At 69.9% G+C, this 57671-nt stretch carries 40 protein-coding genes and 2 pseudogenes (2 of these 42 cut by a window edge); 25 read left to right on the top strand and 17 right to left on the bottom strand.

The window, feature by feature from the left end:
• On the top strand, nucleotides 1-1574 hold the 3' portion of the coding sequence (locus H9Y04_RS41070; RefSeq protein ID WP_187819358.1) for a ThuA domain-containing protein. 205 nt of this gene lie to the left of the window's left edge; the window shows 1574 of its 1779 coding nt (coding positions 206-1779); its start codon lies off the left edge, out of view; it ends in the stop codon at nucleotides 1572-1574.
• A 98-nt stretch (nucleotides 1575-1672) separates the two neighbouring features.
• Here the strand turns inward: H9Y04_RS41070 and H9Y04_RS41065 are convergent, their stop codons facing one another.
• From H9Y04_RS41065 to H9Y04_RS41055, 3 genes are all read right to left on the bottom strand, one after another.
• Nucleotides 1673-2563 (bottom strand): trypsin-like serine protease, encoded by an 891-nt coding sequence (locus H9Y04_RS41065; protein WP_214662158.1) that lies wholly within the window; start codon nucleotides 2561-2563, stop codon nucleotides 1673-1675.
• Between the two features lie 416 nt (nucleotides 2564-2979).
• Nucleotides 2980-4581 carry a PQQ-binding-like beta-propeller repeat protein gene (locus H9Y04_RS41060; RefSeq protein WP_187819357.1) on the bottom strand — a complete coding sequence of 534 codons (1602 nt, stop codon included), beginning with the start codon at nucleotides 4579-4581 and terminating at the stop codon, nucleotides 2980-2982.
• An 89-nt stretch (nucleotides 4582-4670) separates the two neighbouring features.
• The gene (locus H9Y04_RS41055) at nucleotides 4671-5159 is read right to left on the bottom strand and encodes a MarR family winged helix-turn-helix transcriptional regulator (RefSeq protein WP_308801916.1); all 489 of its coding nucleotides are present in this window, start codon (nucleotides 5157-5159) and stop codon (nucleotides 4671-4673) included.
• Nucleotides 5160-5280: 121 nt separating this feature from the next.
• On the opposite strand from H9Y04_RS41055, the gene H9Y04_RS41050 reads away from it, so the two are divergent.
• Nucleotides 5281-6234, top strand: coding sequence for an EamA family transporter (locus H9Y04_RS41050; RefSeq protein WP_187819355.1), 954 nt, complete (start codon nucleotides 5281-5283; stop codon nucleotides 6232-6234).
• A gap of 46 nt (nucleotides 6235-6280) precedes the next feature.
• Nucleotides 6281-6394 (top strand): annotated as a pseudogene (locus H9Y04_RS48720) (short-chain dehydrogenase); the annotation flags it as partial.
• On the opposite strand, the gene H9Y04_RS41045 reads toward H9Y04_RS48720, so the two are convergent.
• Entirely contained in the window at nucleotides 6364-6678 is a 315-nt protein-coding gene (locus tag H9Y04_RS41045) for a hypothetical protein (protein WP_187819354.1), read from the bottom strand. The pseudogene H9Y04_RS48720 and the gene H9Y04_RS41045 sit on opposite strands and share 31 nt — an antisense overlap.
• Nucleotides 6679-6762: 84 nt before the next feature.
• Between H9Y04_RS41045 and H9Y04_RS41040 the strand changes: the two genes are divergently transcribed.
• Both H9Y04_RS41040 and H9Y04_RS48025 read left to right on the top strand, forming a co-directional pair.
• Nucleotides 6763-7764, top strand: coding sequence for a helix-turn-helix transcriptional regulator (locus H9Y04_RS41040; protein WP_187819353.1), 1002 nt, complete (start codon nucleotides 6763-6765; stop codon nucleotides 7762-7764).
• Between the two features lie 401 nt (nucleotides 7765-8165).
• Entirely contained in the window at nucleotides 8166-8789 is a 624-nt protein-coding gene (locus tag H9Y04_RS48025) for a DUF4333 domain-containing protein (RefSeq protein WP_187819352.1), read from the top strand.
• Nucleotides 8790-8944: 155 nt separating this feature from the next.
• Here the strand turns inward: H9Y04_RS48025 and H9Y04_RS41030 are convergent, their stop codons facing one another.
• The gene (locus tag H9Y04_RS41030; protein WP_187819351.1) at nucleotides 8945-9325 is read right to left on the bottom strand and encodes a SigE family RNA polymerase sigma factor; all 381 of its coding nucleotides are present in this window, start codon (nucleotides 9323-9325) and stop codon (nucleotides 8945-8947) included.
• Between the two features lie 552 nt (nucleotides 9326-9877).
• Nucleotides 9878-10087, bottom strand: a complete 210-nt coding sequence (locus H9Y04_RS41025) for a hypothetical protein (protein ID WP_187819350.1) — start codon at nucleotides 10085-10087, stop codon at nucleotides 9878-9880.
• Between the two features lie 92 nt (nucleotides 10088-10179).
• Here H9Y04_RS41025 and H9Y04_RS41020 point away from each other — a divergent pair, with 92 nt between their 5' ends.
• Nucleotides 10180-10554, top strand: a complete 375-nt coding sequence (locus tag H9Y04_RS41020) for a toxin Doc (RefSeq protein WP_187819349.1) — start codon at nucleotides 10180-10182, stop codon at nucleotides 10552-10554.
• 120 nt (nucleotides 10555-10674) lie between these two features.
• On the opposite strand, the gene H9Y04_RS41015 is transcribed toward H9Y04_RS41020, so the two are convergent.
• Entirely contained in the window at nucleotides 10675-10818 is a 144-nt protein-coding gene (locus H9Y04_RS41015; RefSeq protein ID WP_187819393.1) for a hypothetical protein, read from the bottom strand.
• A gap of 472 nt (nucleotides 10819-11290) precedes the next feature.
• Here H9Y04_RS41015 and H9Y04_RS41010 point away from each other — a divergent pair, with 472 nt between their 5' ends.
• The 4 genes from H9Y04_RS41010 to H9Y04_RS40995 all read left to right on the top strand — a co-directional run bounded on the left by H9Y04_RS41010 (nucleotide 11291) and on the right by H9Y04_RS40995 (nucleotide 15994).
• Entirely contained in the window at nucleotides 11291-12733 is a 1443-nt protein-coding gene (locus H9Y04_RS41010; protein WP_236072055.1) for a diacylglycerol/lipid kinase family protein, read from the top strand.
• Nucleotides 12734-13091: 358 nt separating this feature from the next.
• Nucleotides 13092-14090, top strand: a complete 999-nt coding sequence (locus tag H9Y04_RS41005) for a terpene synthase family protein (protein ID WP_187819347.1) — start codon at nucleotides 13092-13094, stop codon at nucleotides 14088-14090.
• 88 nt (nucleotides 14091-14178) lie between these two features.
• The gene (locus H9Y04_RS41000) at nucleotides 14179-14988 is read left to right on the top strand and encodes an SDR family NAD(P)-dependent oxidoreductase (RefSeq protein ID WP_236072053.1); all 810 of its coding nucleotides are present in this window, start codon (nucleotides 14179-14181) and stop codon (nucleotides 14986-14988) included.
• Between the two features lie 385 nt (nucleotides 14989-15373).
• A complete protein-coding gene (locus H9Y04_RS40995; RefSeq protein WP_187819346.1) occupies nucleotides 15374-15994 on the top strand; it encodes a hypothetical protein in 621 nt (206 codons plus the stop codon).
• Nucleotides 15995-16181: 187 nt separating this feature from the next.
• Here H9Y04_RS40995 and H9Y04_RS40990 read toward each other — a convergent pair whose 3' ends face one another.
• On the bottom strand, nucleotides 16182-16709 hold the full coding sequence (locus tag H9Y04_RS40990; RefSeq protein ID WP_187819345.1) for a hypothetical protein: 528 nt from the start codon (nucleotides 16707-16709) through the stop codon (nucleotides 16182-16184).
• Nucleotides 16710-17152: 443 nt separating this feature from the next.
• On the opposite strand from H9Y04_RS40990, the gene H9Y04_RS40985 reads away from it, so the two are divergent.
• The 3 genes from H9Y04_RS40985 to H9Y04_RS40975 all read left to right on the top strand — a co-directional run bounded on the left by H9Y04_RS40985 (nucleotide 17153) and on the right by H9Y04_RS40975 (nucleotide 19635).
• A complete protein-coding gene (locus H9Y04_RS40985) occupies nucleotides 17153-17494 on the top strand; it encodes a hypothetical protein (RefSeq protein ID WP_187819344.1) in 342 nt (113 codons plus the stop codon).
• Between the two features lie 231 nt (nucleotides 17495-17725).
• A complete protein-coding gene (locus H9Y04_RS40980) occupies nucleotides 17726-18547 on the top strand; it encodes a hypothetical protein (RefSeq protein WP_187819343.1) in 822 nt (273 codons plus the stop codon).
• A gap of 2 nt (nucleotides 18548-18549) precedes the next feature.
• Nucleotides 18550-19635, top strand: a complete 1086-nt coding sequence (locus H9Y04_RS40975) for an aldose epimerase family protein (protein WP_187819342.1) — start codon at nucleotides 18550-18552, stop codon at nucleotides 19633-19635.
• A 21-nt stretch (nucleotides 19636-19656) separates the two neighbouring features.
• Here H9Y04_RS40975 and H9Y04_RS47190 read toward each other — a convergent pair whose 3' ends face one another.
• Together H9Y04_RS47190 and H9Y04_RS40970 are read right to left on the bottom strand one after the other, a co-directional pair.
• The gene (locus H9Y04_RS47190) at nucleotides 19657-19791 is read right to left on the bottom strand and encodes a hypothetical protein (protein WP_306660223.1); all 135 of its coding nucleotides are present in this window, start codon (nucleotides 19789-19791) and stop codon (nucleotides 19657-19659) included.
• Nucleotides 19788-20066: a hypothetical protein gene (locus H9Y04_RS40970; RefSeq protein WP_187819341.1), complete on the bottom strand. Its 279-nt coding sequence runs from the start codon at nucleotides 20064-20066 to the stop codon at nucleotides 19788-19790. The genes H9Y04_RS47190 and H9Y04_RS40970 overlap by 4 nt, the downstream gene beginning before the upstream one ends.
• 30 nt (nucleotides 20067-20096) lie before the next feature.
• Here H9Y04_RS40970 and H9Y04_RS40965 point away from each other — a divergent pair, with 30 nt between their 5' ends.
• From H9Y04_RS40965 to H9Y04_RS40925, 9 genes are all read left to right on the top strand, one after another.
• Complete coding sequence (locus tag H9Y04_RS40965) at nucleotides 20097-22013, top strand: non-ribosomal peptide synthetase (protein ID WP_187819340.1); 1917 nt, start codon at nucleotides 20097-20099, stop codon at nucleotides 22011-22013.
• Nucleotides 22014-22040: 27 nt separating this feature from the next.
• Nucleotides 22041-22466 carry a nuclear transport factor 2 family protein gene (locus H9Y04_RS40960; RefSeq protein ID WP_187819339.1) on the top strand — a complete coding sequence of 142 codons (426 nt, stop codon included), beginning with the start codon at nucleotides 22041-22043 and terminating at the stop codon, nucleotides 22464-22466.
• 73 nt (nucleotides 22467-22539) lie between these two features.
• On the top strand, nucleotides 22540-23637 hold the full coding sequence (locus H9Y04_RS40955; protein WP_187819338.1) for a branched-chain amino acid aminotransferase: 1098 nt from the start codon (nucleotides 22540-22542) through the stop codon (nucleotides 23635-23637).
• 36 nt (nucleotides 23638-23673) lie between these two features.
• A complete protein-coding gene (locus H9Y04_RS40950) occupies nucleotides 23674-26934 on the top strand; it encodes a non-ribosomal peptide synthetase (RefSeq protein ID WP_187819337.1) in 3261 nt (1086 codons plus the stop codon).
• 3 nt (nucleotides 26935-26937) lie between these two features.
• Nucleotides 26938-28332: a condensation domain-containing protein gene (locus H9Y04_RS40945; RefSeq protein WP_187819336.1), complete on the top strand. Its 1395-nt coding sequence runs from the start codon at nucleotides 26938-26940 to the stop codon at nucleotides 28330-28332.
• Nucleotides 28329-28919: an LOG family protein gene (locus H9Y04_RS40940; protein WP_187819335.1), complete on the top strand. Its 591-nt coding sequence runs from the start codon at nucleotides 28329-28331 to the stop codon at nucleotides 28917-28919. Before H9Y04_RS40945 ends, H9Y04_RS40940 begins: the two co-directional genes overlap by 4 nt.
• A gap of 10 nt (nucleotides 28920-28929) precedes the next feature.
• Nucleotides 28930-30219, top strand: coding sequence for a Zn-dependent hydrolase (locus H9Y04_RS40935; protein WP_187819334.1), 1290 nt, complete (start codon nucleotides 28930-28932; stop codon nucleotides 30217-30219).
• Between the two features lie 8 nt (nucleotides 30220-30227).
• Complete coding sequence (locus tag H9Y04_RS40930; protein ID WP_187819333.1) at nucleotides 30228-31532, top strand: MFS transporter; 1305 nt, start codon at nucleotides 30228-30230, stop codon at nucleotides 31530-31532.
• Nucleotides 31533-31625: 93 nt separating this feature from the next.
• The gene (locus H9Y04_RS40925; protein WP_187819332.1) at nucleotides 31626-34694 is read left to right on the top strand and encodes an AfsR/SARP family transcriptional regulator; all 3069 of its coding nucleotides are present in this window, start codon (nucleotides 31626-31628) and stop codon (nucleotides 34692-34694) included.
• Between the two features lie 16 nt (nucleotides 34695-34710).
• Here H9Y04_RS40925 and H9Y04_RS40920 read toward each other — a convergent pair whose 3' ends face one another.
• Both H9Y04_RS40920 and H9Y04_RS40915 read right to left on the bottom strand, forming a co-directional pair.
• Complete coding sequence (locus H9Y04_RS40920) at nucleotides 34711-34899, bottom strand: hypothetical protein (protein ID WP_187819331.1); 189 nt, start codon at nucleotides 34897-34899, stop codon at nucleotides 34711-34713.
• Between the two features lie 157 nt (nucleotides 34900-35056).
• Entirely contained in the window at nucleotides 35057-35659 is a 603-nt protein-coding gene (locus H9Y04_RS40915) for a branched-chain amino acid aminotransferase family protein (RefSeq protein ID WP_187819330.1), read from the bottom strand.
• Nucleotides 35660-36069: 410 nt separating this feature from the next.
• Here H9Y04_RS40915 and panD point away from each other — a divergent pair.
• Nucleotides 36070-36467: pseudogene (gene panD / locus H9Y04_RS40910) on the top strand (aspartate 1-decarboxylase); the annotation flags it as partial.
• A 50-nt stretch (nucleotides 36468-36517) separates the two neighbouring features.
• Here the strand turns inward: panD and H9Y04_RS40905 are convergent.
• The 4 genes from H9Y04_RS40905 to H9Y04_RS40890 all read right to left on the bottom strand — a co-directional run bounded on the left by H9Y04_RS40905 (nucleotide 36518) and on the right by H9Y04_RS40890 (nucleotide 53042).
• The gene (locus tag H9Y04_RS40905; RefSeq protein WP_187819328.1) at nucleotides 36518-45394 is read right to left on the bottom strand and encodes a non-ribosomal peptide synthetase; all 8877 of its coding nucleotides are present in this window, start codon (nucleotides 45392-45394) and stop codon (nucleotides 36518-36520) included.
• Nucleotides 45391-46194 carry a thioesterase II family protein gene (locus tag H9Y04_RS40900; protein ID WP_187819327.1) on the bottom strand — a complete coding sequence of 268 codons (804 nt, stop codon included), beginning with the start codon at nucleotides 46192-46194 and terminating at the stop codon, nucleotides 45391-45393. The genes H9Y04_RS40905 and H9Y04_RS40900 overlap by 4 nt, the downstream gene beginning before the upstream one ends.
• Nucleotides 46191-52763, bottom strand: a complete 6573-nt coding sequence (locus H9Y04_RS40895) for a non-ribosomal peptide synthetase (RefSeq protein WP_187819326.1) — start codon at nucleotides 52761-52763, stop codon at nucleotides 46191-46193. The genes H9Y04_RS40900 and H9Y04_RS40895 overlap by 4 nt, the downstream gene beginning before the upstream one ends.
• 66 nt (nucleotides 52764-52829) lie before the next feature.
• The gene (locus tag H9Y04_RS40890; RefSeq protein WP_187819325.1) at nucleotides 52830-53042 is read right to left on the bottom strand and encodes an MbtH family protein; all 213 of its coding nucleotides are present in this window, start codon (nucleotides 53040-53042) and stop codon (nucleotides 52830-52832) included.
• 241 nt (nucleotides 53043-53283) lie between these two features.
• Here H9Y04_RS40890 and H9Y04_RS40885 point away from each other — a divergent pair, with 241 nt between their 5' ends.
• Nucleotides 53284-54870 (top strand): MBL fold metallo-hydrolase, encoded by a 1587-nt coding sequence (locus tag H9Y04_RS40885; protein WP_187819324.1) that lies wholly within the window; start codon nucleotides 53284-53286, stop codon nucleotides 54868-54870.
• The gene (locus H9Y04_RS40880) at nucleotides 54867-55805 is read left to right on the top strand and encodes a hypothetical protein (RefSeq protein WP_187819323.1); all 939 of its coding nucleotides are present in this window, start codon (nucleotides 54867-54869) and stop codon (nucleotides 55803-55805) included. Before H9Y04_RS40885 ends, H9Y04_RS40880 begins: the two co-directional genes overlap by 4 nt.
• A 74-nt stretch (nucleotides 55806-55879) precedes the next feature.
• Here H9Y04_RS40880 and H9Y04_RS40875 read toward each other — a convergent pair whose 3' ends face one another.
• On the bottom strand, nucleotides 55880-57671 hold the 3' portion of the coding sequence (locus H9Y04_RS40875; RefSeq protein ID WP_268980553.1) for a condensation domain-containing protein. 926 nt of this gene lie beyond the right edge of the window; 1792 of the gene's 2718 nt are visible here — the last part of the coding sequence; its start codon lies beyond the right edge, outside the window; it ends in the stop codon at nucleotides 55880-55882.

Here is a 57671-nt window from a genome sequence, read left to right as displayed (position 1 = left end):
CGATCGACGAGGGCATCACGGCGCTGCGCTCACTCGGCACGGCGAACAACTTCACCGTGGACGCCACCGAGAACGCCGCGGCCTTCACCACCGGCAACCTCGCCCAGTACAAGGCGGTCGTGTTCCTCTCCACGACCGGCGACGTCCTCGACAGCGCCCAACAGACCGCGTTCGAGACGTACATCAAGGGCGGCGGCGGTTATGTCGGCATCCACGCCGCCGCCGACACCGAGTACGACTGGCCCTTCTACGGAGGCCTCGCCGGCGCCCTGTTCCAGTCGCATCCGGCCATCCAGCAGGCCACGGTCAAGGTCGAGGACCGGGCGCACGACGCCACGGCCCATCTGCCGACGACCTGGCAGCGCACCGACGAGTGGTACAACTACCGCACCAACCCCCGGACTTCGGCCCACGTCCTGGCCTCGCTCGACGAGTCCAGCTACTCCGGTGGCAGCATGTCCGGCGACCACCCGATCGCCTGGTGCAAGGACTACCAGGGCGGCCGCGCGTTCTACACCGGCGGCGGCCACACCGAAGGCTCGTACACGGAGACGGCGTTCACCCGCCACCTCCTCGGCGGCATCCGCTGGGCCGCCGGCATGACCGAGGCGGACTGCCGGCCCGAGACCGGCTACACCTCACTGTTCAACGGCTCGTCGACCACCGGCTGGAAACAGGCGGGCCCCGGCGGCTTCACCCTGTCCGACGCCACACTCACCTCGTACGACGGCCTCGGCATGCTCTGGTACAACGCGAAGGAGTTCACCGGCGACTACTCCCTCAAGCTCGACTGGCGCATGGCCGGCGACGACAACTCCGGTGTGTTCGTGGGCTTCCCGGCCTCCGACGACCCCTGGTCGGCGGTGAACAACGGCTACGAGATCCAGATCGACGCCACGGACACCGCGGACCGCACCACCGGATCGGTCTACGGCTTCAAGTCGGCCGACCTCGCGGCACGCGATGCGGCCCTGAACCCGCCGGGGGAGTGGAACACCTACGAGCTCCGCGTCACCGGCGAACGCCTCGAGATCTTCCTCAACGGCCGGAAGATCAACGACTTCACCAACACCGACCCCGCCCGCAGCCTCAAACAGGGCCACATCGGCCTGCAGAACCACGGCACCGGCGACGACGTCGCCTTCCGCAACATCCGCATCAAACAGACAGGCGCCCCCGACCCGACACCCCGTACGGGTGCGGTGAAGGGCGTGAACGGCAAGTGCCTGGACGTGCGCAGCGGGGCGAGCGCGGACGGCACGCAGATCCAGATCTATACGTGCAACAGCTCGGCGGCCCAGCAGTGGACGGTCGGTGCAGCCGATCAGACGTTCAGGGCGCTGGGCAAGTGCCTTGATGTCTCGGGTGGCGGCAGCGCGGACGGCACGAAGATCCAGCTGTACACGTGCAACGGCTCGGGTGCGCAGAAGTGGGCGCCGCAGTCGGACGGCACGGTCCGCAACCCGCAGTCCGGCAAGTGCCTGGACGCGTCCGGCGGCACGTGGAACGACAGCACCCCGGTCCACCTGTGGACCTGCCACACCGGCCCCAACCAGAAATGGACCCTGCCGTAAGTCAAGGAACGAACCGTGCATGGAGACGCGCCACCGAGTCTCACCGACTCCGTGGCGCGTCCACGCATCCCCATGTCGATTCGTGAGGTGCTCAGTGCTCAGGGCAGCCGCACGTACGGGGCGAGGAAGGCCCGGGCGCCAGAGGTGTCCAGGCGGTACGTGACGTTCGTGGCGTAACACGGGGTGTCGCCGGTGATGGTGGTGGCGACGAGCGTGCGTGTGCCGTCGAGCATGGCGAAGTTGGGGCCGCCGGAGTCGCCGTAGCAGGCGCCGCCGTTGCCCTGAGGCGCGGTCATGGACAGGCGGAGCCAGGCATTGTTGAGGGCGTTGAAGGTGACAGGCGCCTTCATGCGCACGCCGCCACCGGGGTGCGTGTGGCCGCCGGGTCCTCGCGCGGCCTCCTGGGTGCCGTATCCGGCGACGGTGAAGTCGGTGGACTGCAGGCCTTGCGGCGCGGCGTCGCCGAGTTGCCCGGCAGTGGGCAGTTTCGCGGGGGTGAAGCTCCACCGGGACGCGACGGCGGCCGCGGGCAGCTCCACGACGGAGATGTCGTGGGTGTCAGACGCCGGACCCGGGTAGCCGGGGTGATTGACCGCTTCCCCGCCCACACCGACCGCTGCGGCCTGCGCGGCCGGATTCCCGGGGAACCGCTTCGCCGCCGCGTCCAGCCCGCCCTGCACGTCCTGGTCGAGGGAGACGTAGAACCGTACGTTGGCCGGCCAGTCGGTGGTGCAGTGCGCGGCGGTCAGGAAGGTGTCGGCGTCGACCATCGTGCCCGAACACACCCAGTCGACCCGGTCCGGGGTGGCCGGATCCGCGTCGTTGTCCCAAGTGGCGACGAGCGCACCGACTTCGGTGCGCTCGGGCGCCGGGGTGGCGTTGTAGGAGTTGATCGCGGCAGCGGGCGTGACGGCGAGCAGGGCGGAGCACGCTGCCGCCGCGCCGGCCGTCAGTACGGCGGCTATTCGATTGCTGCTGGTACGTCTCAAGAGAACAAGCCCCTCGATGAGGTGAATGGAACGGAAGTTCTCCTGTGGGAGGTGACCGCGATTGAATCGGCTGACGCCCTTGCTGGCAAGAGCGCCGGAGAGCCACACCCGGCGCCACCCCTCACCTCGGCGGGCAGCACACGGTCCCGCCCGCCGACAAAGAGCCCGCACAGCCCGTGCGGTCACGGCGTCAACAACCCTTCAAGGATGCCCCGTTCGCGACGGTGACTGCGTCCGGACCCGTGGACGGTTGCGCCCCTCACCGCCTTCCGATCTGCCGCGTGGTGCTGCTGATGCCCCAGGGGAGGCCTCCTCTCACTGGTACGTCCGTCCGGTCGAGCCGGACGCTGAGGGATGACCTGGGGCTGTCCGCGATCGCGGTCGGCGCGAGACGGATAGCGGAAGTTCGCAGCCCGCTACGGAGCGTCCCGTACTGCCACGAGGTCGTTGAAGACGCCCACATACGCCGTGCCGTCCGGACCGAGCGTCACCGGCGCCCAGTTGTTGTCGTAGGCGATGCCAGTGCCGACCAGCTTCTTCCAGCGGCGCTCTCCCGTACGGAAGTCCACCGCGGTCAGGTACCAGGCGTCGATGCCCAGCGCGCTGGGGTCCTTCTCGTAGAAGTAGAGGAGGCCGTTGGCCGTGGACAGTTCGGGGACCGTGGACGGTGAGCGGACCTCGCTCTCCCAGACCGTGTCACAGCCGCTGCCGTCCGGGCGGACGTCGATCCGGGCGGCGCCGCCGACCACGCTGCGGCCGAACGTCAGCGAAGTGACGTTCTCGTAGCCGTAGTTGTTCTCCACGACCAGGCTGTTGCCCCAGCTGATCAGGGAGTTGTCGGTGGTCGATGCGCCGGAGCCGAAGACGGGGACCTTGCAGACGAGACGCTGCGCGTCGGGGACGCCGGGGTCGCGGCGGTAGCCGAGGACGTTCATCCAGTCGTCGGCATTGTCGGTGATGGCGACATAGCGCTCGCCGTGCGCGCCGAAGAGATCCGGCGTCGTGCCCGAACCCTGGTTCACCGAGCCGGGCTTGGTGCCCGTACCCCGGTCGTACGTCTGCTGCCACAGCGATCGCGGGGTGCCGTCCGGCGCCGTACGGAAGCTGTAGAGGGCAGGGTCGGTGACGATGGAGACGCCGTCCTCGGCGACCGAGAAGGAGTTCTGGATCTCCTCGCCTGCCAGCCGGATCGAGCGGATCGTGCCCGTGACCGGATCGACGGTGCCGATGCGTCCCTGACGGGTCACCCACCAGATGCGGCCCTGCCAGTCGGGCATCACGGAGGTGACGGGATCGCACTCACCGCTCGGATACAGGTTGGTCCAGCTGACACAGTCGTGCGGAACGTGACCGGTCAGATCCCAGTCCGCATCGACCCTGAACTCCCAGGTGCCGTCCGCCTTCTGTACGTGCGCGAGGCGGACGATGTGCTGGCGTGAGTCGGCCAGGACGAGACAGTCCTGATCGTCGAGGTAGGAGTAGGCGCCGCCCGAGGTGTCCTTGAAGATCCGGGAGAAGTCGAGCCGGGTGATCGCCTCCACCGTGGAGGGCCGCTGCGGCAGCTTGTACTCGGCGAGCGTGTCCAACGATTCGGGGTCGAGCACCTTGACCAGGAAGCCCTCGAACGTGCCGCACACGGTGACGATCCGGCCGGCCGAGTCGAAGGTGACGGTGGCGCACTCGCCACCGAGGGCCGCCATCTTCTCGCTGGAGACGGCGGGCTGCTCGCCGAGCGGACCGCTCCAGGGATACGTTCCGCTTCCGGCCGCGTCGGCGTGCATACCGCTGCGCCCGTTCGGCGCGAGATGCGGGTGCTGCGGAGGTGCCTGGCCGGGCAGCGGGGCGGCCGCCGCGGGTCCGCCCGCATAGTCGTCGACCAGCCGGTGGCCCGGCGCCTTGGGAATGTCCTCGGCGTACGCGGGGGCCACGGGGGCGCCGAGCGTCAGGGCGGGGGAGGCCAGGGCGGCCATTGCCAGGGCGAGGCGCAGGCGCAGGTGTATGCGTGTGGATCGTGGCATGCCGTGAAGCTAGGCCGGGCTGCTTCAACTCCCCAAGGAAGTAGGGGAGTTGTTCATGAGGCCGCAATGATGCCGGCGGGCGGGGCGTTTCACTCGGCGTCCGGTTGCTCCAGGCGGTCGAGCCACGCCGTGAGCAGGACCTCCAGCTGTGCGGCCTCCTGCGGGGACACGGCGTCGAGGAGGGCGCGTTCGTTGCGCATGTGGTCGGTGAAGGCGCGATCGATCAGCTTGCGCCCGGCGGGCGTGAGCGCCACCACGCGGCCGCGGCCGTCGCCGTCCGAACGGCGCCTGGTGACCAGGCCGTTGTGCTCCAGGCGGTCGACGCGCTTGGTCATCGCCCCGGTGGTCACCATGGTGTGCGCCGCAAGCTCGCCGGGCGCCCGTTCGTACGGAGCGCCCGCCCGCCGCAGCGTGGCCAGCACGTCGAACTCGCCCTCGCTCAGCCCGTACTGCCCGTAGACGACACACAGCCGCTGGGTCAGCAGCGCGCCCAGGCGGTGCAGCCGGCCGATGACCGCCTGCGGCGAGACATCCAGATCGGGCCGCTCCCGTGCCCACTCGGCCTGGATACGGGCCACGTGATCCAGCGGGCGCACATCGTCCTGCGCGCCGGCCCTCGTGCCGCGTTCCGCGGCGTCTTTCGTGCGCTCGTTCGTCACGCTCGACACTATACCTTCCAAGAAAGCTATTATATCTTCCATGGAAGGTATAACGCGATGGTTGCTGGTCACGGCAGTAGCACCGGTGACCTGGGGCACGACCTACTACGTCACGGGCGCGTTCCTGCCACCCGACCGACCCCTGTACGGGGCGGCCATCCGGGCCCTGCCCGCCGGGCTGCTGCTGCTCGCCCTGAGCCGGACCCTGCCGAGCGGGTCCTGGTGGTGGAAGTCCCTGGTCCTCGGCGTCCTGAACATGGGCGGCTTCTTCGCGCTCGTCTACCTCGCCGCCCAACGACTGCCGGCCAGCGTGGCCTCCACCGTGATGGCCGCGGCCCCGCTGGTCATGATGCTGCTCGCCTGGCCACTGGTAGGGGAGCGGCCCCGGACGCGACAGCTGGCCGCGGCCGTCACCGGCGTGGCCGGGGTATGTCTGATGCTGCTGACCGCAAGCGCCTCGATCGACCCCGTCGGAGTGCTGGCATCGGCGTGCGCGCTGGCCATGTCCTGCGTCGGCTACCTCCTCGCCAAACGCTGGAACGACGGCACCGACACCCTGGCCTCCACCTCGTGGCAGCTCACGGTCGGCGGCCTGGTCCTGCTCGCGGCCGCCGCGGCCGTCGAGGGATCGCCCCCGGCCCTGGACGGCCCCGCCCTCGCCGCGTTCGCCTACATCACCCTCGTCGGAACAGCACTGGCCTTCGTCGCCTGGTTCGCCGGGCTGCGACGGCTCCCCGCTGCCACCGTGGGACTCGTCGGCCTCCTCAACCCGGTCACCGGCGTCCTCCTGGGAACGGCGCTCGCCCACGAAACCCTGACCGTCCGCCAACTCCTCGGCCTCGCCCTCACCTTGACGAGCGTGGCACTCGCGCGGCCGGCGAAGTCCGGGGCTCGCGCGGCCGGCGGCTCCAGCACCGTCACCCCGCTTATGGCCGCTGCCGCTTCTCCGCAAAGCGGTGCCACGAGCCGGCCCGCCCCGTCGGGTCGCGGCTGACGGTGGTGAGCGGATCACCCCGCCTGAACCCAGGCTCCTCACCGGACGCACCGACACCCAGACCGTCGAGCAGGGCGCCGAGACGGTCGTCCGCATGGCGCAGACCGGCCCCGACGGACCGACCGGCGGCTACGTCGACGCCGAGGTCTCACCGCCCTGATACTCCTCGGCGGTCTCCAGGATCCGCGTCCGAGGTGTCCCGGCCAGCGCCGGCGCGTTCTCGGGCGACGCCCACACGCGTGACCGCAGGAATCCCAGGAACCGCTCGGCGTCGGCCACCTCGTCGAAATCCAGGTCCACGACGATGTACGCGGGGTCGTCGACGGGCCGCTGGACGCGATGACGCCGTACACCGGCGTCGGCGCGCGCGGCGGCAAAGCCGTCGAAGGCCGCCTTCCAGGTGGCGAAGTCGGTGATCGGGTGCTCGATGTGCAGGGTCGGCATGATTCCTCCTTGGTCTCCGCCACCAGGCTGCGCCGGGCCGCGCGCCCGCGTACATCCCAGAAACGTGGGGGATACGCTCGGCGCATGTCCGGACGGGACCGCATCGTGCGGCTGTGCGAGGCGGGCGGCGACGCCCGGGAACTGCGCCTGCGGCTCCTCGACGAGCTGCGTGCGGCGATCGGCTTCGACGCGTACGCATTCCTCCTCACCGACCCGGAGACCCAGGTCGGCTGCGCCCCGATCGCCGACGTCCCGGTACGGCGGGAGCTGCCCCGGGTGATCCGCCTCAAGTACCTGACCCGGGCGAACCGTTGGACCGGAATCGAGGACGTCGCCCTGCTCAGCGACCTCCCCGACCGCACGGTGAGCCCGCTCTGGAGCGACCTGCTGCGCCACCACGGCATCCGCGACATCGCCTCGACGGTGTTCCGGGACCGCCACGGCACCTGGGGCTTCCTCGACCTGTGGCGGCGCGACCGCGATTTCACCGCGCAGGAGGCGGCCCGCCTCGCGGACCTCGCCGCGCCCATCACCACCGCACTGCGCCGCAGCCAGGCCGCCACCTTCGTCGTACGGCCGTCCCACGATCCCCGCCCCGAACCCCTCGTGCTGGTGCTGTCGCCCGACATGGAAGTCGTCGGCCAGACCCCCGGCACCCACGCCTATCTGCGCGTCCTCGTCCCGCCGGAGCACGGCCGTCCGCCCGTGCCCGCCGGCGCCTACAACGTCGCCGCCCAGCTCCTGGCCACGGAGGCCGGCGCCGACGGCCATCCGCCGTGGGCGCGGGTACATCTCGCCGACGGGCTCTGGCTGACGCTGCGGGCCGCACGCATGGAAGGCGCCGTCGCCGTCACCATCGAGGAGTCCTCACCGGCCGAACGGCTGTCCGTCTTCTGCCGGGCCCACGCCCTGAGCGCCCGCGAGACCGAACTGCTCGGCCTCCTCGCCAAGGGCGCGGACAGCCGCAGCGTCGCCCGTGACATGTACGTCTCCGAACACACGGTCCAGGACCACCTGAAGTCCGTGTTCGCGAAGACCGGCACCCACAACCGGCGTGACCTCCTCGCCCGCGCCCTCGGCACGTAGGCCCGAAGCCACGCGGATCCCCGGCTGCTCGGACATGGCCGAACCCCTGGCCCGCAACCTCGTCGGCGAGCAGCGCACCCGCGGTCATGAAGCGGTCGCCCACGGGACGTTGAGCCGGGCTCCTGCTCCCCGTGGGCAGCCTGTTCGAAGCGGACGACGCCCGCCGCCGCAACGACCAGCATGCTCGCTCTCTACGAGGCGGGGAATCACCATCGTGCGCCTGGAGAAGCCTGCTCCGTGTCGCGCTGACAGTGATACGCGCAGGCCGGCCGTGTTTGCAGGCGCGGCCCCAGGTGTCCGTGATTTTCCTGCCTGTGGAAGTGTTGGATCACCGTGGCGTGGCGGATGCAACGCATCCTTGCCGCGGTAAAGATCCGTAGGTCGTCTGGAGAGTTGTGCGCGTGCGTGGTGTGAACGGGGTTCTGGTCGCTGTCGTCCTCGGGGCGGCTCTGGTGGGCTGCTCGTCGGACTCGGAGAAGCCGTCGGCTTCTTCGGGCAAGGCCGCGGAGGGCCAGAAGGTACTGCCGCAGAAGTTGTCCGCGCCGACGCCGGCGCAGAAGGCCTGGGAGGCGAAGCCGGCCACCGCCGAGCCCGCATCCGACGCACCGGCCTCCGACCAGCTCGCCTACGAGATCGAGAAGAAGACGCTCGCCATGGCGCACGCGCCGGGGAAGTCGACGGCGACGTGCCCGAAGGACGTGAAGGCGAAGAACGGTGAGCGGGTGACCTGCACCGCCACCTATGAGGGCGAGAAGGTCACCTGGACCGTCACCTTCGGCGGCGAGGGCTGGATGCCCGGCTCCACTTCCTTCCAGGCGGTTCCGGACACGGGCCTGCTGACCAAGGTCGGCGTCGCCAAGCTGCTGTACGGCAACTACACCCCGAAGTTCGTGGCCTGCAACAACATCCCCGACGTCGCCAAGGTCGCGCTGAACCAGCCGTCCAAGTACAAGTGCGCGATCGACAAGGAAGAGGAGATGTACGCCCAGGGCGTCCGCTCCACCGACGCCGGACCGCGCGCCTAGTGATCAAGCAGTGCCTGGCGCAGCCTCGGAATTGAGCGATCACATGCTGGGCCCCTCACCCCGCCATCCGGCGTGGCGAGGGGCCAATGACTGCGCCGGGCGCGCGATCGCGCACCCGGCGGCGCGCCCTGTTCACCCGCCCTGTCCCGTCGCTGCTAACCGGACTTCTTGGCGAACCCGATCAGCGTGCCTTCCGCACCGGGCACGAGGAGCCGGGACCTGGCCGTCGCGAAGCCGGGGAGGACGAAACCGTGAGGGTCGCTCTCCGACGAGATGGGCGCTTCGGGGTGAGGCGCGGGAGCGAGCCGGTAGGACCAGACGACCTTGCCGTTCCTCTGGTCCAGCACGACCCCCGCCACGCGTACCCAGGCCCTCGGATGGTCGACCGCGCTCCACTCGAGGAACAACATGGTCACAGCTTCCTGCGCCGCGTCCTGGGCGAGCTGCTGAGGGAATCCGAGCACCACGAGGTGAAAGACGAGCGCCGCGTGATCCTTCCGGACGAAGGCATCGAACTCGTCGTCAGAGCGGGGCATCGCACGGAACGTCCCTTCTGCTGCTCGTACAGCGCCGCTGTTCGGATTCCTCCCAGCGCGCTGATGGCCTTGAGCGTCCCGTCATCGGCGTCCCTTGCGGAAGGGGCGCAGCAGCAGATAGGTGAGCGCCGCCGAGATGGCCGTGGCCCCCAGTGACTGGGTGGCGGTGTAGACCGCGATGACCGCTGCCACACTCACGCCGGTGCCGGACTCCATCACCGGAGCTGCGTCACCCGATGACCCACGATCAGAACTGCCCCTTGCATGGGGCCGGTTAATGTGTCCCATACGTCTGAGTGACGTGTGATCTTGAGATCGTGCACGGGCCGTGACACTTGACGGCGCTTGCCTATCCGGCTCGCGGCTTCCCGACCACGATCCGCGTTGTCCCTCCCTGCACTGCTGCGCCCAGGGAACCGAGCGTGCGCCGTCTGTGGCCTGCGCGGATCCGTCCCGGCCGGAATGTGCGACGACTGTGCGATGGCCCTGGGCCGGCTGACGGAAGCGGCCCCGGGAACCCGGGGCCGCGTTGACCTGTCTGCTGCGCGTTCGTCAGAAGCCGCACCACACATCGGATCCGAAGTCGTCCAGGGTGTCAGTGCGCATCCATCCCGCGACGCCGGTGCGGACGTTGCGTGCATAGGTCCAGTGCATGGCGCTGTCGCCGCTCCAGGCGCCGACTGTGTAGCAGTGATAGTCCATTTTGTCGGATGACCCGGCGAATCCGTTGATCCCGCAGCCGGTGCTGGAGCCGGAACGCATGTTGCCGCCGTCGGCGGTGGCGTTCCAGGCGCTGCCGTCCTTGTCAGGTGCGGTCTTGCCGCAGGGCGCGTAGGCGAGCGCGACGCGGCCTGATGATCCTCTACATCGACGTCGCCTGGCTTCTGGACGTCCAGGAGCAGGCGGTCCCCGAAGACGTGTCCGTCGCCGACTACTCGGCGCTGGTCGCCGCGGTCGCCCGGCACAGGACGAAGCTGCCGACCCTCGCGGCCGCCGACCCGGACACTGCCTGGCGCGCGGCCGCGCTGCTGCACACCGTCGTCCGCCTCGAGCCGCTGCCGTACCGCAACTCGCTGTTCGCAGCGATCGTCGCGGCCCAGTACATGGGGCAGTGCGGCGAGGCGATCGATCCGCCGTACGGGGGGTTGTCCGGCCTCGTCCGCAAGATCCATAGCGGTGGGGTCGACCTGTACGCGGCGGCCGAACAACTCCGGTCCTGGCGTATCTGACGACCGAAGCCGCTACGGAGGAGGTGCCTCGCCGTCGCCTACCGCGGCCCGGCCCGCCGTGCCGGGAGTGTGTGCGCCACGTTCTACGACGGTGGCATCACGCGAAGCGACGAGAGCGCCCTATGCCTTGCGAGGGTGCTGAAGGCCGAAGACGTTCTGGAGCCTGTTCAGCTCCTTCTCGGCCGCCGACCGCACGTCGCCGGGGACGTCTCCGAGCTCCTTGACGAGTTCGTCGTAGATCGGGGCATCGGTGCTGGCGCTCACTGCAGTTTCCGTTCTTCGTCTCACATACCTGAGCCCGGCGCGCTGGGCGTCGGGCTCAGGTGAGTCTACGGGGCTCGCGGAGGCGCCGTACCCGCACCCGGTACTCAGGCGGGACGGTGGCCGGCCGATTGTTCCCCGCCCGTCCGATCGCCTGCTGCGACAGGGGTCGGTGCGCTTGAACCTCAAGGACCCGCCTTCGAACCTCGGCAGCAACGGCAGGCCGACGCGAGGCCCCTACCCGAACCGATGGTCGATCCGCCCGCGGATGTCCGTCCGGCAGCGCCGCTGCCGGTGCCGACCGAGGGCGATCGGGGCGACGCTAAGGTGAGGCGATGCCGTGGTCCGTTCCGGTCGCGCGTCGTTGATTCTCGAAACGCAGGGGTGTGGCGAGCGCATGAGCCAGTCCGGACGACTGTGGGGGATACCGGGGACGGCGCGTAGGCCGTGGAGGCCCCTCACCGCAAAGCAAGGCATGCGACCGAGCTCGGCGGCGCAGACGCTGCGCGCGATCGCCGGCCACGACGCGGTATGGCTCGGCGCCGCGGCCGCACTGGGCATGGCCGGCGGCAGGAGCGGCCGCAGGGCCGCGCTGCGAGGCATCGGTTCCGTGGCGATCGTGTCTGCGCTCCATCACGCCATGGTCAAACCTGCCGCTCGCAACGCCAGGCCTGTGCGTGACGCGTTCCCGGCCCTGTTCCCGCGCCCAGGCACTGCGTCCCTGCCATCCAGCCCGCTGGCGCCGGCCGCCGCTTTCGCGTCCGGCGTCGCTCTTGAGTCGCCGCGATACGGCCTGGTGGCACTCCCGTTCGCCGCGGGGCTCGCTGCTGTACGAGGCCGTACCGGGCCCGTGCATCGGGCACGGGTGGCGACCGGACTGGCCATAGGGGTGGGCGCCGCGTTGCTCACTTGCCGGTGGTGGCCCGTCAAGCCCGAGGCCGCCGCGGCTGCCGCGCCTCCGCGCAGGCCGGCACCCGTGCTTGCGGGTGGCAAGGGTCTGCATGTGGTGGTCAATCCCTCCTCCGGAACCTCATGGACCCAGGACACCGCCGAGGCGCTGAAGGAGCTTCTTCCCGAAGCCGAACTCACCGTCTTCGAACCGGGAGACGACCTGGTGGCTCTGCTGGACGCCGCTGCCCGCCGCGCTGTCGAGGAGAACGGGGCGCTGGGGGTGTGCGGCGGCGACGGCACGGTCAACACGGGCAGTGCGACGGCAGTCCGTCATCGTGTGCCCCTCGCCGTCTTTCCCGGCGGCACCTTCAACCACTTCGCGGTGGACCTGGGCAATCAGACCCTGGAGGACGTCGCCCGCGCGATCCACGCGGGAGACGCCGTCGTCGCCGACGTGGGCCGAGCAACGTCCTCCACCACCGAAGCCGCAGGCTCCGCGCCTGGCGAGCAGCAACTGTTTCTCAACACCTTCAGCATCGGCGTGTACTCCGAACTCGTGCATGCCAGAGAACGACTGGAACGCCGGATCGGCAAGTGGCCCGCGCTGACCGTGGGCCTGGTCAAGGTGCTCGCGACCGGCACACCGCTCTCCGTGGTCATCAACGGCAGGCCCCGGCGCATCTGGCTGCTCTTCGCCGGCAATGGTGTCTACCACCCGGCTGGTTTCGCTCCCACCTACCGCACCCAGCTCGACGACGGGCTGCTCGACGTCCGCGCGGTGGAGGCCGGCACCCCACTGGCCCGCACCCGTCTGCTGCTCGCCGTCCTGACCGGAACGCTGCACAACTCCCGGGTCCTCAGGACCGCCCAGGTACGCCGTCTGGAGCTGGAAGTCCGCGAAGGCGAACCGCACTTCGCGTACGACGGAGAGGTGACCGAGTCGACCTACCGGCGCCTGATCCTGGACAAGCTGCCGAAGGCGGTCACGCTGTACCGCCCTGCCGACCAGGACCAGTGGCTGCGCTGACCTGACCGCTGGCGGACGTCGGCCCGGTCTGTCCGAGGGAGAGCTGTCCGGTGACTGCTCGTCGCCCGTGTGTGACGTCCCTTCCGGCAAGGCACGGCCAGGTCCTGGCCGAGAACGAGCAGGGCGGCGAGGCACCCCGTCGACGTGCTCCAACATCTCGGCGTCCAACTGGCAGTGGCGGTCCCGAGGTCCGCGCGGAGGCTGCGCTCCCGGCGCCGGCGCCGATGGCGAAGGCCCTCTTGAAGCCGCGGGACGAGCCGGCTGGCGAAGGGCTGAATTCCGACTGGTGATCTGGGCTTTCTGGGCCGTGCACTGTCAGGGGGTTCGGTCCGTGCGCTGCGACGGGGGAGGGGCGGTCATGCCGCAGGATGTGGACTTCGGGCTGCCGTTCCCACCGCGGATGAGCGCGGACCTCGCCTCGGCCACGCGTCACAACACCGACTGGGTCAGGGAGTTCGGCCTGGTCGTGGGCGAAGCGGCGGTGGACTGGTACGTCAGCTGGGACATGCCGAAGCTTGCGGCTCGCGGCTACCCCTACGCCGCGGGTGACGGGCTCGCGCTCTGCGCCGACACGATGGCCTTCTTCTTCCTCTTCGACGACCAATTCGACGGGCCTCTGGGCAGACAACCCAGCAGGGCGGCCGTCGTCGTACGCGACCTGATCGGTGTGGTCCACGACCTCCAGCCGCGCACCGAGAATCCCCTGACCCGCGCTTTCCGCGACATCTGGGCACGCGCCCGGCACGGTGCGGACTCGCCGTGGTGTGTCCGCACCGCGCACGAATGGGAGTACTACTTCGCCTCATACGCGCACGAGGCGATCAACCGGTGCCGGGGAGTACCCGCGGACATGGAGCGCTTCCTGGAAGTGCGCCGCGGCATGTCGGGCACCGGCCTGCCCATCTCCCTCGGGGAGCGGGCTGCGGGTGTCCAAGTCCCGCCGGTCGCCTTCCACAGCCCGCAGATGCGGATCATGCGGCAGATCACCACGGATGTCACCTTCATGTGCAACGACGTCTACTCGCTGGAGAAGGAAGCCGCCCGGGGCGACATGGACAACGTCGTGCTGGTCATCGAGAAGGAAAACGGCCTGTGCCGTGCCGATGCCATCGGCGAGACATGCCGCCGGGTGCGCCGGCGGTGCACACGGTTTTGTGAACTCGCCGCGGAGATACCTGCCTTGTGCCAGGAGCTGGGCCTCGACGCAACCCGGACCAGCGCGGTTCACCAGTACGTGGAGGTCATGTCCGCATGGATACGCGGCTATCACGACTGGGAGACCGAGACCTTGCGCTACACCACCTCGCACCAGGTCGTTCCGCATACGCGGCCCGGGTACTTCCACGGACTCCTGTGAACCGCACGCATTCGCCGTGACTCGTTCCTTGGCCGGTGCCCGCTCCGCACGGCCCCTTCCACGGCATGCCGATCGAAAGGTGACCCCGATGACTCGCCACATGCCCGCCTCCGTACCCACGCTGGTGACCGGTGCCGCCAGCGGAACCGGCCGGCACATCGCCGCAGTGCTGGCCACGCGCGGCGCCCCGGTGGCGGCCGTCGACCTGGACGCGGTGGGCTTGGCCGAGGCGTCGGCCGACTCTCCATCGATCACCCCATGGGTATGCGACCTCAGCGACGAGGCCGGCGTGCACGACACCGTCAAGCGGGCCGAGGAACAGATCGGCCCGATCCAACGGGTGATCCACTGTGCGGGGATCGCACCAATCGGCCGACTCCTGACCGTGCCCACCGCGGATATCGAACGCGTGATGAGCGTCAACTACCTGGGCACGGTCCATGTTGCCCGCGCCACCGTCCCGAGCATGATCGACAGTGGCCGAGGGGCCTTCACGGTGATCGCCTCGATCGCGGGCTGGATACCCATGGCCGACATCGGCGCCTACAGCGCGTCCAAGGCGGCCGTCATCTCCTTCTGCGAGGCCCTCGCCGCCGAGTGCAGGCGCACCGGCGTCCGGATCGTCTGCGTCTGTCCGGCCGCGGTGGAGACACCCATGCTCAAAGCGCTGCGCCGCTCGCGCCCCGACATCGTCAATGACAACCCGGGCATTCCTCCCGCCGCGGTTCTGGCCGCCGCGGAGAGAGCACTGGACAAAGGGAAGTTGTACGCCTTTCCCGGCAGGGGCAACACCACCCTGTGGAGAGCCCGCCGACTGGCACCCCTTGCCCTCAGCGGCGTCCTCGAGGCTGCGGTGAAGCGACAGCGGACACGCAGGCCGCCGGGCGGTGGAGGCTGAGAGGCCGGTTCGGTTCTGTCCGCGTCCGGCCGGTCGAACGGATCCCTGTACGCGCGCAGGTCCCGATCGTGTGGACCGGCCGCATCCTGCGCGCTGGCCTGGCCACCGAGGGACGCAAATAGGGCAAGGGCGCCGTCGCCATCCCCCGCCAAGGCGGATGGGCGCCCAACAGCCGGGAGCTGCTCGGCTACATGCGCGGCCGCCGACGAGTTGGACGAAACGCCTCCGCAGGCTTGACGTAGCCCACGTTCCTAACCGGAAGCAGCCTTGTGTCTTGTCCCGAGCCGCGACCGGAACACCCTAGGCCCGGCACGATCGTGGTGTGGATCTGTCCCGAAGGAACAGCGAAGCCCCGCGCGGGCGTTACACGCCGAGGCTGTGGCCCGTGTCGATCGTCGCCCCCGTGACGCTGCTGTGTGTGGGCTTCCTGGGTATCGGGCTGTACCTTCTGGTGCGCATCTGGCTGGACGCCGACTGCGGCACCAGCAAGCAGGCCAGCGTCAACGATGTCATCAAGACCACCGTCACCATCCTGACCCTGATTGGCGCGATGCTGGCCGGCCTGTACGCCTACCGCAAGCAGCTGCTCGCCGAGGGCGACGCTCACCGCGCCGATGCCTCCCAACTGGCCGAGCGGTACACGACAGCCGCAGAGCAGCTCGGGCACGACCAGGCCGCCGTCCGTCTTGCCGGCGTCTACGCTCTTGCTCGCCTTGCGGACGATTGGGCGAGCAACGACAGGTCTGCATCGACGTGCTCTGCTCGTACCTGCGGATGCCGTACCAGCCTGTCGCCACAGATCCCGGCTATCGGGAGGGCGAGCGCGAGGTCCGGCTCACGATCATCCGAGCCATCCGTGATCACCTCAGGTCCCCGGACTCAGATACTTCCTGGTGTACGGCGTCCCTTGACTTCACCGGGGCACTCCTCCACGGAGGAGACTTCTCCGACAGCCACTTCTTCGGCGAAGTCACCTTCAAAGGCGCGACGTTCCACGCCGAGCTGATCACATTCCGCAGATCAACCTTCTCCTCCCCCGTGACATTCGAAGAGGCAAGGCTCAGCGTTGGGAAGGCCTCCTTCGAGGAGGTGAAGTTCGCATTGAGCCAGAGGGGCGTCCCAGAACCCGGTGTGCGCGATGGTGGAGTGAAGCGTGCGCATCGTGCCGGGCAAGCGCGCACGACTCACTCCATTCAGCTCGCGGGTGACCCGCTGCTGCCGGAGTTGCCTTCGCCCGGTTCTCCCTTTGCGAACCTCCGCCGAAGCGACCGCGCGGCAGGCTTCAACTTGTCGTGCCAGAACGGCTTCACGTGGGGCGCGGCGAGAAAGGCACCGGCCACCATGCCGATGGCCGCGACCTCTTTCCAGCTGGTCTCACGCTCGTCACTGCCGTCGTGGCGCGGGCCCGGATCGACGTGCTTCGCCTCCTGAGGAGGAACGTCGTCGGACGGAGCGCCGCCTCCAGGATTGGCCTCCATGTCGGCCCACAGCGCAGATGCCGTCTCATCGGACCACGTCCGCGTCTCCCATTGCGGGTTGTACTGCGCGGAGCCACCCGTGCCACGCGAATGGTGCTGCTCCTGGCCGTACTGCCGGCCCTTCTCGGTGAGCCCATATGCGCCAGGCTTGCCATACAGGTAACCGTGCGCCTTCAGGAGCTCGTTCATCTCGCGGGCCGATCGCCCGAACTCCCGGCCCAGCACCCGCGCGGACTTCCCCATGACCCAACGCCCCCTCCTGGCCAACCCTGTCTGCGACGCTACCGCAGGGCGTATGCGCGAACCGTACGAATCGGCTGCCCGGACTGCTGATCAGGAACCGGCGTCGTCCCAGAACTCGGGCGCGGGCGATGTGTCCGCGGTGACGGGCGGTGTGCGCTGGGCGAGGAGCGGGTGCATGGCGGCGTTCTGCCGGATGAGCCGACGGCCAGTGCGGCACCGCTCCACCCGGCACACCCGCCAGCACGTTCTCCCCGTTCCTCGCCGAGAACCTCATCAACGGCACCTGACCCTGCCTGCGGATTTCAGGTCTCTACAAGGTTCACGCGAGGTCGCTGCGTCAAAGTGCCCCTGACGTACGTACCGCGATCACCCACGGAGGATTCATGGCCTTGCGTAAACGGACCGCTGCTCTCGCGCTCGCGGGTGCACTCACTGCGGTAGGCATGAGCAGCACCGGAGCTTCCGCCTACGAGGCCACACCCGAGAAATGCTTCTCCGCCCCGAAGAAGTACAGCAAGAGCGCGGGTAGCGCCACGTTCAGGTGGACCGGGACCAAGACCACAACGAACTGCAGCGACATCCACATCCGGCCCAAGTCGATGTGGGTCAACGTGAAGGTGTGCTTCCTCAAGAGCGATGGCAGCACCATCAACTACTGCCAGACCAACTTCACGACGGCACTCGCAGACAAGCGGACAACTATCGCCACGGACGTCAAGGACGGCACCAAGTACTGGCTGCGGTTCGCGACCATCGCCGCATCAAATGGCGAGATCTACCAGTAGCTGATTGCGACTTCGCGGCGAAGTCCATGGGCTGCCGTGCGGATGTCCCTGAAGGCCGTCCGCACGGCAGTGCGCCGTCCGTCACCTTTCCGCAGGAAGCCCTAGGCCGGCCCTGACCGCTCCCCTCTGCGCGGCACAGGGACACCGGTGCTATTGACACCTGCGCGGAGCGCTGAATACGGTCACGCCAAGATTTCGAACGTGTGACGAAATTTCGAACAGAGGAGTTCCGTGACGGCCCCGCCATCACCCCGCCGCCCGGGCGTCGATGCCTTGGCCAGGCTCGGCCATGGCGTACACGACCTCGACGCGGCCGACGCCTCGCCGTACACCTTCCCCGACGACGGCATCTGGCGTACCGAGATTTCTTCGGTCGAGGGGCCCGAGGCGCTCGCCGTGGTGCTCAAGGAGAGCTCGCTCCTCGATGTGCCGGTCCACCGCATCAGCCAGGGCAGCGGTGTGTGGATGCTGTCCGACGCCGAGATCATCGGCTGCCACGAAGACGCCCTACGGGCCACAGAGTTGGGCGTCAAGTGCCTGCTCATCGCGGATGAGGACGTGCTGTGGGCCCTGCACCGCGCCCGCCTCGAAGGCATCATGCCCGCCGATACCACCCTGAAGGTCTCGGCCCTCATCGGCCCGGTCAACCCCGCCTCGTACGCCGTCTTCGAGCAGCTCGGCGCGGACTCCCTGAATGTGCCGTCCGACCTCACGCTCGACCACTGCACCGAGATCCGCCGGGTCTCGAGTGCGCCGTCGGACATGTACGTCGAAGCGCCCGACGACCTCGGCGGCCATGCATGCATGTACGAGATCGCAGAGCTGATCCGGCGCGGCGCACCCGTGTATCTGAAGTTCGGCCTCAGCAAGGCGCCCGGCATCCATCCGTACGGCGCGCATCTGCGCGATCTCACCCTCGATACCGCTCGCGAGCGCGTACGCCGGGGCAGGCTCGCCCTCGACCTCCTCGCCCGGAATGGAGCCGACGACGGGATGTCACCGCCCGGTTCCCGCCAGCCCGGCAGGCTCCGGCGCTTCACTGGAGGTTGCTGATCATGCGGATCCCTACAGATGCCACAACCCGTGCCGCAACCGGCGAGTTGTTCGGCGAACTCGCCGACGGCACCGAGGTTCATCGCTGGACGCTGGCCAACGGCGGTACCCGGCTCAAGGTCCTCTCGTACGGCGGCATCGTGCAGTCCCTGGAGATCCCCGACCGCCTGGGACGCTGCCGCAATGTGTCCCTCGGGTTCGCCGGACTCGATGACTACGTGGAGTCCAGCCCGTACTTCGGGGCGCTGATCGGACGCTATGGCAACCGCATCGGCAAGGCCCGCTTCACGCTGGACGGCACGACCTACCCGCTCCTCGCCAACGAGAGCGGGAACAGTCTGCACGGCGGACCAGAGGGTTTCGACAAGCGCGTGTGGGACATCGAGCCGTTCACGGACGGCCAGGACATCGGCCTTGTGCTGCGATGCACCAGCGCCGCCGGCGAAATGGATTTCCCCGGCAAGCTCACCACAAAGGTGGTCTACACCCTGACCGAGGACGGCGCCTGGCGTATCGACTACGAGGCGACCACCGACGAACCCACGGTGGTCAGCCTCACCAGCCATGTGTACTGGAACCTGGCGGGCGAGGACTCCGGCAGCGCGCACCACCACGAGCTGAGCATCGAGGCCGCCCGGTACACACCGGTCGACGCGGGGCTCATCCCCACCGGGGAGCTCGCCGAAGTGGCCGGCACACCCTTCGACTTCCGGCGGTCCAAGACAGTCGGCCGGGATATCCGGACCGCGCACGAACAGCTCCTGCACGCGAAGGGCTTCGACCACAACTGGGCGCTCGACAAAGGCCTCACGGACCGCCCCGAGAAGGTGGCGACACTGCACGACCCGGCCTCGGGCCGCACCCTGGAGCTCGCCACGATCGAGCCGGGCCTGCAGTTCTACGCAGGCAACCTCCTGGACGGCACCCTGGTCGGTTCGGGCGACACGGTCTACCGGCAAGGCGACGGGCTATGTCTGGAAACCCAGCACTTCCCCGACTCGCCCAACCACCCCTCGTTCCCGTCAACGGTGCTGCGCCCCGGCGAGACGTACCGGTCGACAACGGTGCATCGCTTCTCGGCGCACTGATTCCTGTGCGCCCTCACGCCCTCAGGCCTGCGCGTCGGCCACCGAGACCCCGAAGTCCGGGGTCCGGTCGGCCCGCCGGCGCAGTGCCTGGACGCGGGTGTGCTGGTGGGGATCGCCGAGCGGGTCTCCGCCTACGGCCGCCGGGGTCGTTCTCACCCCACCTGGTCCACAACGAAAGCGTCGCCCTCATGCACACCGTCAGCGTCGCCCAACACGTAGTGGCTGAACTCGTCTTCGAGGACGCAGAAGGTGCAGCCGATGTGTTCCCGGATATGACCTGAGCCTGGTTTGCCACGCTGCGCAAAGGACAGCGTTCGCGCCGTCGAGCTGATCCGCTGTCCCTGCCCCGGGGCGGATCTCGGCGCCCGCCGCCGACCGGCGCGATAGGGGCGGGAAACCAGCTCGATAGCACTGCGGGTCAGCGTCTTCACCAGGATGGTCGTGCTTCTGGGGAGGCCCTGATGAACGTGGACGGCGACACCGAGGACGAGCGTCGCAAGCACGCGGCGGATACTCCCGCAGTTCCCGCCGGAGGTGTCGGTGCGGCCTTCGAGGCGTGGGCCCGGCGTACCCCCGACGCAGCCGCTCTGGTGTGCAGCGGCGGCACGCTCTCCTACCGGGAACTCAACGAGCGTGCCAACCGCATGGCGCACCGCCTCATCGAACTCGGCGCGGGCGCAGGCGGACGGGTGGGGCTGCGGCTGCCGAGGTCCGCCGACTTCGTGGTGGCGATGCTCGCCGTGCTCAAGACGGGTGCGGCGTATGTGCCGCTCGAAGCGGGCCAGTCTCCCGCCCGGCTGGCACGCATGGTCGCCGAGAACCACATCGGCCTCGAAGTCGCCCCGGAAGGCCAGGACACCGACCTCTTCGCCCCCGGCGTACGGGGCGTCGATCCGTGCGAGCCGGCCGTCATGGGCGGTTCGCCGCACGACCCCGGCGTCATCGTCCTGCCGGACGATGTCATGTATGTGCCGTACACCTCCGGCTCCACCGGCACGCCGAAGGGCGCCGAGGTGCCGCACCGGGCCGTCGAGGGCTTCTTCCGGGACGAGACCTATGCCTTCTGGGGCCCCGGGGCCGTTACGGTGCACCACTCGTCGCTCTCCTGGGACGGACACGTACTCGACCTCTATCCGGCGCTGCTCAGTGGCGGCACCGTGGTGATTTTCGAGGGCGACGCAGGAGACCCCGTCGCTGTGGCCCGGACGGCCGCCGAGCACGGTGCGACAGTGCTGTGGCTGAGCGCTGCCGCCTTCAACACCGTGGTGGACGTCGACGTCCACCTGCTGCGGGGACTCCAACACCTGCTGATCGGCGGCGAGACACTGTCCCCGACCCATGTGTCCCGTGCACTGGCCGCCCTTCCCGGCACCCGGATCGTCAACGGCTACGGCCCCTCGGAATGCACCGTGTTCAGCACCGTGCACCCCATCGCAGCCGCCGATCCGCAGGACGCCGACGGCATTCCCATCGGCCGCGCAGTAGGTGACCGGACGGTCCACCTCCTGGACGGGCTCGGGCGCCCCGTGCCCGACGGTGTGCCGGGCGAGGTGTGCGTCGGCGGCCCCGGTGTGGCGCAGGGTTACCTCGGGCGGCCCGCGCTGACCGCCGAACGCTTCGTCCCCGACCCCTTCTCCCGACGGCCCGGCGCCCGGATGTATCGCACCGGGGACCGCGCAGCCCTCGGTGCGGACGGCCTGCTGCGCTTCGGCGGTCGGTCGGATGACCAGGTGAAGATCCGGGGCTTCCGGGTCGAGCCCGGCGAAGTCACCCAACTGCTGCGTCAGCACCCTGCGGTGCTCGACGCCGTGGTCGTCCCGCGCCGCGACGCACAGGGCCAGTGCCTCGATCTCACCGCATACGCCGTGCTGTCGGGAGCGGGCGACGCCCCGTCGCCCGACGTGCTGCGGGAGCACCTGCGCCAGGACCTGCCGCCCGTGATGGTGCCCGCCGCCGTTGTCCTCCTGGAGCGCATGCCGCTCACCCCGAACGGCAAGGTCGACAAGTCGGCCCTGCCCGCAGCCAGTCAGGACAGCCGGACCTGCGAAACCCCCCATGTGCCGCCGCAGACCGACACCGAACGCCGACTGGCCGCCATGTGGGAGGAGCTGCTCGACGTCAGGGGAGTGGGCAGGAACCATGACTTCTTCCGGCTCGGCGGGCAGTCCCTCCTCGCCACCCGGATGGTGGCGAGGATCCGCCGCATCTACGGAGCCGAGTTGCCCCTGCGCACCCTTTACCGGGGCGCCCGCCTCGCCGACGTCGCGGCAGAGATCGACCGGCTGCGCTCCGGCGACGCCCGCCCGCCCGCCGATGTCATCACGCGGGTCGCCCGTAGCGCCCGCGCCACCCACCAGGGCCGGTCCGCAGCACGCTGATCGGCCGACTCCACCGGGAGGCCCGCCATGCAGACTCGCCCAGCCACAGTGCCCCGCACGCGCCAGGAGCCGACCACAGCCCCGATCAGCAGTCCCGAGCAGGGGGCCGAAGCGCGTGTACGTCGCTACTACGCATGTGTCGATGCCGGAGACGTGCCCGGCCTGATCGCCCTGTTCGCGCCGGACGCCCAATACCACCGCCCGGGCTACGAACCGCTCGTGGGCCACGCCGATCTGCAGCGGTTCTACCGGGGAGAGCGGGTCATCGCCGAGGGCAGGCACACCGTCAGCGAGCTGCTCGTGGCCGGATCCAAGGTCGCGGTGCACGGTGAGTTCCACGGGGTCCTGCACTCCGGGGAGCGGGTCGGCCTGCGCTTCGCCGACTTCTTCCGGCTCACTGCGGAGCTCGCCTTCGCCCGCAGGGACACCTTCTTCTTCGCGCCTCTCGTATAGCCCGGTCCGCCCTCACCCTCAACTCGTTTCGCCGGCTTGCCGGTCCGCCTGCACCCAGACCTGAGGAGTCATCATGTCCGCGCCCGTACTCGGCTCCGCGGAGCGCGGCGCCGTCGCCCCCGAGCCAGCCCGCTACGCCTTCGGCGAGTTCTTCACCGAGCACATGGTCACCGCGGCCTGGACCCGGGAGGAGGGCTGGCATCCGGCCTATCTGCGTCCGCGCGGATCGCTGAGCATGGACCCTGCCATGGTGGGTCTGCACTACGGGCAGGCGGTCTTCGAAGGGTTGAAGGCCTACCGCCAGGCCGACGGGGCGACCGGTGTCTTCCGCGCCCATGACCACGCCGAGCGGTTCCAGCGCTCCGCGCGCCGACTCGCGATGCCCGAACTCCCCACGGACACCTTTTTGCGTGCAGTCGACGAACTCGTCGCCTCCGACGCGGGACCCCTGCCCGACGACCCGGCGCTGAGCCTCTACCTTCGCCCCCTGCTCTACGCCTCCGAGCCGCTGCTCGCCCTGCGCCCGGCGCACCAGTACCAGTTCGTCATGATCGCCTTCCTGACCGGCGGCTTCTTCGCGGACCGCCCCGACCCGGTGTCCGTCTGGATCAACCGTGACCAGAGCCGGGCCGCTCCGGGCGGCACCGGCGACATCAAATGCGCGGGCAACTACGCCCCCGGATATCTCGCTCAACAGCGGGCCGCGTCGGCCGGCTGCCAGCAGGTCATCTGGCTGGACCCGGTCGAGCACAACCACGTTGAGGAAATGGGCGGGATGAATCTCTTCTTCGTCCACGGTTCGGGATCCCGGGCGAGAATCGTCACCCCGCCACGGACCGGCACGCTGCTGCCCGGCATCACCCGCGACAGCCTCTTCACCCTGGCGGCACGGCTCGGCTGGCGCAGCGGCGAGGAGCGACTGTCCGTCGACGGATGGCGCGAGGCCTGCCGCAGCGGAGCCATCACGGAAGCCTTCGCCTGCGGTACGGCGGCCGGAGTCACCCCCATCGGCACCGTCCACGACGGTACGACGAGCTGGCGCATCGGGGACGGCGGGCCCGGGCCGGTCACGCTCGCCCTGCGCAGCGCACTCACTGATGTCCAGCGGGGGCGCGCTGCGGACCCCGGCGGCTGGATCCGCCGGGTGACGGCCGCGGCCCGCGCCCATTGACCCCCGCGTACGCCCGCCCACGATGGAGGCTCCCGCATGACCACCGAGATACGCATGGACCAGATCCACGACCCGGAGACGGAGCACGGCCCAGAAGTAGAGCACGCCACACAGATGGGGGGCGACGAGGAATTCGTCGCCGTGCCGTCCTTCGCACAGCAACGCCTGTGGGTCATGGAGCAGATGGAGGACGGGGCGCCCACCTACAACATCCAAGTGGGCCTGCGGATGCGCGGCGTGCTGGAACTGGGCGTGCTGCAACGCGTACTGGACGAGATCGTGCGGCGCCACGAAACCCTGCGGACCCGGCTGGTGATGGAGGACGGACAGCTCGTCCAGCTGATCGCCACCGAGGCAAGGATCCCGCTGCGGCTGACGGATCTCGCCGCGCAGTCCGCTTCTCACCTTCCGCGCTCCGACGCCCACGAGCCCGCCGCCGATGCCGCGTGGCAGGCCGTCGCGGAGCGCGAACTGCGCGTGCCCTTCGACACCGCGTCCGAGCTCCCGGTGCGTGCCGCCGTGCTGCGTCTGGCCGACGACGACCACGTCCTGCTGATCACCCTGGACCACCTGATCTGCGATGCCTGGTCGCTGCGGGTGCTGCACACCGAACTCGTCACGCTCTACCCCGCCTTCGTGTCCGGCGCCGTCTCGCCGCTGCCCGAACTGCCCGTGCAGTACGCGGACTACGCCGTATGGCAGCGCCAATGGCTGGACGGCGCAGGGGGAAGCGCTCAACTCGATCACTGGCGCAGCACGCTGGGCGACAACCCGCCGCGGCTCGCCTTCCACAGCACAGGCGGAGCGTCGCGCAACGAGCCCGGCAGCCCGTCGAGCAGCTCCAGCACGCACCCGCTCCCGGACCATCTGGTCCGCCGGCTCGAAGAGCTCGCGCGCGGCGAGGGCGCCTCGCTGTTCTCCGCGCTGCTGTCCGCCTTCGGCGTGTTGCTCAGCAAGTACGGCCGCCAGGAGGAGTTCGTCGTCGGAAGCCTGCTGGCAGGCCGCTCCCGGCCCGAACTCGAGGACCTGATCGGCTTCTTCGTCAACACCGTGGGCCTGCGCATGGATGTGACGGGCAGCCCCACCTTCCGGGAACTGCTCGCCCGCGTCCACGATGTGGCACTCGACGCCTACGCCCATCAGGACGTGCCGTTCGAGCGGGTCGCCGAGGAACTGAACCCGGACTACGAACCGGGCCGTGACCAGCCGTTCTTCGACGTGATGTTCCAGCTCGCCGACCTCAGCCGGGAATCCGCCGTCACCAGCGAGCTCTCGCTCGAGCCCTTGCCGATGGCCAGCGAGCCCGCCCCGGTCGCCCTGGTGGTCGCGGTCCTGAAGGAGGGCGGAGGGCACCAGTGCGTATGGGACTACCGGACCGAGCTGTTCGGGGCGGCTGAAGTCCGGCGGATGCAGCGGCAGTTCGTCTCCCTGCTCGAGTCCGCGGTGGCCGACCCTGACCGCCCGGTCGCCGAACTGGACTGGACGCACGAGGACCGTACCGGCGGACCGGCCTGCGCGGACGAGGAGCCGGAGCCCGACGAGCGCTGGACCTTCCACCGCCACTTCGACGCCATGGTGCGCCGCTTTCCCGGCGAGACAGCACTCGTCGACGGCGAACAGCGCCTGACCTACGCCGAGTTGGACCGGCGGGCGAACCGGCTGGCCCATGTGCTGATCACACGCGGCGTCGCCCCCGACGTCGTGGTCGGCATCTTCCAGGAGCGCGGCATCGACCAGGTCGTCTCCGTCCTCGCCGTCGTCAAGGCGGGTGGCGCCTATCTGCCGCTCGACCCGTCGTATCCGGAAGACCGGATCCGCTACATGATCGAGGACTCCGCTCCGCCCCTGGTGATCACCGCTCGGGGGCTGGCCGGGCTCCCCGCCCGTTCCGGCACCGAATCCGTCGACATCGAGGACCTCGCCGATCTTGCCGCGGGCGAGCCGGACAGCGCACCGGCCACCGCGACCCTTCCCGACCACCTCGCCTATGTCATCTACACCTCGGGCTCCACCGGCCGCCCCAAAGGCACCGGGGTCCCGCACCGCGGACTGCGGATCGTGATCCGAGCGCTCGACGACGTGCTGGGCCTTGACCACCGCGACCGTGTCCTGCATTTCGCGTCCGCGAGCTTCGACGCGTCCGTGCTCGAAATGCTCATGGCGTTCGGCTCGGGTGCGGCCCTGCACATCGCACCGTCGGAGAACGGCATACCGGTGGACCTGACCCGGTTCCTGCAGGACGAGGCCATCACCGCCCTGCTGCTCACGCCGTCCGCGCTCGCCGCGGTCGTGGAAGACGCACCCCTGCCCGCACTGCGCACGATCACCGTCGGCGGCGAGGCCTGCCCGCCGGCACTGGCCGCACGCTGGGCCCGTGACCGGCGCTTCTTCAACCTCTTCGGTCCGACCGAGGCCACGATTGTCTCCACCTGGCACCGGGTCACCGACGCCGACGGCGGCGCGGTGCCCATCGGTCTGCCCATGCCCGGACTCGCGGTGCACATCCTTGACGAAGCGCACCGTCCGGTGCCCGTAGGGGTTCCGGGGGAGCTGTACGTCGCCGGACAGGTCGTCGTGCGCGGCTACCTCGGGCGGCCCGCGCTGACCGCCGAACGGTTCGTGCCCGATCCCTTCGCCACGACACCGGGACGGCGGCTCTACCGCACCGGTGACCTGGTCCGCCGCAACGAGCAGGGGACCATCGACTTCCTCGGCCGCATCGACGACCAGGTCAAGATCCGCGGATTCCGTATCGAGCTCGGCGAGATCGAGAACACCCTTGCCGCCCACGCCGCCGTTCGGGAAGCCGTGGCCGTCGTCAGGGAGGACGCACCCGGCGCGAAAGAGCTCGTCGGCTACGTGGTCGCCGCCCCGGGGGCCCCGCTCGACCCGTCCGAGGTGCGCGAGCTGTGCGCGAGCCGCCTGCCGCACTACATGGTTCCCTCCCACCTCGTTGTCCTTGACCGCCTGCCGACCACCGGCGCGGGCAAGATCGACCGCCGGGCTCTGCCCGCCCCCGAGCGGGGCGGCCGGGCAGCCGAGACGGACGACACGCCGGCCGGACCGCTGGAGACGGCGATCGCCGACGTGTGGAGCGAGGTGCTCGGGATCGCCGGCATCACCAGGGCCGACGACTTCTTCGACCTGGGCGGCAATTCGCTGAGCGCCACGCAGGTGATCATCCGGATGCGTCAGGAATTCGGCCTGGAGCTGTCCGTGCGCACGCTCTTCGACAGTGCCGGACTCGGCGAGTTCGTCGACGCGGTGCGCGAGGCGGCCCTGGCACAGGAGGACTGAACGATGGCCGCCTCGCGGGCCGGCTCCGGCTCGATCGACGACCGGCTGCTCGCCGCGCGCGGCACCAGACCGCCCCCGGACCGGATCCCCGCCCGACAACAGCGTCGAACCGTCCTGTCCGCCGCGCAGCACGCCATGTGGCAGGCGCAGCGCACGGGCCGGGGCGGGGTCACCCACTTCGTACTCCAGTACCGGCTCAAGGGCGAACTCGATCACCGTGCGCTGGACCAGGCGGTCGGGGAGCTGCACCGGCGGCACGACATCCTGCGCACCGTCTTCCAGGAGAGCGCGCGGGGCATCGAACAGGTGGTGACGGCCCCAGGGACAGTGCTCGTCGAGCGGATCACACCGCCGGACCCCACGGACGTGGCCGGGACTGTGCGGCGGCTCGCCGAACGGCCGTATCGCCCGGCCGATGTCCCGCCCGTGCGCTGGACGTTGCTGCGACTGGGAGCGTCGGAGCACATCCTGCTGCTCTGTCTGCATCATCTGCTCGCCGACGCCGGTTCCGAGCAGGTGCTGCAGAGCGAACTGGCGGCGCTGTACACGGCGTTCAGCGTTGAACTCGCGCCCGGCCTGCCGGCTCCCGAAGTGCAGTACGCGGACTTCGCCGCCTGGCAGCACGCCCGCGCAGCGGAAGGCAGAGACCGCGAACTCGCGTACTGGAGGCGGGTACTTCAGGGGGCCCCGCCTGCTGTGCGGCTACCGTTCGACCGGCCGCCGACGGAACGGAGCGGCTATCGCGGCGCCACATGGGGGGCAGAAGTCCCGCCGGCCGTGCTCCAAGGCCTGCGCCAGCTGGCGCTGAGCAGCAGAACCACGCTCGCCGCCACCCTCACGGCGGCCTACGCACAGTTCCTGGCTGCTGTGTCGGGGCAGAGCGACATCGTCCTGGGTGCCATGCGGCACAGCCGCGACCGCCCCGAACTCGTCCGTGCGATAGGGGTGTTCGCCCACCTCGTTCCGCTGCGGATCGACATCGCGCGGTGCCGGTCATTCCGTGAGCTGCTCACCCAGGTCCGCGACGTCACGCTCGACGCCTGCGCACACCAGGAAACCCCCATCGACCAGGTGTGTGAAGCGGCCGGGGCCGTCGCCCCGGAGGGCCGGCCGGCCCTGGTGCAGACGGCCTGCTATCACCACGACGCCTCGGAAACCGAGGAGTTACGGCTGCCCGGACTGTCGGTGACCAGAGAGCAGCTGTTCACCGACGTATCCACCTTCGATCTGTCGCTGGCGGTGGAGACAGCGGGCGCAGGCGCCCGCTGTCTGTGGGAGTACCGCACCGAACTGTTCGACCCGGCCACCGTTCAGCAGTTGCACCACCGGTTCGTGGCCCTGCTGGCCGCGGTGACCGCAGACCCCGACCGGCCTTCGTCACAAGGAGAGCAAATATGAGGCCACCCAGGCCGCTGACCATCTGCGTGTTCGGTGGCGCCCGCCCCGGCCATACCGCGCAGGCCGTCGACGCCGCGGCGCGTACCGGCACCGAGCTGGCTCTGCGCGGCCACCGACTGCTGTACGGGGCCGGCGGCGCCGGCGTCATGGGAGCCGTCGCCCGCGCGGCTCATGCGGCCGGCGCCCCGATCACCGGTGTGGTTCCGCGCTTCCTGTACGAGCGTGAACGCGCCCAGGACGCACCGCCGCAGGACCACGTCATCACTGACGACATGTCCGAGCGCAAGCACTACATGCTCGAGAATTCCGACGCGTTCCTCGCCCTGCCCGGCGGATACGGCACCGTCGACGAAGTGCTCGACGTCGTCTCGCTGCAGACGCTCGGCCGCCTCGACAAACCCTGCGTGCTGCTCGACACCGAGGGCATCTGGCGGCATCTGGTCAGGCTCCTGGAGGAGCTGCCCCGCCGCGGCTTCGCCGACCAGGTCGTGGGCGGACTGCTGCAGGTGGCGACCACGCCCGAGGCGGCCATCGAACTGATCGAAGCCCACGCCGGCGTCATGCCGGCAGCCGCATCCGTGACGTGAGGATCGATCAATGACACCCAATCAGAGCACCGCAGGGCTGAATGTATCCGCCCCCACGCCCGCCGGCCCCCTGCGCGTGGACGGCCCCCGACTACTCCAGGGCCTGAGCGACCTGGCCAGGATCGGTGCCGATCCGCGAGGCGGCATCACCCGGCCCTCCTTCAGCCCGGCGGACCGTGAGGCCGTGCGTTGGCTGCGCGACTGGGCCACGGAGGGCGGACTGCACACCGAGGTGGATCCGGCCGGCAATCTGCTCGTACGGCGGCCCGGCCGTCGCCACCGCCTACCCGTCGCCCTCATGGGATCGCATCTGGACACCGTGCACAACGCCGGCCACCTGGACGGGGCGTACGGTGTGCTGGCGGCGGTGGAGACTGTCCGTGTGCTGTCGGCCGCGTCTGCCGAATGCCGTTACGAACCGGTCGCCGTCGCCTTCGCCAACGAGGAGGGCGCCCTGTTCCCGCAGCCGTTCTGGGGCTCGCGGGCGCTGATGGGGGAGACCGGCGACATGTCCGTCGACCCGGTCGACAACGAAGGCCGCTCGCTGCGTGAACCCCTGTCGCTGATCGGCGGCGATCTGGACCGGGTCGCCGAGGCAGCCTGGCACCCGGCCGACATCGTGGCCTATCTGGAGCTCCACATCGAGCAGGGCCCGGTCCTTGAGCAGGCCGGCTCACGGATCGGAGTGGTCGACGCGATCGTCGGCCGGATCGTCTTCGACATCGAGCTGGTCGGCGCGGCAGGCCACGCGGGCACCACGCCCATGCGCGGTCGCAAGGATCCGCTGGCCGCGGCCGCACAGATCACCCTCGCCGTACGGGAGACGGCGACGCGTCGTCGGCTGTGCCAGCGTGCCACGGTCGGCCGCCTGGAGGTCAGCCCGAACAGCACCAACGTGATCCCGGGTACGGTCCGGATGACCGCGGAGTTCCGCGACGGCGACGCCGACAGGCTGGAGCTCCTCGAGAAGCTGTTGCACCGGGAGATCCCCGCCATCGCCGAGGAGTTGGGCGTGCACGCCGTGGTGCAGACCTCTACCAGGGTGCGGGCCCGTGTCACCGACGAACGGCTGCGCGCGGCCGTCGCCGAAGCCGCCGATGCGCTGGGTCTGAACCATATGACCGTGTCCAGCGGCGCCGGTCACGACGCTCAGATCATGGCGGCGCAGGTGCCCACCGGGATGATCTTCGTGCCCAGTTGCCACGGCCTCAGCCATGTACCCGAGGAACACACCAAGGACGAGGACCTGGTGGCCGGAGCCGATGTGCTGCTCCAGACCGCAGCCAATCTCGCCCTCTAGGAGCGGATGTGCGACAGATCCTGGGGCTTGCGTTGTTCCGGCGCTATCTGGCGAGTCAAACCCTGGCCATGCTCGGCAGCAGCTCACTGTGGCTGGCGATGAGCATCTGGGTCAGGGAGCTCACCGGAAGCAACTCCGCCGCGGGGCTCGTCGCGTTCGTCTACATCCTGGGCACCCTGTGCGCGCCGCTGTCCGGCGTGCTCGTCGACCGGGTGCGCCGTCGGCGGCTGCTCATAGCCGCCGACGGGACGCTGGCGGGGTTCGTTCTGCTGCTGCTCCTGGCGGACGGCAGGAGTGGCCTGTGGCTGGTCTACACGGTGATGTTCGGCTACGGACTCATCGGCAGCCTCATCAACTCCGCGCAGTCGGCGCTGATCTCCGAGATGGTGCCGCAGCGCCTGCGCCCCGACGCCAACGGGGCGCTGTCCACCGTGCGTGAAGGGCTGCGTCTGCTGTCGCCCATGGTCGGGGCCGGTGCGTATGCGGCAGTCGGGGCGACCAGCGTGATCTGGCTGGTCTCCGGCCTCTTCGCGCTGGCTGCGCTGGTGCAGTGCACTGTCCGCTTTCGCGAGCGCATCCCGCAGCGGAGGCGAGGCGGTGAAGGGGTATGCCGCGAGATGCTGGGCGGTGTACGTCATCTGGTGGGTGTGCGGCCCCTGCGGCATGTGGTCGTCGCCTGCTGCTGCGCCCTGATGGTGTTCGGCTTCACCGAGTCCGTCATCTTCGCCGTCGCCGACGAAGGGCTCGGTCGCCCGGCGTCCTTCGTCGGCGTCCTGATCATCGCCCAGGGAGCGGGGGCGATCGTCGCGGGCGTGACCGCGGCAGCGGTGGTCAGGCGGTACGGGGAATCCGCCGCGGTCGCGGCCGGCCTCGCCATCTCCTGTACGGGCATCTGGCTGACGGCCGGTCCGGCGCTCTGGGTGGTGCTGCCGGGCACGGCGCTCTTCGGTTTCGGACTGCCGTGGATCTCGGTCGGGGCGGTCACGCTGCTGCAGCGGCTGACTCCGCCACAGCTTCAGGGGCGGGCGTACGCGGCCCTGAACGTCGTCTTCAACGCCCCGCAGGCCGCCTCGATCGCTCTGGGGGCGGGTCTCGTCGCCGTCGTCCCGTACCGACTGCTGCTGGCCGTGATCGGCGCCGTGATGGGACTCGCCGCGCTCGGGCTGGTGCTCGCGGGCAGGGCCACTGCACCGCCCGGTCGAGCCGAAGCGGGGCCTGAGCACGCGCACAACACAGTGGCAGGGAGGAGGCAAGACCACCAAGAAGGCGCCGACTTGGACCAGTTGCTCGGGGGAGCGGGAGATCGTCCGTAGGAATCGGGGCTATTGCCGAAGCCGGCGGGGTCGGGCAGCATCAGCGATGGTCGCTCGGCGGCACGCATCATCAGACCTCAAGGGGGAGGAAGCGTGCGTTTTCTGGTGCTCGGTCCGCTGGAGATCGACGATGTGGGCTGGTCGGTCGAATCGCTGCCCTCCCGCCAGCGGACCGTACTGGCGATGCTGCTGCTCCAGGCCAACTCGGTCGTTCCCGTGGACCAGTTGGTCGACGCCGTGTGGGGTGGCTCCCCGCCCCGAACGGCACGCAGCCAGATCCAGATCTGTGTCTCTCAGCTGCGCCAGCGTTTCTCGGCGGCCGCTCTCTACGACGTCATCGGCACCAGACCGCCCGGGTACTCCTTCCGCATCCAGCACGGCCAACTCGACCTGGATGTCTTCCGGTCCTCGGTCGAAGAGGGCCGGGAAGCCGTCAAGCGGGGAGATCTGGAGGCAGGAGCCCGGCATCTGCGCAGCGCGCTGCTGATATGGCGCGGCGACGCCTTCGCCGACATCGAGAGCGAGAAGGTGGAATCCGCCGCCACCTTTCTCGGCGAACAGCGGATCGCGGTGACCGAGGAATGTCTGGAGGTGGAGCTCCAACTCGGGCGCCACAATGAGCTCATCGGCGAACTCAGCGCGCTGATCGACCGGTACCCCTTCCGGGAACGGCTGCGCGCACAACTGATGATCTCGTTATACCGAGCCGGCCGCCAGGCCGAGGCGTTGCAGGTGTTCCGCGACGCCAGGAGCGTGCTCCAAGAGGAACTGGGCCTGGAGCCCGGCCCCGAACTGCGTGAACTGGAACGGGCCATCCTCGTCGCCGACCCCGTCCTGGAGCCGGCCGGCGGCTTCTCCGCGCTCAACGCGAGTGCCGTCTCGCTTGCCGCCCCGTCCGTGCCCCGGCTGCTGCCCACCACCATCGGCGACTTCACCGGCAGAAGGCGGCAGCTCGCCCAACTGCGCCGTCGGCTCGCGGCCCACACCGATGACCCGGGAGCGCGCCGTCTCGCACCCGCCATCGAGGTGATCACCGGCAAGGGCGGTATCGGAAAGACAACGTTGGCGGTGCACCTCGCGCATCAGCTGTCCGAGGAGTATCCGGACGGCCAGTTGTACGTCCGCCTCCAGGACAGCGCGCTGAAACCGGTCCCTGCCGGAGAGGTGTTGGAAACGTTTCTGCGAGCCCTGGGCGTCACCGGAAAGGAGATGCCCGCCGAGGTCGAGGCCCGCGCCGCGATGTACCGGGACCGGCTCGCGGGGCGTAAGGTGCTGCTGCTCCTGGACAACGCCGTCGATGAGGGGCAGGTGCTGACCCTGCTGCCGGGCACCACCTCGTGCGCGGTCCTGGTCACCAGCCGGGCGCGGCTGACCGGGCTGCCCGGGGCGCACCATTCCCTGCTCCACGAGTTCGACGACGAGCATGCTGTGGAACTCGTCGAGAACGTCCTCGGATCGGACTCCAGGAATTTCGACGGCGCCCAGCTCAGGCGGTTGGCACGGCTGTGCGGCGGCCTCCCGCTGGCCCTGCGTATCGCCGCCGCCCGGCTCGCGGCGCACCCCCACTGGACGGTGCCCCACCTCACCCAGCGTCTTTCCGACGAGACGCGGGCGCTGGACGAGTTCACCCATGGCTCCCTCGACATCAGGGACAACATCGCGCTCAGCTGCCAGCAGTTGCCCACCCAGGCGCACTCGCTCTTCCGGCGGCTGGCTCTCGTGGAGGCGCCCGACTTCGGCAGCTGGGTCGCTGCGGGACTCGCGGGCACCGGCGTCACGGAGGCGGAGGACATCCTGGACACACTCCTGGAGGCCCATCTCATCGAGGTCGAGATCCGGCCGGACGTCGCGCCGCGCTACCGGCTGCACGACCTGATCCGGCGGTACGCACGCGAGCAGCTGGAAGCCGTCGAGCCGGGCCGGGAACGGGACGCGGCCCTGAGCCGCCTGCTCGGCGCGTGCCTGTTCCTTGCCGAGACGGCGCACGGTCGCGAGTACGGTGGCGGCCACACCATGCTGACCGGCACGGCGAAGCGCTGGACCTTCGAGGCGAGTGAAGTCGAGAACATCCTCGGCGACCCGCTGGAATGGCTCGAACGCGAACTGCCCACGCTCAGCTCGATGGTGCTGCGTGCCTGCAGTCTCGATGAGCACGAACTGGCCTGGTCACTCGCGCTGCCGCTGATCACCCTCTACGAGTCGCGCGGGGGGTTCGAGGAGTGGCGGCGCGTACACGGGGCCGTCCTCGATGCGGTCACCGCCGCCGGCAACACCCGCGGCAAGGCCGCCATGCTGTACTCGCTCGGCACCATGCATGTGCACAAGGAGGACTTCCCGGAGGCCGAACTCCTGCTCCAGCAGGCCCAGGACGCCTTCGCCGAGGTGGGTGACGAGCTGGGCGGCGCACTCGCCGTCCGTAATCGCGCCTACCTCGCCCGGGTACGCGGCGAGACGGAGTCGGCCATGACCGGCTACGAACAGGCCCTGGTGGCCCTGCGGCGGGTGGACGACCGCGTGGGCCAGGCCCATGTGCTCAACGGCATGGCGCAGATCAGGCTCACCCAGGAACGCTTCGACGAGGCTGCCGGACTGCTTGAACGGGCTCTGGACGTGGCGCAGTTGACGAACAGCCGGCGGGTCAATGCGCAGATCTTCCACCGCTTCGGGGAACTCCACCTGCACTGCGGCCGTACGGAAGCGGCCGCCGAGGCCTTCCGCAACGCGCTTACCGAGGTGCGCGAGGCGGGAGACCGGACGGGGGAGGCGTTCTCGCTGCACGGGCTCGGGCTGGTCCACCTGCGCGCGGAGCGCCACGCGGATGCCGAGGAGGTCCTCGGCCATGCCTTGACCCTGGCGACCCAGTCGATGCAGCAGATTCTCAGCGCAAGGATTCTGGTGGCACTCGCGGATGTGCACTGCAGCGAGGGGCGGCAGCTCAAGGCCGCCCGTGATCTGGCAACCGCGTTCTCCGCATTCGTACGGGCGGGTGCGACGCCATGGCAGATCGATGTGCTGAAAAGGTTCCACGAATTGCCGGTCGCGGAATCGGAAGCGGTGCTGTTTTCCGTCCTGGCGGACCGCGTTCTGGCAGCGTTGCCGGACGGCGCCGATCCCGACGTGGAAGTCCACGCCCGGGCGCTTCGGCGCCGCCTGGCCGGCTGAGGCGGTCCGGGCGCGTTCAGGGCTGCGGGGTGGGCGGGTTGCTGCCCCAGTGGGTGTCGTTCGTACCGATGGTGCCGTCGAGCGGAGCAGCCAGAGAGCCGTCGCGAGGTGCCTGAGCGGCGGCGGAACCGGCGAGTGCGACCGGTGTGAGAGCGGTGGCGAGGACGAGCAGCGAGCCGGCGACGAGGCGAGTCCACGAATTCATGTCAAGCTCCTGATTTCATTGATTGCGGGGGGGGGTGTGAACACGCCCGGGGTACCTTGACCGGCCGCGTTCACCGCCGCAATCAGAAAAGAGCGTGGCGCTGTCGCGTCCCTACTCTTCCGCTGTTGCCATCCTTAACGCCCATGTCCGTGCGAGGTCACCGCAGGACGTCCAGCCAGTGTTCGTCGTCCCGCATCGCCCCGCTGACCAGCCGGATCATGGCTCGGCGCAGGGCGATCGCCGCCGCTCCCGGCTGACCGTCGCCGATCTGCCAGGTCCCCTGCGGACCGCGAAGGGCATATACCGGAATCACCAGCGCGGCGTCGGTGCATATGAATGCCTCGGTGACCCGGCCCGAGAGAGCGTCCTCGCGCCACTCGCGCGCATCGCGCGTTTCCTCTCGCGACTCGAATCCCAGCACCCGGGCGAGCCGGAGCACCGTGTCCCTGGCGATCACCGGGCCGTCGTCGATGGCAGGGGTGAGCAGACACGCCCGGGCGGCCGGCCCGGTGACGAAGAACGGATGCGGGCGACCCGGTCCGGTACCCGTGCAGCGGGCGTCGACACTGGCCTGGACCGGCGTCAGTCCGGCACGGTTCGCCTCCACCGACGCCGTCAGCGTGAACCGGGCGTCCCCCCGCGGACCTTCGTCGGCCGCGGCATCGACACGGGCAACCAGATGCAGCGAGTGCGGCGGGTCGGGCAAACCCCTTCGAAGCCGGCCGGCCAGCACCCGGGCCGAGTCGACGAACACATCCATGGGAACCGGCGGTACCCCCGCCCTTACGCAGAGCGCCGCGAAGTGCCCGGCGTGTGCGCGAGCGCGCATAAGGGCGATCGTGTCGTCCGACCGACGGTGCCCGCGCAGCCCCCTCGCCTCGACGGAGACGGCAGCGGGCCGCGCCGGCGGCGGATGCGGTGGCGCCGGATGCCAGCCGCCCGCCCAGGACCATTGCAAGCAGAGCGAGTTCGGTGCCATGGGTGCGCGGACCGAGGGCTGCTCCAGGACAAGTGTGCTCGTCATCGCCTGCTCCGAACCTGCCATACGGGGGGAATACCGGTGCGATAGCCGGGGTGCGGAGACTTCCGCAGGACAGCCGCCACCGGCCGGGCCTGCCCCGTGCACGGTCGGCGCCGTGCACCCCACTCCGCGAATGCCAGGAGGCCAGCGTGTATCGCCAGATGCTGAAGTCGAAGATCCACCGAGCGACCGTTACCGCGGCCTCGCTGCACTACGTCGGTTCCCTCACCCTCGACGCCGATCTCATGGATGCGGCCGGGCTTCTCCCCGGTGAGCATGTGCACATCGTGGACATCAACAACGGGGCTCGCCTGGAGACCTACATCATCGAAGGCGAGCGTGGCTCGGGCACCGTATGCGTCAATGGCGCGGCCGCCCGCCTTGTCCAGCCCGACGACCTGGTCATCATCATCTCGTACGGGCTCATGGACGAGACCGAGGTCAAGGAGATCGAGCCGCGGGTCGTCTTCGTCGACGGGGACAACGCCATCGTGGGGCGCGGGAGCGACCCGGCGGAGAAGTTCCAGGACCTGACCGCCTGAGAACCGTGCGGGAACCGTGCCCTGCACCGGAAGGCTCCGGTGCAGGGCACGGTTGTCATGCCTCACGGCTCCCCGCGATGCCGAGCTCGGCCAGCACATCGCCGATGAAGTCGCCGCCCGCGTCGCCGTTGACCATCAGGACCAGCCCGTGACCGTGCTCCCGGCCGGTGGCCATGAAGCAGCGGAAGCCCGGGGTATTGCCCGCATGGCCGAACCAGGTGTCCGCCGCGGTCGTGGTCACGAAGGCGCCCAGCCCGTACCCGGCGCCGGAGCGTGAGGTGAGCATCTCCTCGGCCGTACGAGGGGAGAGCAGCGCACCGGGCCCGCCGCGGCAGGACCGCAGTATCGCGGCCTCCACCCGGGCCAGGTCGGCCGCTGTCGTCCACAGCCCGGCCGCGGCCAGTTCGCCGAAGGCCCGCCACCGGGCGGGGTCCGGGGAGCCGTCGGCCAGATGGGCGCGGGCAGCCGCGCCCGCAGGCGGTGGAGCGGGCGCGAAGGCGCTGTCCCTCATCTCCAGCGGATCCAGCACGAGCCGCCGCATCAACGGTGCGAAGGCTTCCCCCGTCACGTCCTCGCAGATCTGCTGGATCACCGTGTAGTGGCTGCCGGAGTAGCGGTACCCGCCACCGGGTGCCAGCTCGGCCCGGACCGGCGCCGTCGTGGCGGGCGTCCGCCCGTGGAGCACGTCGGACAGGCTGGGAACCGGCTGCCCGGCCGGCCGTCCCTCGTACCCTGCCTCGCTGAGACCCGCGGTGTGCGAGAGCAGATGACGCAGCGTCAGTGCCGGCCCGGCAACGGAGCCGGGCAGCCGCCAGGAGGTCAGCAGCTCCGCCACCGGCGTATCCAGGTCCAGCACTCCGTCCTCCACGAGCCGCAGGACGCCGAGCGCGGTCACATGCTTGCTGGCCGAACCGGCCTGGAAGACCGTGTGTGCGGTGACCGGTTCGCCGGTGTCCGCGGCAAGGACCCCGCGGGTCCACAGTTCGGAGCAGACGCCGCCGTCCAGCAACGCTGCCGAAACCCCCGGCGGTTGGTAGCGGTCGAAGGCCGCACCGAGCGCCTGCCGCGCCCGTACGCTCCACGATGGCCGCCTGTCCGCCGCCAGGCCTGCGCTCAGCTGTTCCAGCCTGGCCAGGAACGCCAGCGACAGCCGCTCCACCGTCTCCTGCCGGTGCGCCCCGGGGGAGTAGCGCCACTCGATGTGCAGCACGCCGTCGAGTACGCCGACCTCGATCTCCAGCAGATAGGGGCGCCGACCCGCCGGGTCGCGGGTCGTGCCCAGCGAGAAGGGCAGCAGCACGAACGGGGCGGCGGCCGACGAGGGGGTGTCGCCCACCCGCCCGTGGTAGTTGAAACTGATCGGCGCGTGCGGCCGGGCATCGCGCGTTCGCCGCGCCGCGTCCTGTCCGGCCAGAAAACCGGCCACGCCGTGCCCGATGCCGTGGTGCGGCTCGGTGGCGAGCTGCTCGGCGACCGAGGTGAGAGTCTCCGCCGCACCGGCGCCGTCGGTCACGGTCAGTCGTACGGGCCGCAGGGCGGTGAACCAGCCGACCGTTCGTGAGACGTCGATGTCGTCGAACAGGGGCTCGCGCCCATGACCTTCCATGTCGAACCAGGCAGTGTCCGACCCGGTCCAGCGACCGAGCGTCAGAGCCAGCGCCGTGACCAGAGTCTCGTGGACCGTGAAGCCGCGTTCGCGTGCGCGCCGGGTCAGCCGGTCCGTCGCCTGGGCGTCGAGGCTGCTCGTGATGCTGCGCACATCGCCTTCGAGCGGTACCACGTCCCGGTCGTCGACCGGAATCGTCGGCTCCGGCCCGGGCGCTGTCCAGTACGGCAGCTCCGCCGCGAACGCGGGGGACTTGGCGTGTTCACCGAGCCGCTGCGACCACTGCCGGAACGCGGTCGACTTGGCCGGCAGCCGCGGACGCTCACCGGACGCGGCCCTGCCGTAGGCGCTGTTGAGATCGGCCAGCAGAATCGGCATGGAGGCGGTGTCCACCGCAAGGTGGTGCAGCACCACGAGCAGCCGGTCCGGTGCGTGCTGCCCGCGCCGGAACAGCACGGCGTGCAGCAGTGGCCCGTCCGCGAGGTCGAGGCTACGCTGCGCCGCCTCGGCCGACTGCGCCATCCTCCTCTCCTGGTCGCCGGGCGCAAGTTCGGACAGGTCGTCGATGGACAGCAGCGGCCGCTGCTCCGCCTCGGCCGTGTGCTGTGTCCAGCCCTCCGCACGCCGCACCAGCCTCAGCCGCAGCGCGTCGTGGTGCTCCACCAGGGCGCGCAGCGCCTGATCCAGCGCGCTCGCGTCGACGGCCGTACGGCTGTCCAGGAGCAGCGCGCGGTTGTAGTGGTCGTGCCGGATGTCCAGGGAGGTGAACCAGTGCTGAATGGGTGTCAGCGGCGTCTGTCCGCTGACCACGCCCTGCTGCGCGAGCACCACGGGTGCGTGACCGGCGTCCGCGACGGCGGCGGCCAGAGCCCGCACCGTCGTGTGCGCGAAGATCTGGCGGGGGGTGACCGGCAGGCCTTCCCGGCGGGCCCTGGCCATGACCTGCAGCGACAGCATCGAGTCACCGCCGAGTGCGAAGAAGTCGTCCGTGGCGCTCACCGGGCCGCAGCGCAGCACCTCTTCCCAGATCCCGGCCAGGGCCCGCTCGGTACGGTTCGCGGGCGCCTCCTCGGCCGAAACCGCATCGCCGGCTCCGGCCGACGGGGTGGGCAGTGCGGTGCGGTCCACCTTGCCGCCCTGGCTGAGCGGCATGGCATCGAGGACGACCACGACGGCGGGCACCATGTACTCGGGCAGCGACGTGGCCAGGAACGACCGCAGCGCCGCCGGTTCGGGAACAGGCGCGCCCGCGACGGGCACCGCATACCCCACGAGCCGCTTGACCCCATGGTCCGCCCGGGCGACGACCACCGCCTCGGTCACCGCCGGATGGGCGAGCAACTGCGCCTCCACCTCGCCCAGTTCGACCCGATAGCCGCGAATCTTGACCTGGTGGTCGGTGCGGCCGAGGAAGGAGAAGGTGCCGTCCTCCCGCAGGCGGGCCATATCCCCCGTGGCGTACATCCGGCGACCTGCGCCGGCGAAGGGATCCGGCAGGAACCGCTCCCCGGTCAGGGCCGGCTTGCATAGGTAGCCGCGGCCGACGCCGACCCCGCCGATGTACAGCTCACCCGCGATGCCGGGAGGCAGCGGATTGAGGAACTCGTCGAGCACGTACATCCGCAGATTCCCGATGGGCACCCCGATCGGGACGGGCTCCGACGGGTCGAAGGAGTGGTCGATGAGCTGCACCGAGCAGCCGACCACCGTCTCCGTGGGCCCGTACTCGTTGATGATGCGTGCATCCGGTGCCGCCTGCTGCCAGCGGGTGACGGTCTCGGGCCGGACCTCGTCCGCGCCGACGACGAAGGTGCGGACCGAGCGCACACTGCCGTCGTCGACCAGCGCCCGCAGTACGTCCAGATGTCCTGGAGTGATCTTGAGCAGACTGAAGTCACCCGGTGCGCACAGCAATTCGGCCAGTGACGACAGGCTCGGGTCCTTCGGCAGCAGGGTCACATCCTTGCCGCTGATGAACGGCAGGAAGAAGTTCGGCACGGACAGGTCGAACGCGATCGAGCCGAGCATCGGCGCGCCCTTCGCGCCCTGTGTGCCGTAGCCCTCGATGGCCCACCACAGATAGTTGACCACCCCTTGGTGGGGGATCAGCACACCCTTGGGCCGGCCCGTCGATCCCGACGTGTACAGCACATACACCAGGTTGTGCGGACTCACCCCGGACCGCGGCGCGGAATCGGGCTGCCCGGCCAGCAGCCCGGCATCCCGGTCCAGGCACAGGTTCTCTCCACCGAAGCCGGCGGGCAGGGACCCCAGTAGGCGCTCCTCGGTGACGACGATGCCGGCACGGGTGTCCTCGAGGATGTAGCCCAGCCGCTCGGCCGGATGCTCGGGGTCGAGCGGCACATATGCGGCACCCGACTTGAGGACGCCCAACAGGGCGACGAACATCTCCACCGAATGCTCCAGGCACACCCCCACGAGCACCTCGGGCCCCGCCCCCCGCGCGCGCAGCGCGTGCGCCAGCCGGTTGGCCCTGCGGTCCAGTTCACCGTAGGAGATGACCGCACCCTCGGCGGTGACGATGGCGGGCGCGTGCGGAGTGCGGGCGGCCCACTCCTCGAACAGCTCGTGCAGACATGCGTCCGGGAACGGCATGTCCTCGCTGTTCCCGGCTTCCGTCAGGCGCTCGCGCTCACCCGACGACGTGAGCTGGACCAGACCCAGCGGCTGTGCCGCATCGGCCCGGGCGATATTCACCAGCAGCCGTGCGTACTGCCCGAGCAGACGCTCCGCCGTGGCCCGGTCGTAGCGGTCGGCCCGGTGGTTGAGCTTCAGGACCATCCGCTCATGGAGGTTGATGTCGAGGACCAGCGGATAGCCGGTGCGGCTCACCCTCGTCCGGTCCGTCAGCCGCAGATTGTCCGGCACGGGCACGGCGGTGCGCTTGAAGTTCTCGAAGACGACGATGCTCTCGAAGAGCGGCAGCCCGGCCGGCACCGACGAAGCACGCTGGATCTGTGCCAGTGAGTCGGTCTCGTGGTCACGCAGCTCCACGTTGCGCTGATGGATGTCGTCCAGCCAGGAGCCGAGCGGCCGATGGGGATCCATGAGCATCCGTACGGGCAATGTGTTGATCAGCATGCCGACCGCGCGGTCGATGCCTGCGACCGGCGCGGAGCGGCCGGCGACGGTCACACCGACCACGACATCCCGCTCGCCGCTGTGCCGGCCGAGCAGCAGAGCCCAGGCCCCCTGCGCAATGCTGCTGACGGTGACCCGGCGCTTCCTCGCGAACTCGCGCAACTGCGCCGTCTCCTCGTCCGACAGCACCAGCCGCGCGGAGCCCGTGGAACTGCTGCCGCTTTCGCCCCGGCCGGCCGGCAGCGGCGTCGCCGAAGTAAATCCTTGCAGTACGTCCTGCCAGTACGCCGCCGAGTCGTCGGCGGCGGTCGGCGGGCGCACCGCGACGGGTGGCGCGAGTGCCAGGGACACGTCCTGGTCCGGCGTGGTCCGCAGTGCCTGGTAGGCGGCGAGGACATCGCCGAGCACGATCTGCAGACTCCACCCGTCGATCAGGATGTGATGGGCCTGCCACACGAAGCGATGGGAGTTCGCCCCCGTGCGGGCCAGGGCGAACCGCAGCGGCGGTTCGGCCGCCACGTCGAACGGGCGGGCCGCCTGCTCGCGCATCCACTCCTCCACCGCGGCGGCCGGGGCCCCGCGCAGGTCGGTGCGCGTGAACGGTGCCGTGTACGACCGCCGCACCAGTGCGAGCGGCTGTGACTGGTCCTCCCAGAGGAACTGCGTGCGCAGCGCCGGGTGCCGCGCCGTCTGCAGGCGCCAGGCCTGCACGAACGCCTCGGCGTCCAGCGGGCCTTCGATGTCGAACGCGAATTGCTGGACGTACTCCCCGGCTTCCCCGCCGTCATCCGCGAGCGTGTGGAAGAGCATGCCGGCCTGAAGAGGCGAGGCCGGATGCACCGCCTCGAAGTCGGTGGGGTCGATGCCGGATATCCCCGTGAGCAGGCCGAGACCCTCGTCCGCCCGATCGGCGGAGTGTTCCTCGCCGGAGCCGGAGCCGGAGCCGGAGCCGGAGCCGGAGCCGGACCCGGCATCGGAGCCGGCTTCGGGCAACGCGGCGAGTTCGGCGGCGAGTTCGGCGACCGTCTGGTGGCTGAACAGATGGCGGGGCAGCATTGCGAGGCCCGCGGCCCTGGCCCGCGCGACGATATGGATGGACATCATCGAGTCGCCGCCGTGATCGAAGAAGTTGTCGTGCACGCCGACCCGGTCGACGCCGAGCACCTGGGCCCAGATGTCGGCCAGGGTTCGCTCCTGCACGGTCCGCGGCGGGGCGTACGGCTGTTCCACGGCGGCGCGCAGCCCCGTGGGCTCGGGCAGCGCCCTGCGATCGATCTTGCCGCTCGCGGTCATCGGCATCCGGTCCAGCGTCACGATCACCGCCGGGACCATGTAATCGGGCAGTGCGCGGCGCAGGTCGGTGCGCAGCGCGTCGGTGTCCGGCGCACGGTCGGCGGCCGGAGCGACATAGCCGATCAGCCGTGCGCTTCCCGCTGTCTCCTTGACCACCACGGCCGCTTGCCCGACTTCGGCGGCGCGCAGCAAACGGGCCTCGATCTCTCCCGGTTCGATGCGATGCCCCCGGATCTTGATCTGGTGGTCGGTACGGCCGAGGTATTCGAGGCTGCCGTCGCCGCGCAGCCGTCCCGCGTCACCCGTGCGGTACAGGCGGCTGCCGGGCTCGCCCAGGGGATCCGGCACGAAGCACAGTGCGGTCATCCCTGCCCGCTGCAGATAACCGCGGCCGAGGCCGACCCCGCCGATGCAGATCTCGCCCGCGACACCGGGCGGTACCGGTCGCAGTGCCGAGTCCAGTACGTGCACCCGCATGTGGTCGATGGCGCGCCCGAGAGGGACGCTGCCGCCCGCAGGCCGTACACGTTGCGCGCACGCCCATACCGTCGTCTCGGTGGGCCCGTAGACATTCCACACGTCGTCGGCACGCTCAAGCAGATCCGAGGCCAGTTGAGGGGACAGGGCCTCGCCGCCGCACAGCACCCTGAGTCCGGCCGAGCCCTTCCAGCCCGCGGCCAGCAGCAGACGCCAACTCGAGGGAGTCGCCTGGACGACGGTCGCGCCGTTGGCGCGCAACCAGGCATCCAGTTGGTAGCCGTCGGTGACGGCGTCACGGGGAACCATGGCCACCCGCCCGCCCGTCACCACCGGCAGGAACAGCTCCACGAACGCCGGGTCGAAGGAGACAGTCGCCAGGCCGGCCATCACGTCGGAGGGGCCGAACCCGGTGATCCGCGCGAACGCCCGCAACTGGTTGACCAGCGAGCGGTGTTCGATCTGTATGCCCTTCGGCCGGCCCGTGGAGCCCGAGGTGAAGGCGGCATAGGCGAGCTGGTCCGCCGTGGCGGCCGGCGGGAGGTCGCCATCGCCATCGCCGTTGCCGTCGTCCGTCAGCTCGTCGAGCGGCACAAGGGGCAGCCCCAAGCCGTCCACCATCGAAGCCGTCGAGCGGTGGGTGACAAGGGCGGCGGGCCGCGCGTCCTCAACGGTGTGCCGCAGCCGTTCGACGGGATGCGCCGGATCCAGCGGCACGAATGCGGCGCCGGCCTTGAGCACCCCGAGCAGGCCCACCAGCAGGTCACGGCTGTGCGGGAGACAGACACCCACGAACTGCTCGGACCCGATCCCGCGTTCGCGCAGCGCCCTGGCCAGCCGGTTGGCGCGGCGGTTGAGCTGGTCGTACGAGTAGGACCCGTGGGCGTCGGATACGGCGACGGCATCGGGCGTGCGCCGCACCTGCTGCTCGAACAGTTGTGGTACGCACAGTTCGCCGAGCGGCTCTTGATGCGGTGAGGCGGCAGCGGCGACCACCTGGGCGAGTTCGCTGTCGCGCATCAGGCGCAGTTCACCCACCGGAGCCGATGGCCGCTCCACCACCTGCTCCAGCAGGAACTCCAGGCGTTCGCACAGGCTGCGCACCCGGTCGGCGTCGAACAGATCCGTGGAGTAGGAGAGTTCCAGGTGCACCGTGTCCCCGCGCCGGACCGTGTGCAGGGTGAGATCGACCTTGGCGGACGATTCGTCCGTGGGGACCTCGCTCACCTCGACGCCGGGCAGCCGCCACTGCTCCTCCTCGCCCTCGAAGTGCTGGAACAGCACCTGGAACACCGGGTTGACCGAGGGGTCGCGAGCGATCCGCAGATCGGTGACGACCTGCTCGAACGTCACGTCCTGGTGGTCGAGCGCCCCCAGCATCCGGGTGTGCGTCTGCCGCAGTACGTCGGTGAACAGCGGGGTGTCCGTGAAGTCGGCCGTGATCGCGACGGTATTGGCGAACAGACCCGGGACCGATTCCACATCGGCATGGGTACGGCCCGACACGAGCGAGCCGATCGCGAAGCGGTTCTGCCCGCTGTGCCGGTGCAGCAGCACGGCGAATGCCGCGAGCAGGGTGGAGGATTCGCGGACCCGATGGGTGTCGCTCAGCTCGCGCAGCCGGGCGGCGAGAGCGGCCGGAAGGGTGTGGACCAGGGACGCGCCGCGGTGACTGGGCTCCCGCGGGCGCTCCCGGTCGGTCGGCAGTGCGAGAACGGGTGGGAGCCCGGACAACTCCGAGCGCCAGTACGACAGTTGCTGCTCACCGAGCGGCCCGCTCAGGCGTGCCGTCTGCCAGCGCGCGAAGTCCGCGTACTGCACCCGTGCCGGGCTGAGGGCCGGCGCACGGCCTGTCACGCGGCCGGTGTAGAACTCCCCGAGCTCCCGGCTGAGCAGCGAGAGTGTCCAGTAGTCGGAGCAGATGTGGTGCATGGACAGCTGCAGCAGATGGTCCTCGGGGCCCATGGCGATCAGTTGCGCCCGGAACACCGGGCCGCTTCCCAGGTCGAACGGGACAGCCCTGCGCTCCTTGGTCAGGGCCAGGGCCGCTTCGAAACGCTCCGCAGGCGCGCGTTCCGTCAGATCCATGATCTCGAACGCGGCTCCGGCGGCCGGGGCGACGACCTGCACAGGGGTGTCGTGCAGGGCGTAGCGGGTGCGCAGGATCTCGTGACGTTCCACCAGGTCGTCGAGGGCGCCGCGCAGGGCGTCGTGGTGCAGGGGTCCACGCAGCCGCAGCAACCGGTTGATGGTGTAGACGCTCTTGTCGTCGAGTAATTGGTCGATCACCCACAGCCCGTGCTGGGCGGGGGAGAGGGGTGCGGGTCCCTCGGGCCGGGCGCCGGCCGGAATGCCGGGATCGGCTGCGGCGAAGCCGCGCAGCCGCTGCTCCAGCAGGGCGCGCTTGGCGGCGGACAAGGTTCCGCGGTCGGGGGCGACGGGCACGGTCGTCATGTGCGGTCCTTCGGTCCGGTGTCCTTGACGGTGTGCAGGGCGTCGGTGAGGTCGAGAACGATGTCGTGAACGACATCGGCCTGCCGCTGCCGGGGGAAGGCATGGCCGCCTGGGTGGCTGCGCAACTGGAAAGTGCCTGTGGTGTGTTCGCCCCAGGCGAGCATTTCCGCCGATGTGGTCAGCGGGTCACTGGTGCCTTCCAGGGCGGTGACAGGGCAGGTCAACAGCGGTCCGGGGCGGAAGGAGTAGCTCTCCACGATCCCCAGATCACCGCGCAGAGCCGGTTCGATCAGTTCGATCAGCTCGGGATGGTCCAGGGCCTCGGGCGGATTGCCGCCGAGGGCGGCCAGCGTCGCGACGATTTCCTCGACGGGCTGGTCGCTCAGCTTCCGCAGCCGGGGCCCGCGGGGTGGCGCGGGACAGCCGGAGACCAGCAGCCGCAGCGGCGGCCGGCCGCGCGCGGTGAGCTCACGCGCCAGTTCGTAGGCGATCAGCGCACCCATGCTGTGGCCGAAGAGGGCGTACCGGGCGGATGCCGCCAGGGCCTCGATGGCCGGCAGCGCCTGTTCCACCACCGCGTCCATCGTGTGTACGGGCTCGTCGGAGATCCGTGATTCCCGGGCGGGCAGGAGCACCGGCAGCACGGCGAGCCAGGGTGGCGCGAACCGCCGCCATGGCCGGTAGTAGCTGGCACCCGCGCCGGACGGCGGCAGGCAGACCAGCGGGGTCTGGCCCGGTAGCACGTCGTCAGGCAGCCAGGGCGACTTCGCGGCCGGGTGCCGCGTCCGTACGGTGCTCATGCCGAGCCTCGCTGTGCCTGCTGCGCGTCCGGCCGCAGGGCCGCACCCTCCGGCAGGGCCGCACTATCTGGCAGGGCCGCGCCCTGCGACATCGCCTCCGCCTCCGACAGGGCCTCGATCTCGGCGAGTACGAGCTCTTCGACCTTCGCCGCACAGCTGCGCACCGTCGGATGTTCGAAGAGCAGACTGAGCGGCAGAGCCGTGCCGAAGGCGCTGCGCATCCTTGCGATGGCCCGGGTCGCCAGCAGGGAATGCCCGCCTGCTGCGAAGAAGTCCGCGTCGATGTCCAACTCGGTCAGCCCCAGCACGTCCTGCCAGCCGGCCGCCACGACTTCCTCCACCGGAGTGCGCGGTGCGGTGCGCACCGGCGCGGTCTCGGTCCGCAGGGACGGCGGTGGCAGGGCACGTCGGTTCAGCTTGCCGCTCGGGTGGCGCGGCAGCTTCTCCAGCAGGGTCAGCGAGGCGGGCACCGCGTACCGCGACAGCCGCTGCGCCGCGAAGGCCAGTACCTCGCTCACGCTCGGCGCAGCCCCGTGGACGGTGGTCGCGTACGCGGCCAGCCGTTTGTCTCCGGGTGTCGGCTCCCAGGTCATGGCGAGACATTCGCTGACGCCCGGGTGCGCACGGATCGCCGCCTCGACCTCACCCAGTTCGATCCGCACCCCGCGGATCTTGACCTGGCCGTCGGAGCGGCCCAGGAACATGATCGAGCCATCGGCGCGCCGACGCCCGTGATCCCCGGTGCGGTACAGCCGTTCGCCGGCCCGGAAGGGGTGCGGCACGAAGGCCTGCGCGGTGCGCCCGGGATCGCCGAGATAGCCGCGCGCCAGGCCGGGCCCACCGATGTGGATTTCGCCGGGGACGCCCACCGGTACGGGTTCCAGATGCTCGTCGAGCACATACACCTCGTTGTTCTCCATCGGCGGGCCGATCGGTACGGAAGCTCCGGGCAGCCCCGGATCCTCGGGTCCGCACACATGCGCCGTCGAGTCCACGGAGGCCTCGGTGAGCCCCCAGGCGTTCAGCAGCAGGACCCGGTCGCCGAATCGCCGGCGGAAGCGGCCCACCAGATGCGGTCCGAGTGCCTCCCCGCTGGAGCCCACGCTGCGCAGCGCGGGCAGGCTCGGGGCGCCGGGGGCGTCCAGGCAGTCCAGGAACGGGCCGAGCATGCTGGGCACGAACTGGATGTGTGAGACGGCGAATTGCTCGGCCGCGCGCACGATGGCCTCCGGGTCGCGGTGCTCTCCCGGAGCCATCAGCGCCACCCCTGCGCCGTGCAACAGCGGCCAGAACAGCTCGACGGCCGAGGGGTCGAAGACGGTGGTGGTCTTGTGCAGCACCGTCTCGCCGGGTCGCAGCGCGATGATCCGCTGCATCCACGCCATGCGATTGACCCAGCCGGTGTGGGTGCATCCCACGGCCTTGGGCTTGCCTGTGGAGCCCGAGGTGAAGAGAACAGCGGCGAGCTGGAACGGATCCACCCGCACGTCCGGCGCGGTCGGGGGGTGGTCCTGCCACACATCCGCCGTCCAGGCGAGCGGCGTGGTGGCCGTCCCGTCGAGCTGCCCGGCCAGGTCCGGCCGGACCAGGCACAGCGGTGCCCCGACCTCCGCGAGCAGCGTGCGCACCCGCTCGGTGGGCGTTTCCGTCTCGATCGGGACGTAGGCGCCGCCGGCTTTGAGCACGCCGAGCAGAGCCGCGAGCGTTTCCGGTGCACGGTCGAGGAGCAGCGCGACGGGAGTCTCGGCGCGCACACCGCGCCGGATCAGTTCGCGGGCGATCCGATTGGCGTTGTCGTCCAGTTGCCGGTAGCTCCAGCTGACCCGTCCGTCGGTGACGGCGACGGTGTCGGGTGTACGCAGCGCCTGTCGGGCGAACAGTTCGTGCAGCGCGAGCTGCGGATACGCCACGGGCGGCGGCGCCGCGCAGACGAGGGCTCGGTCCCGTCCGGGTTCGGTCAGCAACGAGACCCGGCTGACGGGCAGATGCGGGGCATCGACCACGGATCGCAGCAGCACGTCGAAGTGCTCCGCCAGCCGTTGCACCGTGGCCGGGTCGTACAGCTCGGTGTCGTACTCCAGCTCTCCGGCGAGACCCGTCGCGGTGCGCTCCAGAGACAGCGTCAGGTCGTATTTGGACACCATCGCCGTCTGCGGCATCTCGGTCACGGCCAGATCCGCCGCCATGCGCTGCGCGTCCGCGTTGCGTTCGACCAGTTGCAGCATCACCTGGAACAGCGGGGTACGCGACAGGTCGCGCTCCGGCTTCAGCTCCTCGACCAGGCGCTCGAACGGCATGTCCTGATGCGCGTACGCTTCCACCGCCGTGTCCTTGGCCCGCTCCACAAGGGTGCGGAACGTCGGGTCGCCCGAGACGTCACCGCGCAGCACCAGCATGTTGATGAAGCAGCCCACGAGGTCCTGGGCCGCGCGGTGGCCACGCCCGTGGACGGTGGTGCCGATCGTGATGTCGCTGCGGCCGGTGTACTTCGAGAGCAGCAGCTGGAAGGCGGCCAGCAGCGTCATGAACAAAGTGGCGCCCTGCTCACGGCCCAGCCGCTCCACCTGCTCGGTCAGTGCACGGTCGAGGTTGAAGCGGATCGACGTTCCGTTGCCGGTACGTTGTGCAGGCCGCATCCGGTCGGAGGGCAGCTCCAGAGGGATCGAGCCCGCGAGCGTGTCCTTCCAGTGGTCGAGCTGTTGCCGGATCTGCTGCTGGCGCTCGGGGGACTCCTGCCAGGCGGTGACATCGGCGTACTGCACCGTCAGCGGCTGCGGCTGCGGGCCCACGGAACGGGCGGCCGCGTACAGGGCGCAGAGATCGTCGATGAGCACGCCCGCGGACATGGCGTCGGTGGACATGTGGTGGACGGTCAGGCACAGCAGATGCGTGTCGTCGCCCAGCCGTGCCAGACGTACACGTACCGGCAGCTCGGCCGCCGGATCCAGCGGCAGCAGCACTTCCGCGCGCAGAAGTTCCTGCGCCCGTTCCTCGCTGTCCGGCCCACAGAGGTCGACGCGCTCGACAGGAACCGGCTGGGGCGCGTTGATCACGCACAGGGGCTCGCCGTCCACCACGGTGACGCAGGTACGCAGCGTCTCGTGCCGTTCGATCAGCCCGTCCAGCGCTGTGTGCAGCGCCGTCTCGTCCAGGGGGCCGTGCAGTCGCAGCGCGAAGGGCACCATGAACTCCGAGCGGGTCGCGGAGAGCTGGTCCAGGAACCAGAGCCGGCGCTGACCGGAGGAGAGCGGCACGGGACCTGAGCGGTCGATCCGCTCGACGGCAACGGACGCCGGGTCGGGCGCGGCATCCGCGGCGTCGGCGGTCACCCGCCGCGTGAACGAGGCGATGGTGGGATGCCGGAACAGGTCGCGTAGCAACTGCGCCCCGCTGGTGCCGGGAAAGACGTTGACCGCCTCCTGGACGATCCTGGCCGCCCGCAGGGAGTGGCCGCCGAGCGAGAAGAAGTCGTCGTGGATGCCGATGTTCTGCGCGCCCAGTACCTTCTCCCAGATGCGCGTCATCAGCTGCTCGGCGGCGCTGCGTGGCGCCTCGGGCTCAGTGGTGGCCCGGTCGTGTCCGCTCACCGGCTTCGGCAGGGCGGCTCGGTCCAATTTGCCGTTGGTGGTGAGCGGTACGGCGTCGATCCGCATGGCAACGGTGGGGACCATGTACTCGGGCAGTGACTGGGCCAGGAACCGGCGCAGCGTCGCACTGTCCACGGCCGAAGCGTCGACGTCCGCCCTCGGCACCCAGTAGGCGACCAGCAGCGGGTCACCGGCGACGTCCTCGCGTACCAGCGCCACGGCCTCTCGAACGGCCTCGTGGCGCAGCAGCGCGTTCTCCACCTCGCCCAACTCGATACGGAATCCCCTGAGTTTGACCTGATGGTCGCAGCGGCCGTGGAACTCCAGCAGCCCGGCACTGTTCCAGCGGGCCAGATCACCAGTGCGGTACAGCCGGCCACCCGGCTCCGGGCCGAACGGATCGGGTACGAACCGGTCGGCGGTCAGCCCGGGCCGGCCCAGGTAGCCGCGGGCCACCCCGTGCCCGCCGATGTACATCTCACCGACCGTTCCCGGCGGGAGGGGCCGCAACTGTTCGTCGAGGACGAAGATGCGCGCGTTGCCGGCGGGCGCGCCGATCGGTACCGGTCCCGAGGCGAGCTCCTGCGGGATCTCGTAGGTGGTGCAGTAGACCACCGCCTCGGTCGGTCCGTACTCGTTGACGAATCGGGCGGCCGGCGCGAGCTTGCGCCACGCTGCGATCGACTCGGCGTGCAGCTGTTCGCCGCCCAGGATGACGGTGCGCAGCGAGTCGAGGCGGGCACCCGGCGCCATACGGGCGCGCAGCGCCTCCAGATGGGACGGGGTGAGCTTCAGGACCGCGAAGTCCCGCCCCGGCTCCTGGAGCACCTCTGCCAAGTGGTCCAGGGTGTTGCGCTCGGACAGGAGCTCCACCTGGCGCCCGCTGAGCAGGGGCAGATACAGCGGGGTCACCGTGAAGTCGAAGCTCAGCGGCGAGTGCACCGGGCTGCCGTGTGCGCCACCGCGGTCGAAGTCGACTGCCGCGCCCAGGACATGGTTGGTCAGGCCCCGGTGGGTGACCGCGGTGCCCTTCGGATTCCCGGTGGTCCCCGACGTATAGATGACATAGGCCAGTTGGTCCGGGTCGACGGGGAGCGCGGGATCGCTGTCCGCTGTCGGCGGCAGCGGCAGGTCCAGGCAGATGATCTCCCCGTCGATGTCGTAGGGGACCCGGGGCGCCAGGATGCTGTCGGTGATCACCACGGTCGGTGACGCGTCGGACAGCATGAACGCGATCCGCTGGTCCGGACAGTTGGTGTCGACCGGCAGATACGCGCCGCCGGCCTTCAAGGCGCCCAGAGCGCCGGCCACTTGGTCCGTCGAGCGCTCCAGGACGATCGCCACGATCGACTCCGCACCCACCTCGCGCTCGCGCAGCAGATGGGCGATCCGGTTCGCCCGCGCATTGAGCTCGCGGTACGTGACACTCCGGGTGCCGTCCACCACGGCGATCGCATCGGGCGTGCTGCGCACCTGTGTCTCGAAGAGCGCCGGAAGCCCGGTGAAGGTGTAGGGGCGCCCGGTGTCGTTCCAGCCCCGCAGCACATCGTGCCGCTCCTCAGGGGTGAGCGTCGTGACCGCTGACAGCGGCAGCTGCGGATCGGCGAGGACGTCGGTGAGCACGCCGGTGAATGCCTGCTGCAGTCGCCGTACGCTCGCACGGTCGAACAACGCGCTGCGGTACTTCCAGTAGCCGCGCAGCGTCGCGCCGCTCTCGACGAACGACACCGTCAGATCGAGTGAGGCCGCATCGTGGAACAACTGATCCTCGTGCACTTCCAGGCCAGGGAGCACGAGGTCGTCCTGCGGCGGGTTGTGCAGCTGGAACAGCACCTGGACCAGCGGCTGACGCCCCGGCTCACGGGCCGGGGCAAGCTCCTCGACGACTCGCTCGAACGGGGTGTCCTGATGCACCATCCCGTCGAGGACGGTCCGTCGCACCTGTGCCAGCAGTTCCCGGAACGACGGATCCGCTGATACGTCGATACGCAGGCCGAGCGTGTTGACGAAGAACCCGATCAGGCCCTCCCATTCGGGCTGGGAACGACCCGCCACCGGCACACCGACGACGAAGTCGTCCTGACCGCCACGCCTGGCGAGCAGCACCGAGAACGACGCAAGGAGCACCATGAACAGGGTGCAGCCCTCGCTCCGGGCCAGTTCCCTGGCCCGCTCGACGGTCTCGGCCGGGATGTCGAAGGCGATCGTCTCCCCTTCGAACCCGGCATCGGCGTCAGGAGCCCGGTCGAAAGGCAGTCGCAACGCCGCCGGGGCGTCGGAGAGTTGGGACCTCCAGTACGCCATGTGCTCCGCAGACCCGTCGCTCACCTCGCGCGTGCGCTGCCACTGCGCGAAGTCCGCGTACTGCACCGTCGGCTCCGGCAGCGGAGAAGGACGACCACGGCTGAACGCCCGGTACAGGGCGCTCAGTTCACGCTTCAGTACCAGTTCCGACCATCCGTCGGCGACCGCGTGATGAAGGCACAGCACCAGCAGGTGATCGTCGTCGCCGAGCCGGATCAGCTCCCAGCGGACTGCCGGCGCCTCGTCCAGGCGGTACGGCAGCGCTGCCAGCTCCCGCGCACGTGCGTACGCGGCGGCTGCCGGATCGGCCACGCCGGACAGATCCGACCGGGCGAGCCGTCCGGGAACGTGCACCACCTTCTGCACGAGATGCTCGCCGCCGGCTCCGTACACCGTGCGCAGCACTTCGTGCCGCCGCTCCAGCTCGGTGATCGCCTGATCGAGCGCATCGGCCGACAGCGCGCCACGCAGCCGGTAGGCGTACGCGAAATTGTTCACCGAGGCGTCCGGAGCCAACTGCTCGACCAGCCACATGCGTTCCTGACCGAAGGACAGCGGAGCCTCGGCCGAATCGCGCGGCCGGATCCCGCCGGACGCGGGCCGGTTGCGACGCGCCTGCAGCCGCTGCACCAAAGCGGCATCCTGGTGCTCGGGCCGGGATGACTCCTGTACGCCCATCACTGATCTCCGTTTCCGGGGCGGCCGACATGACACGTAGGTCGTGCGGATGTGCGGAGCCGCGATCTAGGAGGCGTCGGCCATCCGGCGGCGCAGACTCAGCGGGCGCATGTCCACCCACACGTCCTCGATGCGCGTCAGGCACACCTCCTTGGGCCCCGTGGTGCCCTCCGCCGACCATCCGTCGGGCAGTTCCCGCCCGGCCGGCCAGATCGAGTACTGCTCCTCGTGGTTCACGACCACCTGGTACACGGGCGTCTGCGGCTGAGACTCGTTCATGACCGAAGTCCTTCCGATACATCGGGGGCCCGACGGGGCGGCCGGGCAATGGCGACCCGGCCACCGTGACGAGGCGCTCTATCGCTTCGCATTTGCGCGGCCATCGCACGCGGATAGCCGGTGAAAGGAGCGGCGATATGGCGGTGAGCGACGCTCAGCGGCGTAGTCAGTCAGTCCGCGCCTGCTCCGCCGGGGTCCAGCACACCGGTACGCAGCGGCCCCAGCCATCCGAGGTGATGAGATGCGCGATGAGTTGCTGTACGTGAAGCCGAACATCCGAATCGAGGGACTGCTCAACCGGTTCTGCGCCTGGCTGCATGTGTACGCGCCGGTGCCGGCCGCCATGAATCTGGCGAGCCTTCACATGCCCATGCTCGACTCCTTCGTCGAGCACCCCCAGGTGCACGTCGACGCCGTCGCCAATCCGCAGATGAAGGGCAGCTTCTTCATCAATGCCGACGTCTCGCGGGCCGACGAGATCCGTGAGCTGCGCGACGACATCCGCAAGGAGAACGCCGCGGCGCTCGCCTTCGCGGACGCGGTGGCGAAGGCGGAGAACCTGCTGCGCACCCAGGCCACCGGCTACGACCTGACCCCGCTCTACGCCCAGCTGCCCGAAGAGCTGCACGGAGCCGTCGAGCTCGTCTACGACATCAACAACCACCCGCAGCTGCGTTTCATGGAGGCGATGCTGTACCGCAGCGACATTCACCGCCCCGACCGCCAGTCCATCGATCTCAGCCTGGACGACGGCAGTGAACCACCCTTCGCGCTCAGTACCCCGCGGCTGCCGGGGCCCGGGCATCTGCAACTGCCGCTCCAGCTGCGCCATACCGGCATCGACGAGTTGTTCGCGCTACGGGACAAGCCCCGCAGGCTCGGCGAGATCGCCGACAGCCTGGAGATCACCTCCGAGGAAGACGCGCGGCAGCTCCGTACCCTGCTCACCCCCGAGCCGACACCGGTCGCGGACCGCGACGTCACCTCCGGCGGCCGCATCCGCTACTTCGGGCACGCCTGTCTGCTGCTGCAGAGCCCCACGGTCTCCATCATGGTGGACCCTTTCATCAGCTCGCATCACGCGGCCGGCGACCGGTTCACCTACACCGACCTGCCCGACCACGTCGACTATGTCCTCATCACCCACGGCCACCAGGACCATGTGGTGCCCGAGACGCTGCTGCAGATGCGCGGCCGCATCGGAACCGTGGTCGTACCGCGCAATGGCGGCGGCCACCGCCAGGACCCCTCACTGCGCCTCTTCCTGGAGAGCCTCGGCTTCACCGTGCGCGAGGTCGACGACTTCGACGAGCTGACCTTTGAGGGCGGCAGCATCGTCGCCACCCCGTTCCTCGGCGAGCACTGCGACCTCGACGTGCGCGCCAAGTCGACCTACATGATCCGGCTCGCGGGCAAGAGCGTCTTCGTCGGAGCCGACTCCTCCGGCCTGGACCGGCAGCTCTACCACCGAATCCGCCGCGCCCTGGGTCCCGCCGACTACGGCTATCTCGGCATGGAGTGCGACGGTGCCCCGCTCACCTGGTTGTACAGCTCGCTGTTCACCCAGCCGGTGCCCCGCAAAATGAGCATCACCCGAAAACTCTCCGGATCCAACGCCGCTCAGGCACTGGGCATCGTGGAGGAACTGGGCATCAAGCACGCCTATGTGTACGCCATGGGCCAGGAGGACTGGCTCCAGCACATCATGGCCACCAGCTACACACCGGAGTCGTACCAACTCCAGCAGGTGGCCGAGTTCCTCGACGGCTGCAAGGAGCGGGATGTGCAAGGCACGCACCTGCTGGTCCGTCAGGAGACCCGCTGGTGAACGGACTTGAGGTACGCCTCCTCCTCGACACCGGACCCACGGCGGGAGAAGTGGCCGAGCTCCGGCGGCGCTTCGACGCACTCGGCATGAGCGCCACGGCGGAAGGCCACTCCTATGGTGGCCCGCCCCCGACGTCTGCGTTCCTCATCGTCGTCAACGCCCCGCTGTCCCCCTTTCTCGACCGCTTCGCCCAGCAGCCGGGTGGCGCCGAGCGGCTGCGCTCGCTCGTGGCCCATCTGTTGTCCCTACGCGCGGACTCCCGCCGCTGGGGACGCCCGCACGGAGTGCGGCTGGAGGACGCGGCCACCGGCCTGGCCGTCTCCCTCACCCATGAACTACCGCGCGAGGCGTATACGGCGCTCCTCACCGCAGACCTGTCGGCATTCGACCACGGGTCCTCGCCCATGGACGTGCGCTGGGACGTCCGGCTGGCCCGCTGGAGCGCACATTTCACCACCTCGCCGGTGGCGGTGGCCCGGCGGCTGCCGCTGCGCCGGGGAGAGGCCGCGGCAGAGCCTGCGGCCCGCGGTCTCGACGAGCAACGCACCCGGGAGCTGTGGCAGTTGGTGGAGCGTTCCGGTTCCGCCGTCGCCTGGCAGCGCGCCTCCATCGTGCTGTGGAACCGACTTGGCTGGAGCACCTGCGCCATCGCCACCCGCACGCTTGTGAGCAAGGACCGCATACGCGCCGTCATCCGCAACTTCAACCGTGACGGCTTCGACTCCTTCCGGATCGGCTACGGCGAAGGTGAGCCGGTCGCGCCCACCGCGGCGGAGGAACGGGAGGCGGCCGCGGTGGTACGCAGTTCACCGCGGGACTTCGCTGTCGAGCGGGAGTCGTGGGATGCGACCTCGCTCGCCGAGTGCCTGGTCGGCTCCGGAATCGCCGACGATGTCGACCCCAAGTGGCTCGAGACCCTGCTTGCCGACAGCTGACGCACGACCCGGGAACCGTATGACTGTGCCCGGCGCCCCCCACCTGATGGGGTCGCCGGGCACAGCCGTACGGTTCAGCGCCGGGAGAGAGCAAGGGTCGCCGGTACGGCTTCGGCAAGCGCCGCACGCCAGGACTCTTCGGCGCCGCCCGCCGGTTCGCACAGCGCCGAGGCGTAGCGGGCGGCACGGAACAGATGGGCCGGAGCATCGGGGGAGTAGGCAAGCCGACTGTCACTGCCGACCAACTCGCGCAGCTCCAGCGCGAGCGCCAGCCAGTCCACATGACCGCCGATCGCGTTCACCACCCCGTACGCCGGAGATTCGACAACGTCGACCAGGAACCGGGCCAGCCGGTGCGCACTGATCCACGGCAACAGGCCCGGCCGGTACCGCGATGTCGCCTCCCGCGTACCCGGCAGCAGCATTTCGGTGCGGGCTTCCGCGGCCTGCAGCAGCGATCCCGTGACCCCCCAGCGCAGCTGATGGTGCAACCGGTCGTGGCAACCCCACACCGCCGGTACCCGCACGGCGCTCCAGCCGTGCGGTGTACCGCGCCGCGCCTGCGCCAGCAAGCGCTCGCACGCCAGTTTGGCCTCTCCGTAGGCGTTCACCGCACCGACGGGCCCGGCGCCCTCCGGAACCGGGCCCGGAGGCGGGCTGCCATAGGCGTCCACACTGCTGACGAAGACGAACGTTGCGGCGGAGCCGCCCGCCAGTAGAGCCCGCATCGCGGCGACGTCCACCTGCGGCGAGGTGAAGGTGCACGCCGCGTGCACCACCGCACCCGCTCCGTCGGCCGCGGCGCGCAAGGAATCATGGTCTGCCAGATCGCCCGCGACGATCTCGACGGGTTCTCCGGCCAGCAGATGAGCCGACTCGGGCCGCACCAGGGCACGCACACTGCGGCCCCGCGCCAGCAACTCCCTTACCACGAACGACCCCACGCCACCGGTGGCACCCGTGACCAGCACAGGCCCGGCAGCCGCTCCCGACAGCCCGGCGGACGAGGTGCGGGCCCGATGCGCGCGAGCGGACGTCGACACCTCGCCCGCGGCTCGTGCCAGCAGCTGCGCCCCGGCGCGTTCGTCGAGCAGCCGGCCCAGTCTGCGGGCGGAGCCGCACTCCATCACCTCCAGGCCCGTGACCGGCAGCGCCAGACGGCGGCGCAACCGCTCGGCGGCCTGCACCGCAGTCAGCGAGTGTCCTCCGGCGGCAAGGAAGTCCTCGTCCAGTCCCGGCCTGCCGCCGAGCACCTCATCGAACACCGAGACCACGGTCCTCAGCCGAGTGCCCTGCTCCGCCCACCCGGCGGCCGTCTCCGGCTGCCGTGAGCGGGGCGGAGCCGTCCACCGCTCCTCGTCCCGCCGCTGCCCGCCGTGAGCCTCTTCGGCGGGCAGCGGAATGTCGGGTGCATCCGCGATACGGGCGAGCAGCGCGAGATAGCGGCGGTGTAGTGCCTTCACTTCATCGGCATGGAACAGGGCGGTGTGGTAAGTCCAGTGCGCGACAAGGCCATTCGGGCGCGGCTCCAGCGACAGCGACAGGTCGAGATCGCATGCGGTACCAAATATCTGTTCACGCGCCGCCTCGAGACCGACCCAACGAGCCTCCGGCTCAGGCACGTTGTGCAGTTGGAACATCACCGGAGTCAGCTGGCGCCGACGATTGCTCCGGCCGCGCGCCACGCTCTTGACCACCTCTTCGAACGGAACGTCCTGGTGGTCCATGCCGTCCAGACAGGTCGCGCGGACCCGGCGGAGCAGTTCCCGCGGGGTGGGCCGACCCGACAGATCGAAGCGCATCGCGAGCGGATTGACCAAGTAGCCGACCAGGTCGCGGACATCAGCCTCGCTACGTCCGGCGGTA

The organism is Streptomyces polyasparticus (assembly GCF_014493765.1).
Lineage (GTDB): Bacteria > Actinomycetota > Actinomycetes > Streptomycetales > Streptomycetaceae > Streptomyces > Streptomyces polyasparticus.
Note: the sequence above shows the minus strand (reverse complement) of the source record. Positions and strands in the feature narration are given on the sequence as shown.

Coding starts and splice junctions, on each gene's coding strand:
- H9Y04_RS40885 (WP_187819324.1), top strand. CDS start 53,284: ATGCGCGATGAGTTGCTGTACGTGAAGCCGAACATCCGAATCGAGGGA.
- H9Y04_RS41025 (WP_187819350.1), bottom strand. CDS start 10,087: ATGCGTTCCGGCTCCAGCACCGGCTGCGGGATCAACGGATTCGCCGGG.
- H9Y04_RS41005 (WP_187819347.1), top strand. CDS start 13,092: ATGCCGCAGGATGTGGACTTCGGGCTGCCGTTCCCACCGCGGATGAGC.
- H9Y04_RS40955 (WP_187819338.1), top strand. CDS start 22,540: ATGTCCGCGCCCGTACTCGGCTCCGCGGAGCGCGGCGCCGTCGCCCCC.
- H9Y04_RS40935 (WP_187819334.1), top strand. CDS start 28,930: ATGACACCCAATCAGAGCACCGCAGGGCTGAATGTATCCGCCCCCACG.
- H9Y04_RS40965 (WP_187819340.1), top strand. CDS start 20,097: ATGAACGTGGACGGCGACACCGAGGACGAGCGTCGCAAGCACGCGGCG.
- H9Y04_RS40890 (WP_187819325.1), bottom strand. CDS start 53,042: ATGAACGAGTCTCAGCCGCAGACGCCCGTGTACCAGGTGGTCGTGAAC.
- H9Y04_RS40895 (WP_187819326.1), bottom strand. CDS start 52,763: ATGGGCGTACAGGAGTCATCCCGGCCCGAGCACCAGGATGCCGCTTTG.
- H9Y04_RS40960 (WP_187819339.1), top strand. CDS start 22,041: ATGCAGACTCGCCCAGCCACAGTGCCCCGCACGCGCCAGGAGCCGACC.
- H9Y04_RS40990 (WP_187819345.1), bottom strand. CDS start 16,709: ATGGGGAAGTCCGCGCGGGTGCTGGGCCGGGAGTTCGGGCGATCGGCC.
- H9Y04_RS40945 (WP_187819336.1), top strand. CDS start 26,938: ATGGCCGCCTCGCGGGCCGGCTCCGGCTCGATCGACGACCGGCTGCTC.
- H9Y04_RS40985 (WP_187819344.1), top strand. CDS start 17,153: ATGAGCAGCACCGGAGCTTCCGCCTACGAGGCCACACCCGAGAAATGC.
- H9Y04_RS41010 (WP_236072055.1), top strand. CDS start 11,291: ATGCGACCGAGCTCGGCGGCGCAGACGCTGCGCGCGATCGCCGGCCAC.
- H9Y04_RS41060 (WP_187819357.1), bottom strand. CDS start 4,581: ATGCCACGATCCACACGCATACACCTGCGCCTGCGCCTCGCCCTGGCA.
- H9Y04_RS41020 (WP_187819349.1), top strand. CDS start 10,180: ATGATCCTCTACATCGACGTCGCCTGGCTTCTGGACGTCCAGGAGCAG.
- H9Y04_RS41050 (WP_187819355.1), top strand. CDS start 5,281: ATGGAAGGTATAACGCGATGGTTGCTGGTCACGGCAGTAGCACCGGTG.
- H9Y04_RS40920 (WP_187819331.1), bottom strand. CDS start 34,899: ATGAATTCGTGGACTCGCCTCGTCGCCGGCTCGCTGCTCGTCCTCGCC.
- H9Y04_RS41040 (WP_187819353.1), top strand. CDS start 6,763: ATGTCCGGACGGGACCGCATCGTGCGGCTGTGCGAGGCGGGCGGCGAC.
- H9Y04_RS40940 (WP_187819335.1), top strand. CDS start 28,329: ATGAGGCCACCCAGGCCGCTGACCATCTGCGTGTTCGGTGGCGCCCGC.
- H9Y04_RS41000 (WP_236072053.1), top strand. CDS start 14,179: ATGACTCGCCACATGCCCGCCTCCGTACCCACGCTGGTGACCGGTGCC.
- H9Y04_RS40950 (WP_187819337.1), top strand. CDS start 23,674: ATGACCACCGAGATACGCATGGACCAGATCCACGACCCGGAGACGGAG.
- H9Y04_RS41045 (WP_187819354.1), bottom strand. CDS start 6,678: ATGCCGACCCTGCACATCGAGCACCCGATCACCGACTTCGCCACCTGG.
- H9Y04_RS40915 (WP_187819330.1), bottom strand. CDS start 35,659: ATGGATGTGTTCGTCGACTCGGCCCGGGTGCTGGCCGGCCGGCTTCGA.
- H9Y04_RS41030 (WP_187819351.1), bottom strand. CDS start 9,325: ATGCCCCGCTCTGACGACGAGTTCGATGCCTTCGTCCGGAAGGATCAC.
- H9Y04_RS40905 (WP_187819328.1), bottom strand. CDS start 45,394: ATGACGACCGTGCCCGTCGCCCCCGACCGCGGAACCTTGTCCGCCGCC.
- H9Y04_RS40975 (WP_187819342.1), top strand. CDS start 18,550: ATGCGGATCCCTACAGATGCCACAACCCGTGCCGCAACCGGCGAGTTG.
- H9Y04_RS40900 (WP_187819327.1), bottom strand. CDS start 46,194: ATGAGCACCGTACGGACGCGGCACCCGGCCGCGAAGTCGCCCTGGCTG.